We start from the raw sequence: 55,954 nt of genomic DNA, 5'->3' as shown, positions 1-55,954 counted from the left end.
GCGCCTCCGCGCGGATCACGCCCCGGCCCTCCTCGCGTTCGAGCGGGAGAACCGGGCCTACTTCGCCGCGTCGGTCCCGGACCGGGGCGACGACTACTTCGCCCGCTTCGACGAGCGGCACGCCGCCCTCCTTGCCGAACAGGCCACCGGGCTGTGCCACTTCCACGTCCTCGTCGAGGAGGACGGCCGCGTGCTCGGGCGCGTCAACCTCGTCGACGTGGCCGACGGCGGCGCCGAACTCGGCTACCGCATCGCCGAAAGCGCGGCGGGCCGCGGTCTCGCGACCGCCGCCGTGCGCGAGGTGTGCGCACGGGCGGCGGCGGAGTACGGGCTGAGCGAGCTGCGGGCGGCGACGACGGTGGACAACGCCGGGTCACGCGCGGTGCTGGCCCGTACCGGCTTCACACCCACGGGCGAGATCGTGCTGGACGGCCGGCCGGGCATCGCGTTCGTACGGGCCCTGTAGGGGCCGCCACGGACGGCATCAGGCCGAGGGGACCTCGCACGATCCGTCGGCGTCGCAGGCCGCCGCGCCGGAGGCGCCGACCGGGGTGAGCACCCGGCCCTGCCACGCCTGCTCCAGCGCCTGGGTGAAGACCTCGGCGGGCTGCCCGCCGGAGACCCCGTAGCGCCGGTCGATGACGAAGAACGGCACCCCGGTCGCGCCCAGCTCGGCGGCCTCGCGCTCGTCGGCCCGTACGTCGTCCGCGTAGGCGGTCCCGTCGGCGAGGACGGTGCGCACCTCGTCCTCGTCGAGGCCGGCCTCGACGCCCAGTGCGACGAGCACGCCGGTGTCGAAGACGGACCGCTCCTCCGCGAAGTTCGCCCGGTAGGCGAGGCCCAGGAGCTCGTCCTGGCGGCCGCGGGCCTTGGCGAGGTGGAGCAGGCGGTGGATGTCGAAGGTGTTGCCGTGGTCGCGCCCCTCGGTGCGGTAGTCCAGGCCCTCCGCGCGCGCGTTGGAGGCGACGTGCTCCTCCATGGCGCGCGCCTCCTCACGGGTGCGGCCGTACTTGGCGGCGAGCATGTCGATCACGGGGGCGGTGTCGCCCTTGGCGCGCTGCGGGTCGAGCTCGAAGGAGCGATGCACGACCTCGATGTCGTCGCGGTGCGCGAAGGCGGCGAGCCCCTTCTCGAACCGGGCCTTGCCGATGTAGCACCACGGGCAGGCGATGTCGCTCCAGATCTCGACGCGCATGTCTTCTCATCACTCCAGGTCGTACGGCTCAGGGCATGCGGAGGCCACCTCCGCGCACAGCGTGCAACACGGACGCGCGCCGTCTCATTCCGGCGGGAGCGCAGGAACGGAGGCGGGACTCCGCTGGACGCTGTTACACGTCGCCGTCGGGCCGCAGCACCAGCTCCAGCAGGCCGGGGAAGCGCGCGTCGAACTCCTCGCGGCGCAGGCGGTTGACCCGCTTGGGGCCCTGGTCGCGCTGTTCGACCAGGCCCGCCGCGCGCAGCACGGTGAAGTGGTGGCTCAGGGCCGCCTTGCCGACCGGGACGTCGAAGCTGCCGCAGCTGCGGGTCCACACCGGGGAGCCGGCCAGTTCGCGGACGAGCCGGAGGCGGACCGGGTCCGCGAGGGCGGCGAGGGCCGTCAGGACGGACACGTCGTCGGGGTGCGTGTGCACGGGTGCGGGCCGGTGACCGGCGGCGGGCGACTGGTCCGGCATGCCGTTCCCCTTCACATCCTCTTGCCGAGTGTTCGATGGGGATCTTACACTCCGAGTGTTCGCTTTTCGTTGAACACTCCCATGACACTCGTCGAAGGGTGGCGCCCCGCCATGCGTACGATCCGGTTCACAGAGTTCGGCGGCCCCGAGGTCCTGCGGCTCGTCCAGGCGGAGATCCCCGAACCGGGCCCCGGGCAGATCACCGTCGAGGCCGCCTACGCCGGCGTGAACTTCGCCGATCTCAAGGCCCGCTCCGACGGCTACCGCGTGCCCTCCCTCCCGTTCGTCCCCGGCCTGGAGGTCTCGGGCCGCGTCCGCGCCGTCGGCCCCGGCGTGGAGGGATTCGAGCCGGGGCAGGCCGTCGCCGCGCTCACACCGTCCGGCGCCTATGCGGAGGTCGTCGCCGCCGACGCGGCCACGAGCTTCGTGCTGCCCGACGGCATCGATGCGCGCACGGCGGCGACGCTGCCCACCGTGCTGCCGACCGCGCAGGCCCTGCTCCACGAGGTCGGCCGGCTGCGCGCCGGGGAGAGCGTGCTCGTGCACGGCGCCGCCGGCGGGATCGGCACCGTTGCCGGACAGCTGGCCCGCGCGGCCGGCGCGGGGGCGGTGTACGGGGTGGTGTCCTCATCTGCCAAGGCCGAGCACGCCCTCGCCCACGGCTACGACGAGGTCTTCACGGGCGAGGACTTCGCCGCCGACGCACTGCGCGCCACGGGTGGCCGCGGTGTCGACCTGATTCTCGACCCCGTCGGCGGCGACACCCTCCGCCGCGGGCTCGACGCGCTGGCCACCTACGGGCGGCTGGTGTCCTTCGGCAACGCCTCCGGGGAAGAGCCGTGGCGGCTGAGCCAGGCCGACCTGATCGGCAGGGGCCGCTCGGTGGCCGCGTTCTCCGTCCTCTCCCTCGCCCAGTCGGCCCCCGACACCCTGCGCCTGCTCACCGAACGAGCCCTGAGCCGGGTGTCCGACGGCACCGTGAAGCTTCCGGTGACCGCCGAGTTCCCGCTCGGCGAGGCCGCTGCCGCGCACGCGCTCATGGGCGGACGCACCTCGACCGGCAAGCTGCTGCTGCGCGTCGCCGACTAGCCCGCAGCTGCGGGCCCCACCTGCCCCCTTCACTTCAACCACAAGGATGGTCATGAACGTTCTGGTCGTCGGAGCCGGCGCCACCGGAGGGCTCTACGGCGCGATGCTGGCGCAGGCAGGCGTGGACGTGACGTTTCTCGTCCGGCCGCGGCGAGCCGAGGTCCTGCGCGAGCGCGGGCTGCGTCTCACCGGGGTGGGCGGGGACGAGGTGATCGCCCCGCGCCTCGTGACGGCGGGCGGGCTCCCGGGCCCCTACGACCTCGTACTGCTGTCCGTGAAGGCCACCGCGCTCCGCGGCGCGCTGGACGACCTGGCGCCCGCGGTCGGCCCCGGCTCCGCCGTGGTCCCGCTCCTCAACGGCATGGCCCATCTCGACGAGCTGAACGCCCGCTTCGGGGCCGCCCGGGTCCTGGGCGGTGTCGCGAAGGTCGCCACGACGCTCGACGACCGGGGCGACATCGTCCGGCTCGCGCCGCGCGCCCTGTTGAACCTCGGCGAGCAGGACGGCCGTCCGTCCGCCCGCGTGGACGCCGCCCGCGCCCTGCTGCGGGACGCCGGAGTGGACACGGAGGCACCCGCGGACATCGTCGCCGCCATGTGGCACAAGTGGGTGTTCGTCGGCACCGTCGGCGCGCTGACCTGCCTGATGCGCGGCACGGTCGGCGACATCACCGCCGTCCCCGGCGGGCACGAGCTCGGCCCTGCCGTCCTCGCCGAGGCCGCCGCCGTGTCGGCGGCGGCCGGCTACCCCGTACCGGACGACGAACTGACCCTCACCAAGGAGACGGTGACCCGCACCGGTGTGCCGTTCACCTCGTCCCTGTACCGGGACGTCGTGGCCGGCCTGCCCACCGAGGCCGAGCACGTCCTCGGCGACCTGGTCGCCCGGGCCCGTGCGCACGGCGTCGCCACACCGCTCCTCGATCTGGCGACGCTGCACCTGCGCGTGCACGAGCACCGGCTGAACGGCTAGCCGATCTCCAGGCGCAGCACCAGGTGGTTCCCGGTACGCGGCTCGTCCGGGTCCGGGAGCCAGCCCTGGCGGGCGTAGAAGCCCTGGGCGCGGGTGTTGTGCTCGAACACCTCCAGGCGGACCGTCGTCACACCCGTCCGCCGCCACGACGCGAGGCAGGCGGCGTGCAGTTCGGTGCCGATGCCCGCACGCCACCGTGCCGGGTCGACGTGGAACTGGGCGAGGTTCATGACGCCGTCGATCTCGCCCGAGGCCGCGACGCCCACGACCGCCCCGCGCCGCTCGGCGCACAGCACCACGCCCCGCCCGATGCCCGCCTCCCAGCCGGCTCGCATACGGGCGTGCTCGGCGGGGCTGTCGAACAGCTCGTCGGCGAGGTGACCGCGGTAGTAACTGGCGCGCGCCTCGGCGTGCAGGGCGGCGATGGCGTCGAGATCGGCCGGTACGGCGTTCCTGATCATGTGACGGGGGACGCGGGTGGCGAACGCGCGGTTGCCAGACGCGTGCAGGAGAGGCGCTGGCGGTCAGGCCCGTGGGGCGCGGCAGGCGCGGGCCACGTGCGGGTGAGCGCCCGGGCCACGGCCGGGCCCGCGACGCCGCACGAGGCCATGGGGCCGCGCCGCGTGGCAGGGGGATCACGTGCCCGCAGGCGCGGGGTCACGCCCGGCAGGCGGGCATCGTCGCGCGGACAGGCGCAGCCGTCTCAGCGGTGCCAGTCGCCCGGCTCCGTCAGTGCGCGGCGCAGGTAGTCGCGCAGGCCGTTCGCCGCCCAGGAGCGCCCGTCGGTCTCGTGGTCCCACCCGAACACGTCGTCGCGCGGCGGGGTGGACGAAGGCGCACTGGTCGCCGCCGCCGTTGGCGCCGAAGAACATCAGGGGCTCGAACGGCATGTAGAGGTCGGCGAAGGCGGGCTCCCCGCGGAAGGCCAGTTGTCCCGCCGGATGCGTTCGGTCTCCCGGACCACGTCCAGGCCGCCTGGCCCCAGGGCGCCGTCGCACTCGGCGAGCAGGCCGGCCGGCGCCCTCGGCAGCGGTCCGCCCAGGGCGTCCTCGGCCGCGCGCAGGGCGCCGGGCTCGGCGGGGGCGCCGAGCCCGGCGTCCGGGGCCAGTTCGCGGATCAGTTCCCGCCACATCCGGCCGATGGTAGGGGCCGGGGCCCGGGGCCCGTGCTCGGGGTCAGGACTCGCGGCGGCCGTCGACCCGCCGGGGCAGTCCGAGCGGGTTGTCGTCGCGCAGCTCCGGCGGGAGCAGCGCCTCGGGGGTGGTCTGGTACGTGACCGGGCGCATCCAGCGCTCGATCGCCGTGCCGCCGACCGAGGTCGAGGTGGAGGTCGTCGCGGGGTAGGGCCCGCCGTGGTGCTGGGCGGCGGACACGGCGACACCGGTCGGCCAGCCGTTGACGAGGACGCGGCCGGCGAGCGGGGTGAGTTCGGCGAGGACCGCGGCACCGGTGCCGTTGCCCTCGGCCTCGTCGCCCGACAGGTGAACGGTGGCGGTGAGGTTGCCGGGCAGGCGGGACAGGACCGCCGTGACGTCGTCCTGGCTGTCGTAGCGGGCGACGACGGTGACCGGCCCGAAGCACTCCTCCAGGAGGAGGTCGTGCGGCCCGTCCGCGGAGAGCCGCGCGGCGGGAACGGTCAGGAAGCCCGGGCTGACGGTGTGCTCCGAGCCCGCGCCCGGGGTGACGGGGGTGTCCACGTCGGGCAGGGCGGCGCGCTCGGCGACCCCGGCGACGAAGTTGTCCCGCATGCGATGGTCGAGCAGGACGCCCGCGGCGGTGTCGCTCACGGCGTCGGTCAGCGTCTTGACGAGCCGGTCGCCCGCCGGACCGGCGGGCGCGAACACCAGGCCGGGCTTGACGCAGAACTGGCCGACGCCCAGCGTCATGGAGCCCGCGAGGCCGGTGCCGATCTGTTCGGCGCGCTCGGCGGCGGCCGCCTCGGTGATCACGACCGGGTTCAGCGAGCCGAGTTCGCCGTGGAAGGGGATGGGCACGGGCCGGGCCGCCGCGGCGTCGAAGAGCGCGCGTCCACCGCGTACGGAACCGGTGAAGCCGGCCGCCGCGACCAGCGGGTGCTTCACCAGCTCGACGCCCGCCTCGAAGCCGTGCACCAGGCCGACGACCGCCTCGGGGATGCCGTGCTCGGCCGCCGCCCTGCGCAGGAGCGCGGCGACCAGCTCGGAGGTCGCCGGGTGGTCGGGGTGGGCCTTGACGACGACGGGGCAGCCCGCGGCGAGCGCGCTGGCGGTGTCGCCGCCGGGCACGGAGAAGGCGAAGGGGAAGTTGGACGCGGAGTACACGGCCACGACACCGAGCGGCACCTTGTAGCGGCGCAGGTCGGGAATCGGCGGGGTGGCGGTGTCGTCCGGGTGGTCGATGATCACGTCGAGGAAGGCGCCCTCGTCGACGATGTCCGCGAAGGCGCGCAACTGGTAGCAGGTGCGGGCCAGTTCCCCGGTGAGGCGTACGGGACCGAGAGCGGTCTCGGCGTCTGCCGCCTCGACGAGCCGGTCGCCCGCGCCGTCGAGGAGCGACGCGGCGGTCCGCAGGAAGGCGGCGCGGACCGTGCGGTCGGCGAGTGCGGAGCGGGCGGCGTGAGCGGACCGTACCGCGGTGTCGACCTCTCGGGCTGTGGCTTCCACCGCAACCTGTTCCCGCTGCTTCCCGGTTCGGGGGTCGACACTCCAGACTTGTGCTGCTGCCACCGCGCATTCCTTCCCGGTCTCTGCCATCCACCAGGGTTTGTTCGGTATTCTGAACAGCGTTCCTGGTGATGAATCTTCTGGGGACTCTATTTCCGGGCGTTCCGCGGGGTCAAGGCGTACCGCGCGGTCAGGACGGGCGCCCGCGCGGTCGAGAGGGGCGAACAGCGATGTCAGCAGTCGATTCCGGTGGAGCGCAGGTCAAGTCCGCGGTGCGGACGGTCGAGTTGCTCGAGTACTTCGCCGGGCGCCCGGGCATGCACTCGCTCGCCGCCGTCCAGGAGGCCGTCGGCTATCCCAAGTCCAGCCTCTACATGCTCCTGCGCACCCTGGTCGAGCTCGGCTGGGTCGAGACGGACGCCACCGGCACGCGGTACGGCATCGGCGTGCGCGCGCTGCTGGTCGGCACGTCCTACATCGACGGCGACGAGGTCGTCGCGGCGGCCCGGCCCACCCTGGACCGGCTCTCGGACGACACCACGGAGACGATCCACCTCGCCCGCCTGGACGGCACCAACGTCGTCTACCTCGCCACCCGGCAGTCGCAGCACTACCTGCGCCCCTTCACCCGCGTCGGCCGCCGGCTGCCCGCGCACTCCACCTCGCTGGGCAAGGCGCTGCTCGCCACGCACAGCGACGAGCAGGTGCGCAAGATGCTCCCGGAGACGCTCGCGCCGCTGACCGAGCACACGATCACCGACCGCGAGAAGCTCATCGAGGAGCTGCACGTCGTCCGCGAGCAGGGCTACGCCGTGGACCGCGAGGAGAACACCCTCGGTCTGCGCTGCTTCGGCATCGCCATCCCCTACCGCACCCCGGCGCGCGACGCGATCAGCTGCTCGGTGCCGGTGGCCCGGCTGACGCCCGCGCACGAGCAGATGATCAAGGACGCCCTGTTCGACGCGCGCGACCGCCTCACCCTGGCGACCAGGCGCCTCTGACCTGTCTGACCTGCGGGAGCCGCGCCGGCGTGCGGCGGCGGGGGCGACCGCCGGGCCGGTGCGTCTCCGCCGTGCGGCGGAGGAGGATCGTCGCCGCGCAGGAGGTGCGCCGGCGTCGGTGTCGGAAGGCTGGACGGCATGACACCGACATCCCTGCCATCCCTCCCGGCCGACGCCGGCGCCCTCCTTCCGGTGCGGCCCCGCCCGTTGCGGTCCGCTCTGCGCGCCGTCGCGATCGCCGCCTGCCTGCCGTACCTGGCGCTCAAGATCGCCTGGATCTCGGGCAGCCGCATCGGCATCCCCGAGGGCAGCATGCTGCTGGACCACCGCGCGCTGATCGCCGTCGTCAACAGCGTCACCGTGCTGATGGACGCGGCCGTCGTCGTCCTCGCCCTGCTGCTCACGCAGCCGTGGGGGATGCGCGTACGCGGCTGGCTGCTCGGCGTCCCGATGTGGGGCGCGACCGGGCTGCTCGCGCCGATCATGATCGGCTTCCCGGTGCAAGTGGCGACCTCCGCCATGGGCGGCGCCACGACGCAGGACGCGAGGGACGAACCGTTCCTGGACGGCTGGGTGTTCGACGTCGTCTACGGCGGCTTCATCCTCCAGGGCCTCGCCCTCGGCACGCTCTTCCTCCTCTACGCCAGGGACCGCTGGAGCCACCTGTGGCAGGGGCGGGTGTGGGACCTGCCCTCCGCCGTGACGGGCCGACCCGTACGTGCCCTGGCCGTGGCCGGCACCCTCCTCGCGGTGTTCCCCGGCGTCATGCACGCGCTGTGGGCGGCCGGATCGACCGTGGCGCTGCCCGCCGCCCGCGTGGCGCAGCGCACGAACGACTTCTACGTCCTGGAGGGCGTGCGCGTCCTCTTCGTCGTCGTCGCCGTCGCCGGAACGCTGCTGCTCGCCTTCCGTCCCGCCCCCGTGCTGCCGGTCAAGGTGCCGCTGGGCGCGGCGTGGGTCGGCGCGAGCGCACTGGGCGCCTGGGGCGCCTGGCTGACCCTGACCGCGGCGATGCCCGAGGCCGATGACGCCGAGCACGCCACGGGCCTGCTGACGCTCACCTACGCTGGGGAGATGATCTCCGGCCTGCTGCTCAGTGCCGCCATAGCCCTGCTGCTGCGCAGGCGCGCCGCGTGAGCGACCCGCGCCCGGCGAGCCGTGGGAGGACGACCGGCGGGAGGTGGCGCGTCGCGGCGCGTGCGCTGTTCGGGACGCGTGCGAGGCTGCGCTGGGTCCATCTGGTGCTGGGCGGCGCGCTGTTGATGCCGTTCTGGCTCGTGGGGACGGTCGTGGTCGGTCCGCTCGGCGAGACGGGGACCCTGTTCACCGGCTCGCTCCTCGCACAGTTCGGCGCGTACGTCGTCGCCCTGCCGCTCGCCGCGATCGCCGCGCTGCTGCCGCTGGCCAGACCGCTGTCGGTGGGCATGGCCCGGGCGCTGACGGGGGTGCCCGCCGAGCTGTTCGCCGACGGGCCCGCGCACAGCTGGGCCGCGCGGCTGCGCAGCTCGGGCTGGTTCACCCTGCACCTGGGCATCGGCGCGCTGGTCAGCGGCGCGTCGCTCGCGCTGCCCCCGTTCGCCGTCACCCTGATCGTCGCGCCGCTGAGCCGCTCGGTGCGGGACTTCCTCCATGTCCCGTGGTCGATGCGCCCGTTCGACCAGGCCCTGCTGCTGCCGCTCGCGGGGATCGGCATGCTCCTCGCGCTCGCCGTGTGCTCGGCGGCGGCCGGGGCACTGCTCGCGCGCCATGCGCCGGTCCTGCTCGGGCCGACACCCGCGGACCGGCTCGCCGCGGCCGAGCAGCGCGCCGCCGAGCTCGCCGAACGCAACCGCCTCGCCCGCGAGCTGCACGACTCGGTCGGCCACGCGCTCAGCGCGGTGACCCTGCAGGCGGGCGCGGCCCGCCGGGTGCTGGACAGCGACGTGGACTTCGTCCGGGAGGCGCTGGCCGCGATCGAGGAGACGACCCGGCGCACCGTGGGCGAACTCGACGCAGTTCTGGGCCTGTTACGGCAGGACGGCGAGGGAGCCGGCCGGGTCACCGGTCCGACACTGGACACACTGGACGGTCTGGTGTCCCGCAGCGGAGTGAGCGTCGCCGTGCGCACCGAGGGCGATCCGGCCTCGGTGCCCGCCCACGTCTCACGCGAGGCGTACCGCATCGTCCAGGAGGGGCTGAGCAACGCCCTGCGGCACGCCGGGGCCGTCCCGGTGTCCCTGTGGATCGCCGTGCGCGGCGAGGAGTTGGAGATCACGATGGAGAACCCCCTGCCCGACCGGGCTCCCGTGGTGCGCCCGGGCGGCGGCCGCGGACTGCGCGGCATCACCGAGCGCGCCGCGCTGCTCGGCGGCCGGGCGGGTGCCGGACCGCAGGGCGCGGTGTGGCGGCTTACGGCCCTGCTGCCGCTGGGAGGCGGCCGATGAGCACGGTCCGCATCGTCCTCGCCGACGACGAGCGCATGGTCCGCACGGCGCTGCGCGTCATCCTCGACGCCGAGCCCGGCCTGGAGGTGGCGGGCGAGGCGGCGACCGGCGCCGAGGCGGTGTCGGTGGTGCGCGACCTGCGGCCGGACGTGGTCCTGATGGATGTGCGGATGCCGGAGATCGACGGCATCCGCGCCACGGAGCAGATCCTCGGCACGATGGACGCCCCGCCGCGGATCGTGGTGGTGACGACGTTCGAGAACGACGCCTACGTGTACGACGCGCTGCGGGCGGGCGCGTCCGGCTTCCTGCTCAAGCGGGCCGCCGCCGAGGAACTGGTGCAGGCGGTGCGGCTGGTCGCGAGCAGCGATTCGCTGCTGTTCCCGGCGGCGGTGCGCTCACTGGCCGCCGAGTACGGCCGCCGCACGCCGCAGGCCCTGCCCGCGTGGGCGGGCAGGCTGACCGAGCGGGAGGCGGAGGTACTGCGGCTGATGGCCACGGGCCTGACCAACGCCGAGATCGCGGGGCGGATGGGCGTGGGGGCGGCCACGGTGAAGACGCACGTGGCGTCGGTCCTGGCCAAGTCGGGAGCGAGGGACCGCACCCAGGCGGTGATCGCTGCGTACGAGTCGGGGTTCATCTCACCGCGCTGAGCGGCGGGCCCGTTCCTGCGAAGTCCGGTTCATGAGGAAGTCCTGAGAAAACGGCCGGCGCGGAACGGTGTGCGGTCCGCCGTTCGTCCTCCCCCGGGATGAACAAGACGATCAGGCACGCCGCCGTCTTCAGCCTGCTGCTGGTCCTCGCCCTGCTGGTGCGGGCGACCTGGGTGCAGGCGTACGAGGCGAAGGCGCTCGCGAACGACGAACGCAACCGGCGGAAGGTCATCGCGCAGTACGCGCATCCGCTGGGCGACATCATCGTGGCCGGCTCCTCGGTCACCGGCTCGGAGAGGACGGACGGCGGGGACCTCGCCTACCGGCGCACGTACACCGACGGCGCGCTCTACGCGGCCGTCACGGGTTATAGCTCGCAGGCGTACGGGGCGACCCAGCTGGAGGGCATCTACTCCGGTGTCCTGGACGGCACCGACGACCGTCTGAAGAACCCGCTGGGCGCGCTGACCGGCGAGCAGCAGGAGCCGGGTGACGTGCTGACGACCATCGACCCCGCGGTGCAGAAGGCCGGGTACGAGGCGCTCGGCGACGCCAAGGGCGCGGCGGTCGCGATCGACCCGAAGAGCGGCGAGATCCTCGGCATGGTCAGCACGCCCTCGTACGACCCCTCGGACATCAGCGGCACGACGGACGGCGACACGTGGCGGAAGCTGCTGGCCGACGAGGACAAGCCGCTGGTCAACCGCGCGCTGCGGCAGCCGCTGCCGCCGGGCTCGACGTTCAAGCTGGTGGTGGCCGCGGCCGCGCTGGAGGACGGCCTGTACGCCTCGGTCGACGAGCGGACCGAGAGCCCGGACCCGTACCGCCTGCCCGGCACGGTCACGGACCTGGAGAACGAGAACCCGTCCGCTCCCTGCGAGAACGCCACGATCCGCACGGCGCTCCAGTACTCGTGCAACAACGTCTTCGGCAAGATGGCGGTGGACCTCGGGCAGGACAAGGTCCGGGCCATGGCGGAGAAGTTCGGCTTCAACGACGAGAAGCAGGACGTGCCCGTACGGGCGTCGGCGAGCGTGTACCCGCGGGGGATGAACGAGTCCTCGACCGCGCTGACGGGCATCGGCCAGTTCGACGTGACCGCGACGCCGCTGCAGATGGCCCTGGTGTCCGCGGCCATCGCCGACGACGGGGTGCTGGCCCCGCCGCACATGGTCTCCAAGGTGGTCTCCGCGGACGGCGACACGCTCCAGTCCTACGAGGACGGCGAGGCACGGCGGATCGTCTCCTCCCGGACCGCGGCGCAGTTGCGCAGCGCGATGGTGACGGTCGTCGAGGACGGCACCGGCTCGAACGCGCAGATCCCCGGCGTCGAGGTCGGCGGCAAGACGGGCACGGCCCAGCACGGCGAGAACAACAGCAAGACGCCGTACGCCTGGTTCACCTCCTACGCCACGTCCCCGGACACCGGCAGGCAGGTGGCGGTCGCCGTCGTGATCGAGGACTCGGGTGCGGAGCGGTCGGAGGTCAGCGGCAACGGGCTGGCGGCACCGGTCGCGCAGAAGATGATGGAGGCGGCGCTGGGGTAGGCGCCTCGGCGTCATCGCCCTTCTAGGTCCTGTCCGGTTGATCAGGCCGGAACAGTGAGGGGGGTCCCCCCACGCCCGCAGGGCGTAGGGGGAGGGTCTGGTGCGTGCAGATGCAAGGCGGAGGTGGGGGTACCTCCCACGCCGGAGGCGTAGGGAGCCCGGCAAGATCGGCGAGACACCCCCTAGGGCACCTGCCCGATCTCGCCGGGCCCCCTTAGGTGCCACCGTGACCGCGTTGCCGAAAGGTCGGGGCGGCAGGAGGGGGCGGGTGTGCGCTGGGCGGGGGGAGCGGTTCTCCGTGACCGCAACGCGGGGCTGTATCTGTCCGGAGTGGTGGTCTCCGGTTTCGGCTCGTCCGCGATGTGGCTGGCGGCCGGCATCTGGGTCAAGTCGCTGACGGGGTCCGACTCGCTGGCGGCGCTGACGACGTTCACGCTGTGGGCGCCGACGCTGATCGGGCCGCTGCTCGGCACCGTGGCGGACCGGTTCCGGCGGCGCCCGCTCCTGATCTTCTCGAACCTCGCGATGTCCGTCCTGCTGCTGCCGCTGCTCGCCGTGGACTCGGCGCAGCGCGTGTGGATCCTGTTCGCGGTGCTGACCGTGTACGGGGTGAGCTCGGTCCTGCAGGACGCGGCTGAGGCCGGGCTGGTCGCGACCGCCGTCGACGGCCGGCTGCTCGGCGACGTCAACGGCCTGCGGACGACCGCGAACGAGGGCATGAAACTCCTCGCGCCGATCGCGGGCGCGGCGCTGTTCACCCGCTTCGGGGGCGCGTCCGTGGCGGTGCTGGACATGATGTCGTTCGCCGCGGCGGCGGGGATCTTCGCGCTGCTGCGGGTGCGCGAGGAGAAGCCGGTACGGCAGGCGGCCGCGCCGGGTCTGCTCGAAGGAGTGCGCCGGGTGCGCAGCTCGCCGGTGCTGCGGCCGCTGGTCCTCGGCGGCGCGGCGACGATGGGCCTGGCCGGCCTGAACGGCGCTCTGATCTTCGCGGTGGCGGACTCGGTGCTGGGCCGCTCCCCGGCGTTCGTCGGGGTGCTGTACGCAGCCCAGGGCGCGGGCTCGGTGCTGAGCGGGCTGTTGGCGGGCCCGCTGCTGCGCAGGTTCGGGGAGCGGGCGTTCGCGGCGGCGGGCGTCGCGCTGTTCGCGACGGCCGCGGCGCTGCGCGTGCTGCCGTACGAGGCGGTGGCGCTGGTGTGCAGCGCGGCGATCGGTCTCGGGCTGCCGTGCGTGCTGATCGCGGCGATGACGGCGGTCCAGCGGGAGACACCGGACGCGGTCGTGGGCCGCACGGCGGCGACGGCCGGCACCCTGATGTTCGTACCGAACGCACTGACGCTGGCGGCGGGCGCGGCCCTGGTGGCGCTCGTGGACGTCCGCGCCCTGCTCCCCGTGATCGGCGCCCTCGGCCTGCTCACGGCGCTTCTCCTCGCGCGCCGCGCGTAGCCCTCGGTGGCCGCGCGCATTGGGTGCTCCTATGGTCGGGGAGCTGTACGGCTGGGCACGGCGAGCGGGCGCGGGGCCCGCACGATGGCCGACCGCCCGGCGGGCGGAACCCCGGCCGCCCCGACGCCGCCCGGCGGGCGGAGGGGCCTGGGGGGACCAACGGCCTTGGTCAGGCGCCGCCAGTGAGCGTGGGCACCGCCCGGCGGGCGAAAGCCCACGGCCCGGCGCCGCGCCGTGGGCCGTCGCCCAGTGGGCACAGGGATTCCGCATGGCTGGACACCGCCCGGCGGGCCCGGTCACCCCAGCGAGCCCGGGCACCGCCCGGCGGGCGGTTCAGGCCCGCCCGGCCATCGCGGCGCGTACCGCCGTCAGGGAAGCGCGGACCGTGGTCAGGTCCGTGTCCGAGGCCAGGCCCGCGTGGTACAGGCGCAGTTCCGTCGCGCCCGCAGCCGCGGCCCGGGTGGCGTCCGCCGTGAGGGTCGTCGGGGAGCCGCCCATGCCCGCGACGACGGTCAGGTTCGCGGCGAGCACCGCGCCCTCCGGTGCGTGGCGCGCGAACGGCTCCAGCAGGGCGGGGCCCTGGGCGCACGGCACCGTCACGCCGTCGGCCACCGACAGGATGTGCGCGGGGTCGACGCCCGCGTTGGCCCCGCAGTGGTGCGCCTGCGGGTCCGCGTGGAGCAGGACCTGGAATCCGGCCGGCGCCGCCGCGCGGACCGCGGCGATCACGGACTCCTGGAGCGTACGGGCCGTGCGCGTGCGGAACTCCAGGACGGGCGCGGCCAGTTCGGCGTCGAGGAGTTGCGCGTCGGGCGGTGCCGTCCCCCGCCACACCGGTTCGAGCGCCTGCCGTACGGCCCCGGCCAGCCGGTCCGGCGCGATGCCGTCGGCTGCGTAGCCCTTCCGGCACGACGGGCAGAAGCACAGCGACATGAGGTACTGCGCGGCGTCCCCCAGCCCCACCCCGGCGACCTTGTCGTGGGCGTGCAGGTGGGCGAAGCCGTACCAGCCGCAGGACTCCAGCTCGGTGCCGCGTGCGCCGGGCCGCGGTGCCGCCTCGGCCGCGAGGGCGACGAGGTGGTCGCGGACGGCCGGCTGCGCGATGCAGGGCGCCCAGGGGTAGCGGTCACCGTAGGCGTTGACGACGGAGGTGTCCGGATGGTCCGCGCCGAGGCGCGAGTTGTGCGCGAGGACCACCCAGCTGTGGACGTCGAGACCGGCGTCCGCGAGGGCGGCCGCCGCCTCGCCGAAGGCGTCGCCCGGCGCCCACTCCCCCGACCGGTGGGGCCGCAGCTCGTGGCCCGCCCAGTGCCCCGGGTCCGGCGGGTAGAGCACGGCCGCGTGCTCGGCGGTGACGATCCGGTGGCGCGGGTGGCGCGGGGTCAGGGCCCGTGTGGAGTGGTACGCCGCGGCGAGCGTCACCTGCCGGACGCCGAGGTCCGCGATGCGGGCCGCGGCGTCCGGGTCGCCGATCACGTCCCAGGGATAGAGGAACGCGGCGGCCTTCACGCCCGGTCCTCCAGCAGCTCACGACCGCGCGCGATCAGCGTGGCGAGCGCGGCGACGTGGTCGGCGGCCGGTTCGGACAGGGGCGGCCGGACCTCGCCGACGCCGAGCCCCGCGAGCCGTACGCCCGCCTTGACGAGCGAGACGGCGTAGCCGCGGCCCTCGTTGCGCAGCTCGACGAGCGGCGCGAAGAAGCCGTCGGTGAGCCGGGTCACGGTCTTGTCGTCACCGCTCGCCAGGGCCTGGTGGAAGGCGACGGCGATGTCGGGCGCGAAGGCGAAGACGGCGGAGGAGTAGAGCGGGACGCCGATGGCACGGTAGGCGGGCTCCGTCAGCTCGGCGGTGGGCAGTCCGTTGAAGTAGAGGAAGTCCCGCTCGGGCACCTCGCGGCGCACGGCGCTGACGATGCGCTGCATCAGGTCGAGGTCGCCGTAGCCGTCCTTGAGGCCGATGATCCGCTCGACGCGGGCCAGTTCGACGACGGTCCGGGGGGTGAAGACGGCGTTGTCGCGCTGGTAGACGATCACGTCGAGCGCCGTGGCGGCGGCGAGCGCGGTGTAGTGGCGTACGAGGCCGTCGGGGTCGGGCACGACGAGGTAGGGCGGCATGGCGAGCAGCCCGGCCGCCCCCGCCTCCTCCGCGATCCGCGCGTAGTGGACGGCGAGCGCGGTGCCGTACCCCGTGCCGGCGAGGACGGGAACCTCGCCGGCGCTCTCCTCGACGGCCGCCGCGACGCACAGACGGAACTCGTCCGGGGTGAGGGCGTGGAACTCACCCGTGCCGCAGCAGGCGAAGACCGCCGCGGCACCGGCGTCGATGCCGCCGCGCACATGGGCGCGGAACGCCCCGAGGTCGAGACCGCCGTCGGGACCGTACGCGGTGACGGGGAAGAACAGCGGGCCCCGTCCCCGGCTGAGCCGGGCTGCGAGGGCGTCGGCGGCGAGCGGGTCTGAGGTCACGGGCGCTCCCTGGGCCGTGCACCGAGCCCGACAGCTCTGTGCACCATTCTGATCGATGTCCATATTCCTGAACGCCGCCACGCTAAGACAGCACACTGCGCCGGTCAAGACGCCAACCCGCATCTCGGACAAGGGATTACGCTCGTCGCGAGCCCCTTGACGCTGTCGGCGCGCGCTCCCTAGCGTGTCCACGCATGTGAATGCGGTCCACGCATCTGAGCATTCGAGGAGAACCGTCCATGCCCGCTCCCCGTACCGTCCTGCTCACCGGCGCAGCCGGCGGCCTCGGCACGCTGATGCGCGGGCTCCTGCCCGCCTACGGCTACGACCTGCGCCTCTTCGACGTCGCCCCGGTGGGGGGAGAGCCGGACGCCGTCATCGCCGACCTCGCGGACACCGAGGCGCTGCGGGAGGCCGTACGGGGAGTCGACGCGATCGTCCACCTGGCGGGCATCTCCCTGGAGTCGTCCTTCGACAAGATCCTGGCGGCCAACATCCAGGGCACCTACAACCTCTACGAGGCCGCCCGCGCGGAGGGCGTACGCCGGGTGGTCTTCGCCTCCAGCAACCACGCCGTCGGCTGCACCCCCCGCCCCCGCCAGGAGGCGCCGGTCGATCCGGAGGCCCTGATCCCGGTCGAGACCCGCCACCGCCCGGACACCTACTACGGTCTGTCCAAGTGCTTCGGCGAGGACCTCGCCCAGCTCTACTGGGACCTGCACGGCCTGGAGACCGTCTCCGTGCGCATCGGCTCCTGCTTCCCGGAGCCGACCTCCGTCCGGATGCTCTCGGTGTGGATGAGCCCCGCCGACGGCGCCCGCCTCTTCCACGCCGCGCTGACCGCCGAGAACGTCGGCCACACGATCGTCTACGGCTCCTCGGCGAACACGCGCCTGTGGTGGGACCTGTCGACGGCCCGGGCGCTGGGCTACGCACCGCAGGACGACTCGGAGGAGTACGCGGCGAAGCTGGTGGCCGAGCAGGGCGAACTGGACCCGGACCGGCCCGACCACGCCCGCCTCGGCGGCCACTTCGTGACCGATCCGCCGGTGTGGCCGCACTGAGATCCCGCACGGAAATCCACGTGCCGTGCCGGGCCGGCGCCCGCCAGGATGTCGGCCATGGCCAAACCTTTCGGATTCGTCCACACCGAGCGCGGCGACGGCACCGTCGTGATCACGCACCGCGGCCGCACCGCCGCCACGCTGCGCGGTGAGCGCGCCGCGAAGTTCCGCGCCGAGGTGGCGGCCGGGGACGCCCAGCTGGTGATGGCGCGCTGGACGGGCGCTTACAAATTCGGCAACGAGCGGGCCGCGCGCAACCACCCCCGCAACAGGTGACGAGGGTAAGGGAACGGTAAAGCGGCCTCGGTCGTTACCCCTGGCATGACAGCTATGACCCCCGGCTCGAACATCCCTCTGGCCGCCGCCCGCGTGGCGGTGGACGTCGCCGCCCCGGTGCGGCTCGACGTATCGGGCCTGCTGCTCACCGCCGACGGCAAGGTGCGCTCCGACGACGACTTCATCTTCTACAACCAGCCGCAGGGCCCCGGTGTCACCTACCGCTCCGGCGGCGGCACCGCCCCGGACGCGATCGTCGTGGACACCGCGGCCGTCCCGCCCGGCATCGAGAAGATCGTCGTGACGGCGAGCCCGGACGCGTCCGGACAGACCTTCCAGGGCATCGAACCGACCGCCACCATCCGCAACGCGGACGACGGCAGTACGCTCGCCACCTTCACCCCGCCGCGGCTGGGCACCGAGACCGCCTTGGTGATCGTCGAGATCTATCTGCGGGGCGGCGCCTGGAAGGCCCGCGCGGTCGGCCAGGGCTATGCGAACGGCCTCGCCGGCATCGCCACCGACTTCGGCGTCTCGGTCGACGAGGAGCCCGCGGCCGCGCCGGCCGCCGCGCCGGCCCCTGTCGCGCCTCCGGCGCCCGCCCCCGCGCCCGCCCCGGCGGCCCCCGATCCGCGGATCGCCGCCGCCGCACCCCCGCCGCCGGCAGCGCCGCCCGCCCCCGCCGCACCGGCCGCCGCCGGGAAGATCAACCTCGACAAGGGCCGCGTCAGCCTGCAGAAGAACCAGACCGTCTCCCTGGTCAAGGGCGGCCGCCCGCTGCTCTCGCAGGTCAAGATGGGCCTCGGCTGGGAGCCCGCGTTCCGCGGCAAGGACATCGACCTCGACGCCTCGGTCATCGCCTACGGCCCCAGCCGCAACCACCTGGACAGCTGCTACTTCGGCAAGCTCTCCATCCTGGGCGGCGCCGTGAAGCACTCCGGGGACAACCTGACCGGCGAGGGCGCGGGCGACGACGAGGTCATCGTCGTCGACCTCGGCCGGCTCCCCGCGGACGCGACGGGCCTCGTCTTCACAGTGAACTCGTTCTCGGGACAGAAGTTCACCGAGGTCGCCAAGGCGTACTGCCGTCTGATGGACGCCGCCACCGGGGAGGAGCTGGTCCGCTTCGACCTCACCGGCGCCGAGCCGCAGACCGGCGTGATGATGGCGAAGCTGATCAAGCAGTTCTCCGGCGAGTGGGAGATGACCGCGATGGGCGACTTCGTGAAGTCGCGTACGGTGCGCGGCATGGTCAAGCCGGCGGCGCAGGCCCTGTGACAACGGCACCATCGGGGGCGCCCTCGGGGCGCCCCCGGTGGCCGCTCACCTCCAGGGCCAGTCGGCCGACATCCCCTGCTCGATGAGGGGCACCATCCGGAAGGCAGCATCGGTCAGCCCGCCGAAGGTGTGCCGGTTGGCGCCGCCCGAGGGACCGTGGCCGGCCCGGTAGCCCGCCAGGTTCCAGGTGTAGACCGGGACGCGGCCCGGGACCTGCTGGACGGGATCGCCGCGGTAGTCGTAGGCCGCCTGCTCGTCGGTGACGATCAGCACCCGGTCGTGGTTCCGGTAGTGCGCCCGCACGGCCGCGGTGCTGTTGGTGCCGCCGAGCGCTTCGAAGCGCTCCAGCACCTTCAGCACCGACTCCCCCTTCGCATACGGCACCCTGCTGTGGCCCGTGCCGAACTGGACGAGGTCCGCCTCGTCGGCCCGCAACGCCAGGGCCGTGCCGAAGATCGCCGCCGCGTCGGCGCGGTTGAGCTCCGAGCGGTCGGACAGAGGCGACCACATCGACCCCGAACGGTCCACCAGCACCAGGGTCCGGCCCGGCAGGGCCGGCACGTTCGCCAGCGAGTGACCGAGGGCCACCTCCAGCGGGTACGCCCAGCGGAGCGAGGGCGCGTGCTGGTACGCGGCGAGATAGCGGAACGGGAACTGCCGTGACGCGGCGACGGTTTCCGGGTCCGAGATCCGCGCCGCCACCCGGGCGGCGACCTCGTCCGAGACACCGGCCTCGTCGAAGTTCCGGAGATTGCGGACCAGGGCCATCGGCCCCATGGAGGGGATGACGGCCTCCCAGGCCGCCGCGTCCATCGGCCCCTGGAGCCAGCCCGCCAGCGCCTCCCACGTCATGCCCGCCGCGGCCAGCCGCTCGGCGCCGCCGGGCGCGACGACGGCGGCCCGCCGCTCCCCCACGGGCAGGTCCATCAGCTGCCGGTGCGCCGTGAGCACCGGCAGCGAGGCGGGCGGCTCGGCCCGGTCGGCGTGATGCCTGCGGTCGAGCGCGTACCGGAACACGTCGCCCTGCCAGGGCTTGGCCGGATCCGGCGAGGCATGCACCAGATTGAGCACGTCGCCGAAGCGGTACCCCTTGCTCGCGGTGTCGTACTTGAGCAGCGACCGGGACCCGTACAGCCGCCGCACGGCATCGGCGACACCGCGCTTGACGGGCTTGGGCAGGGCGCGGCCGTACCGCGAGGTCCAGTACGCGAGCAGTTCGCCGGGCTCGTCGGCGCGCTGCAGCACGGAGTCGACGACCCGGCGGTTGCAGCCGCCCCGGGTGGCTCCCGCCGCGAGCCGCGCATGCACGAACTCGGCGGCGCCCACGATCGACGCGGTCCGCATGTGGGCGCGGGTCCGCAGCCAGCCGAGCAGCCCGGCGGTCCACTCGGGGTCCTCGACGGCGAGCCTGCGCACCAGCATGGCGAACCGGTTGTCGCGGTCTCCCGCCGCCTCGTAAAACGTCTCCTGGCCCACGAAGTTGGCGAGCGCGAGCAGGAAGAGCTCGGAGTGCGGGTCCCGCTCGAACCCGACGGCGCCTTCGTAGGTGCGCAGCACGGGACGGTGGGCGCGGACGGCCGAATGCGGTGCGGGCTCCTCGTCCAGGTAGAGAACGCGGCCGCCGGTACCGACGTAGGAATACGGTGCGGCCTCCGCGCGGGCCGCGGCGCTGTTGAAGCGAGTGATGGGAAATCCCCCCGAATTTCCGGAGAAGCCGGTGAGAGGTCCGCACAGCGGACACCCCCGAATTGCACCTCCCGAGATCAAAAGGGCAGCGGCGTCTTTTTGTCAGAGGAAGTAGCCGCGGCCGGCGCACCGGGAGGTGCATTCGTGGGGCCGACTCTAGAAAACGGGATACCGGGCGCGCCACGTATTTTCCGGGGCGCCGGTCGCGGGACGGTCAGCGCGCGTGCGCCCGGCGCCTCCAGGGGCCGGTGATGGCGAACATGATGCCGGGGTTCTGGATGCTGGCGTACAGGGTGTGGCCGTCGGGCGAGAAGACGACACCGGCGAACTCGCTGTAGTCCGGGTCGTCCTCGGTGCCCACGTTCATCTCGTTGCGGGCGATCGGGTACGTGCGGCCGCTGTCGGTGGCGCCGAACAGGTGCTGCACGCCCTCGCCGTCCTCGGCGATGATCAGGCCGCCGTACGGGGACACCGTGATGTTGTCCGGGCCGTCGAAGGCTCCGTCCCGCGACGGGTCGCGGTTCACTCCGAGCAGCACCTTCAGGGTCAGGGTCCGGCGGCGCGGGTCGTAGAACCAGACCTGACCGTCGTGCTGGGCGGGGCTCTCCTCCCGGGCGTACGAGGAGACTACGTACACACCGCCGTCGCCCCACCACATGCCCTCGAGCTTGCGGCCCCGCGTGACCTCGGCGTCCGTGAACTGCTTGCGCACGGAAGCCGTCCGGGCGTCCCGGTCGGGAACCGCGGCCCAGTCCACGCCGTAGACCGTGCCGACCTTCGTGGCGCGGGACAGGTCGTCCACGAAACGCCCTCCCGAGTCGAAGCACTTGGCGGCCTGGAGCACGCCCGCGTCGTCGGCGAGGGTGCGCAGCCGGCCGCGTCCGTGCGTGAAGCCCTGCGGCGGAACCCAGCGGTAGAACAGGCCGTTGGGGCCCGAGGCGTCCTCGGTGAGGTACAGGTGGGCGCGCTTCGGGTCGACGACGACGGCCTCGTGGGCGAAGCGGCCCAGCGCCTTGACCGGTTCGGGCGCGCGGTTGGCACGGCGGTCGTACGGGTCGACCTCGAAGACGTAGCCGTGGTCCTTGGTCAGGCCGTTCCGGCCTGCCCGGTCCTCGGTCTCCTCACAGGTGAGCCAGGTGCCCCAGGGCGTCGTACCGCCGGCGCAGTTCTGTACGGTGCCGGAGATGCCGACCCACTGGGCGACCTCGCCGCTGCGGTGGCTCTCGACGACCGTGCACCCGCCGGGCGCGGCCGGGTCGTAGACGAGGCCCTCGGTGAGCGGGACGGGGTGCGCGATGCTGCCGCGCTCACCCTTGAGCTCGTGGTTGACGACGAGCACGGTCGCCCCGCGAGGGCCCTCGAACGCCGTGGTGCCGTCGTGCTTCCCGGGCGTGAACTCCCCGGACTCCAGCCGCGTGACGCCGGTGCGGGTGAGGATGCGGTACGAGAATCCCGCGGGCAGCGAGAGGATGCCGTCGGGGTCGGGCACCAGGGGGCCGTAGCCGGGCTCGCGGTCGCGCTCCTCCACGTCGTCCGCGAGCGCACCGGGCGCGGTGCCGAGCGCTCCGACGGCTCCGGCGAGAGCGACGCCCGCGCCGGCGAGAGCAGACTGTCTGGTGAATTCCCTGCGGTTGAGCGGCATCGAGGTCTCCTCGGGTGGGCGCACCGTGGTCGGACGTGCTCCACGATGGCGCGTGCGCCTGAACTCCCCCTGAACGCCACCCGACGCGCGCACCCACCCCCTGCGGCAGCAACCGGCGGCCGCAGCGGTCCCACCGGCCGGAGGAGGCCGGGTCGGGGCGCAGGCGGCCCTGGACCCCGGGAACCGCGAGCGTCAGCCAGCCGAGCGGGACTTGAACGCCGCCTTGCGCGCCTCCTTCGCCACCCGCTTGTCCCCGTGCAGCCTCCCCATCGCCTCCAGCACATCAGCCGTCCGCGGATGCGCCACCCGCCACGCCGCCTCGAAGAAGCCCCGGTGCTGGCCGACCAGGCCCTCCACCAGGCCCCTGAGTTCCTCGGCCTCGCCGTCCGCGTCCAGTTGCGCCGCGATGGTGTCGATCGCGAGCCAGAAGATCATCGACTCGGGCGGCGGCGGCACGTCCGACGCGCCGCGCTCGGCGAGCCAGACCCGTGCCAGGCCGCCGAGTTCCGTGTCGTCGAGGACCGCACGGACCTCCGGCTCGACGTGCGGGCCGACCAGGGTGAGGGCCTGCTGGCAGTGGAGGCGGCGCAGCGGCGCCCCGCGGTCGGTACCGCGGGCCGCGGCGAGCAGGTCGCGGGCGGCGGCGGCCGGGTCGCGCCGGGCGAGCCACTGCTCGGTCTCGGCGCGCGCTGCGGGCTCGGGGAAGTGCGTGAGCCGGTCGAGCAGCACGTCCGCGCCCTTGTCCGCGAGGTCGCCGACAGCGGGTGCGTCGATGCCCGCCTCCAGCATCCGGGACCGGATGCCGTAGAGACCGAGCGGGGTGACGCGGACCATCCCGTACCGGGAGACGTCCTCGTCGTCGGCCGGGGTCTCGGCCGCCGCGCCCTCGGTCTCCTCCGCCATCAACGCCTCGTCCACCGGCCGGTACTCGACGAGTCCGATCGGCTCCAGCAGGCGGAACTGGTCGTCGAGGCGCATCATCGCCTCGGAGACCTGCTCCAGCACGTCGTCGGTCGGTTCCCCCATGTCGTCGGGCACGATCACCGACGCCGCGAGTACGGGCAGCGGGACCGGCTGCTCGCCGGCGCCGCCGTCGGAGACGGTCAGCAGGTACAGGTTGCCGAGGACGCCTTCGAGGAACGCGGCCTCCGCCTCCGGGTCCCAGTCCAGTGCCTCGAAGTCGATGTCGCCGTCCTCCCCGACGGCGTCGGCGATGTCGTCGAGGAGGGGCGCGCTCGCGTCCGCGAGGACGACGTCGAGGGCGTCCAGCCACAGGCCGAGCACGTCCTGCGGCGAACCGCCCGTCACCAGACCGAGGTTGGCCCCGGCCACGGCGCTGCCCGCGGCGTCGTCGTCGCCGTCCTCGCCGTCGGGGTCCTCGGCCTCCACGAGCCCGGTGTCGACGGCGACGCGCCACGCCTCGCTCGCGTACGCCCGACCCTCCTCGTCCGGGGCGAGGCCCAGTACCTCGGCGGCCTCCGGCAACTGCTCGTCGACGAGTTCGCCGCCGGCACCGACCCGCGTCCCCGGGCCCGCCCAGCGGGCGAGCCTGACGGCACGGGCGAGCAGCGGGGCGCCGAGCGCGGCCCGAGCCAGCTCCGCGTCCGAGTGCAGCCGGACCGGCGGAAGGGTGGGACGGTCTTCGGGCATGTGCTGGTTCTCCTCCGCGGCGTACGGGATCCGGGGCAGGCTCACGGGCCCCCGGACGTAAGGGACCCGGACGCAGGGGGACCCGGGCGGTGCCAGCGTAGACGCATTCGAGGGGGTTTCGGGGCGCACCGGGAAGAGGCGACCTCCAAGGGTGCCGGTGGGGCTCAGGGTGCCGGTGAGGCGGTCCGTTGAGGGCCCGGACGCCGTGTTCATGCACGCGCCCGTCCCCGTACATCCGCCGGCTCTTGACAACGGCCCTGTCCAGACAAGAGATTGACGCGCGTAGAACACGCAGGACCCCGCCGGGACCGACCGGCACCCCTCATCCCTCACCTCCGGAGTACCTCGATGCCTTCCTCCGTCGTACCGAGAACGCCCGCCGTCGCGGCTGTCGTCGCCGCCGCGCTGGCCGCCGGCCTGCTCGCCGGTTCCACCGGCGCCACCGCGGCCGAGACCGCCCAGGTACGGATCCACGACATCCAGGGCACCACCCGCACGTCCCCGCTCGTGGGGCGGCAGGTCGCCGATGTGCCGGGCATCGTCACGGGCGTGCGGACGTACGGCTCCCGGGGCTTCTGGTTCCAGGACCCGCAGGCCGACGACGACGACGCCACCAGCGAGGGCGTCTTCGTCTACAGCGGCTCCGTCCCGACCGTCGCCGTCGGCGACCAGGTGCTGGTCTCCGGCACGGTCGGCGAGTACGTCCCCGGCGGCACGTCCTCGGGCAACCAGTCGCTGACGCAGATATCCAGGCCGGCCGTCACGGTGGTCTCGCGGGGCAACGAACTGCCCGCGCCCGTCACGGTCTCGGCCTCGTCAGTCCCCGGCGAGTACGCCCCCGCGGGCGACCCGGCGGCCGGCAACAGCATCAACGGCCTTCCCCTGCGGCCGCGGACGTACGCCCTGGACTACTACGAGTCGCTGGAGGGCAGCAACGTCCGCATCGGCACCTCCCGCGTGGTCGGCGCCACCGACCCGTACGCGGAGCTGTGGGTGACGGTCAAGCCGGACGAGAACGACAACCGCCGCGGCGGCACGGTCTACGGCTCGTACACCTCCCAGAACACCGGGCGCCTGCAGATCCAGTCGCTGACGCCGCTCGCCCAGAAGCCGTTCCCCGAGGCGAACGTCGGTGACCTGCTCGCCGGCACGACCGAGGGCCCGCTGGACTTCAACCAGTTCGGCGGCTACACCCTGACCGCCCGCACCCTGGGCACCGTGGTGGACCGCGGCCTCGACCGCGAGCGCACGCGCCCGCAGCGGAACGGCGAGCTGGCCGTGGCCACGTACAACGTGGAGAACCTGGACCCGTCGGACCCGCAGAGCAAGTTCGACGCGCTGGCGAAGGCGGTCGTCGAGAACCTCGCGTCGCCCGACATCCTCACTCTGGAGGAGATCCAGGACGACAACGGCGCGAAGAACGACGGCACGGTCGCGGCCGGCCAGACGCTGAAGAAGTTCACGGACGCGATCGTCGCGGCCGGCGGCCCGGCGTACGCATGGCGGTCCGTGGACCCACTGAACAACAAGGACGGCGGCGAGCCCGGCGGCAACATCCGCCAGGTGTTCCTGTTCAACCCCGAGCGGGTCTCCTTCACCGACCGCGCGGGCGGCGACGCCACGACCGCGACCGGTGTCGTGCGCGAGCGCGGCCGGGCGGCCCTGACGCTCTCCCCCGGCCGCGTCGACCCGGCGAGCTCCGCCTGGGAGAACAGCCGCAAGCCGCTGGCGGGCGAGTTCACCTTCCGCGGCCGCACCGTCTTCGTGATCGCCAACCACTTCGGCTCCAAGGGCGGCGACGAGGGTCTGGCCTCGCACCACCAGCCGCCGAATCGTTCGTCCGAGACCAAGCGCCTGCTCCAGGCGCAGTCGGTCAACGCCTTCGTCAAGGACATCCTCAAGGCGGACCGCAGGGCCGACGTCGTGGTCCTCGGCGACATCAACGACTTCGAGTTCTCGGCGACGACGAAGGCGCTCACGGACGACGGCGTCCTGTACCCGGCCATCACGTCCCTGCCGCGCTCGGAGCGCTACTCGTACGTCTTCCAGGGCAACAGCCAGGTCCTGGACCAGATCCTGACGAGCCCGTCGATCGACGACTTCTCGTACGACAGCGTGCACATCAACGCGGAGTTCGCGGAGCAGAACAGCGACCACGACCCGCAGGTGCTGCGCTTCCGCCCGTAAGGGCCGGGCGACACCGGTGCGCCGGCCCCCTACAGCCGGCGCACCGGTCGGTGGGACGGTCGGTGAAACGCCGCAGCCCGCCGGCCGCGAGGCGGCCGGGGGGCTGCCGGGGCGTACCGGTGACCGGAGCGCGCGGCCGGTCAGTCGCTCGTGTAGGTGCTGCCGAGAACGGCGGCGTGTTCGAGCACGTCCTCGAGCGGATCGTCGATCTGACCCGTCGAGACCAGCGTGACGCTGTGCCCGTTGTGCGAGTCGACGTGTGTCTCGTCGGCGTGTGCGACGCCGTGCGACGGCACCGCCGCGAACAGGGCGCACACGCCGAGAGCGGTCAGCCTGGTCTTCATGTCGGATCCTCGCCTCGCCTGTGGGGAGCGGGGTTGTACGACCCCGCATTGACCTGCTTATCGGCCCGCACACAGCGGAGGTTACGCAGAGTCACACGATGGAAGCGAGAATGCGCGACGATCAGTTGTGGCTGTGGAGCACGTCGTTGAGGCCGCCCCAGACCGCGTTGTTCGGGCGGGCCTCGACGGCGCCGGTGACCGAGTTGCGGCGGAAGAGGATGTTCGACGCGCCGGACAGCTCACGGGCCTTGACGATCTGGCCGTCGGGCATCGTGATGCGCGTACCGGCGGTGACGTAGAGACCGGCCTCGACGACGCACTCGTCGCCGAGCGCGATGCCGACGCCCGCCTCGGCGCCGATCAGGCAGCGCTCGCCGATGGAGATGATGACGTTGCCGCCGCCGGACAGGGTGCCCATGGTGGAGGCGCCGCCGCCGATGTCGCTGCCGTCGCCGATGACGACGCCCGCGGAGATCCGGCCCTCGACCATCGAGGTGCCGAGCGTGCCCGCGTTGAAGTTGACGAAGCCCTCGTGCATGACGGTGGTGCCCTCGGCGAGGTGCGCGCCGAGCCGGACGCGGTCGGCGTCCGCGATCCGCACGCCCTTGGGGGCCACGTAGTCGGTCATCCGCGGGAACTTGTCGATCGAGGTCACCTGCAGGTGCAGGCCCTCGGCGCGCGCGTTGAGGCGGACGGTCTCGACCTGGTCGACGGCGACGGGGCCGAGGCTGGTCCACGCGACGTTCGCGAGGAGCCCGAAGAGGCCCTCCAGGTTCTGCCCGTGCGGCTTGACCAGGCGGTGGGAGAGCAGGTGGAGGCGGAGGTACGCGTCGTGGGCGTCCAGCGGCTTGTCGTCGAGCGAGGCGATGACGGTGCGGACGGCGACGACCTCGACCCCACGGCGGGCGTCCGGGCCGATGGCCCGCGCGGCGCCGTCGCCGAGGAGCTCCACGGCGCGCTCGGCGGTCAGCCGCTCGGTGCCGGCGGGGCCGGGCTCGGCGGTGAGCTCGGGGGCGGGGTACCAGGTGTCGAGGACGACGCCCTCGGCGGTGACGGTGGCGAGGCCGGCGGCCACGGCACCGGTGGTGCGCTGAGCAGTGGTGCTGTCGGACGAGTCAGTCATGACAGGAAACCTAACCGGCCGGGGCCCGCGGGGGCGAACCGGTCTCAGGTGCCGGGCGCCCGCGTCGCGCGGCACGGGACGGGGAACAGGGCAGGCAGGGCCCGGGGGCGGAGTCGGTCGCGCCGACGGCCCCGGCTACCTTGTTCGTCCGGACGGGGCCGCCGCAGTGCGCCGTCCGGCCATCATCCGACGTGGGGGGACTGGCCATGGCTTACGGAAACACGCCCTATCCAGGGGGCGGCACGCCTTATCCGGGTCCGCCGGGGTGGGGCGCCTGGGCACCGCCGCCGCCGAGGCCCGGGGTGATACCGCTCGGGCCGCTGGGTCTGGGGGAGATCCTCGGCGGGGCGTTCGCCACGATCGGCCGGCACTGGAAGCAGCTGCTCGGCTTCGCCCTCGCCGTCTACGGCGTGGCCCTCGTGCTGTTCGGCGGGGCGCTCGCGGTGGCGTACCTGTCGGTGGAGGAGGAGCTGCACCGGCTGCTGGACTGGTCCGCGGACAGCCCGCCGGGCAGCGGGGAGATCATGCCCCTGGTGGTGACGTTCGCGGCCGTGTACCTCTTCGGCATCGTCGCGCTGCTGGTGGCCAACGCCGTCGTCTACGCCTCCTGCCCCGCGGTGCTCCAGGACGCGGTGCTGGGTCGCCCGTCGAGCATCGGGATCATCTGGAGCCGGGTGCGGCCGCGGGTGCGGGCGGTGCTCGGCACCATCCTGATCAGCGCGCTGATCGCGGCGGTCCCGCTGCTGCTGATGACGCTGGCCTTCATCGGCATGGTCGTGGCGCTGCTCTCCCTCGCCGTCGACGGCTCGGGTCAATGGGGCTGGCTGGTCCTGATCGGCTTCCTCGGTGTGCTGGCCACCGGCCCGGTGGCGATCTGGCTGTGGGTGCGATTCAGCTTCGCGCCGGCCGTCGCGGTCTTCGAGGGGCAGGGCACCATCGACGCGATGGCGCGCTCGGCGCAGCTGGTGCGGGGGGCGTGGTGGCGGGTGTTCGGCATCTCGCTGCTGGCCTTCGTGATGGCGGCCGTCGTGAGCTACGTCGTCCAGCTGCTGTTCCAGCTGCTGAGCCTGATCCCCACCGGGCCCGCCTCCCTGTCGGACGATGCGGCCAGCGGCGGTGTGGCCGTCACGATCGTGCTCACGACGATGGCGTTCGGGATGCTGACCACGCTGGTGGGCCAGATCCTCACGTCGGCGTTCCCGCAGCTGGTCGTCGCGCTGCTCTATGTCGACCAGCGCATCCGCAAGGAGAACCTGGCGCCCGTGCTCGCCGAGGCCGCCGGTGTGCCGCCGCAGCAGCCGGCCGCGTACGGCCCCTGACAGGCCGGGGACTCCGCGGCCCGGGTTGCCGGGCGGCGGGGTCCCGTGGGCGTCGCGGTCACCGCGCCTCGCCCGCGCGTCGGCATTGACATCCCGTGCGTCCTGCGGCGACGTTGGTTACCGGTAAGTAAGGTCAGCAGCGTCGATGGGTCGCCACCGTGGACAGTGAGGGGTACGTGCCGATCGCCTTCGGAGGCGTTCCGGTGCACCAGCGGCTCGCGGGCGCGGTGGACGAGCTGGCCGCCCGTGTCCTCGCACGGCTCGTCGACCATGTGCCGGTGTACGGCACGCTGCCCGCCGAGCAGCTGCGCAGCGAGACCCAGCGGGTCATCGGCCAGGGCATACGCGCCTTCATCGGCGTCCTGCGCACCGGCGAACTGCCGGACGAGGCGCAGCTGCAGGTCCTCCGGCAGTCGGCCGCCAAGCGGGCCGAGGAGGGCGTCCCGGTGGAGGCGGTGATCAGTGCCTATCACGTGGGCGCCCAGGAATGCCTGGAGCGGATGTCGGCGCACGCGACGCCGGAGGACCTGCCGCAGGTGAGGACGGCGAACCAACTGGTGCTGCGGTTCCTGGAGCGGATGACGGCCACCGTGGTGGCCGGTTACTTCGCGGAGCGCCAGGCGGCCGCGGGCGAGGAGCAGTCGGCCCGGCAGGCGATGCTGACCGCGCTCGTCGAGGGGGAGGACGTCCGGGCCACGGCGACCCGCTGCGGCATCGCTCTCCCCGCCTGCTACCTGGTCCTCGCCCTGGCCATCGGCTCCCATCCCGACGAGCAGGCCCCGGGGGTCAGTCCCGTGATCGCGAGGACGCGCAAGCTGCGCAGACTCCGGGTGGAGCTGGAACGCCACGCCGAGGGCCAGGTGCTGTCGGCCCTCACCGGCGACGGCGGCCTCGCCCTGATCCCGTACGCCACCGAGGCCGCGCTGCTGGCGGACCGGGACTGGAAGCGGCTGGCGACCGTGGTGGAGCACATGAGCCGGGTGGCCGGGGTCGACATCCTCGCCGGGGCGGCGGCCGCCGCCCCGGAGGAGGCGGCCGCGGCGGTCCGGCTGGCGGAGGACGTGCGGCGGGTGGCCGTCTCGGCGGGCCGGGGACCGGGCGTCCACCGGCTCGGCGACGTGCTGCTGGAGTACCAGCTGATGCAGCCCGGGCCCGCCCGTGACGCCCTGGCCGAACTGATGCGCCCGCTCGCCGACCGCCCCGAACTGCTCGGCACCCTGCGCACCTTCCTGGAGAGCGGGCTCAGCCGCCAGCTCACCGCCGAGAGGCTGCGCGTGCACCCGAACACGGTGGACTACCGGCTGCGCCGTGCGGCGGAGGCCACCGGGCTCGACGCCACGTCGGGAGCCGACGTCCTGCGGGTACGGGCGGCGCTGAGCGCCCACGACGCGCTCGGTGCCCTCCGTGGAGCTGCGGACGGCGGCGCCGCGGCGCGGTGACGTGCCGCCTGCCCGTCAGTCGAGCAGGGTCTTCTTCGGCCGCAGCACGCAGAACTCGTTGCCCTCCGGGTCGGCGAGGACCACCCAGGTGACGTCGTCCCCCTGCCCGACGTCCGCGCGCCGCGCCCCGAGCGCGATGATCCTCTCGACCTCGGCCGCCTGGTCGTCGGGGGTGAGGTCGAGGTGCAGGCGGTTCTTGACGGTCTTCGTCTCGGGCACGGTCAGGAACACGATGCCCGGCAGCGCGCTCGCATCGGCCCCGATGACGATCTCGTCGGGGTCCTCGTAGAGGATCTGCCAGTCGAGGACCTGCGTCCAGAAACGGGCTAGCGCGGCGGCGTCATGACAGTCGATCGCGATCTGATACAGAGAAACGGCCATGCCCGCCAGTCTGCCTGGCAGGCATGGCCGTTCCCGGCAGATCTCGGGAGATCGCCCGGATCAGACGTTGAAGCCCAGCGCGCGCAGCTGCTCGCGACCGTCGTCCGTGATCTTGTCCGGCCCCCACGGCGGCATCCAGACCCAGTTGATCTTGAGCTCGTTGACGATGCCGTCCGTCGCGGCCTTCGCCTGGTCCTCGATGACGTCGGTCAGCGGACAGGCCGCGGACGTCAGCGTCATGTCGAGGGTCGCGACATTGGAGTCGTCGACGTGGATCCCGTAGATCAGGCCCAGGTTGACCACGTCGATGCCCAGCTCGGGGTCGACGACGTCGTACAGCGCCTCGCGGATCTCTTCCTCGGAGGCGGGCTTCAGCGCCGCCCCAGCGTTCTCGGTCATGCCGTCTTCCTCTCGGCGTCGGTGCCCTCGCCCAGCGCCTGGGCGGTCGCGTCCTTCCACGCCATCCAGCTCAGCAGCGCGCACTTCACACGGGCCGGGTACTTGGAGACGCCGGCGAACGCGACCGCGTCCTCCAGCACCTCCTCCATCGCGTCGTCCGGCTCGATCTGGCCCTTGGACTGCATCAGCTCCAGGAAGGTCGCCTGGATCTTCTGCGCCTCGGCGAGCTCCTTGCCGACGAGGAGCTCGTTCAGCACGGAGGCGGAGGCCTGGCTGATGGAACAGCCCTGGCCCTCGTACGACACGTCCGCGATGCGGGACCCGTCGTACTTCACTCGCAGCGTGATCTCGTCGCCGCACGTCGGGTTGACGTGGTGCACCTCGGCGTCACCGTCCCGCAAGCCCCGGCCGTGCGGGTGCTTGTAGTGGTCCAGGATGACGTCCTGGTACATCGAATCCAGCTTCACAAGTCGCCGCCTCTACCCGAAGAAGTTACGGACGTGCTCCAGGCCGTCGACCAGGGCGTCCACCTCGGCCGGCGTGGAGTACAGATAGAACGACGCCCGCGTGGTCGCAGGAATTCCGTACCGCAGGCAGACCGGCCGCGCGCAGTGGTGGCCGACCCGGACCGCGATGCCCTGCTCGTCGAGGACCTGGCCCACGTCGTGCGGGTGGATGTCACCCAGCGTGAACGAGATCGCGGCGCCGCGGTCCTCGGCCGTGGTCGGGCCGATGATCCGCAGGTCCGGGACCTCCAGGAGCCGCTTCACCGCGTACTCGGTGAGCACGTGCTCGTGCTGGGCGATCTTGTCCATGCCGATCGAGGTGAGGTAGTCCACGGCCGCGCCGAGGCCGACGGCCTGCGCGATCGGGGGCGTACCCGCCTCGAACTTGTGCGGCGCGGGAGCGTAGGTGGACGAGTGCATCGAGACGGTCTCGATCATCTCGCCACCGCCGAGGAACGGCGGCAGGTCCTCCAGCAGCTCCTGCCGGCCCCACAGCACGCCGATGCCGGTCGGGCCGCACATCTTGTGGCCGGTGAAGGCCACGAAGTCGGCCTGGAGCGCCTGCACGTCCAGCACCATGTGCGGGGCGGCCTGCGAGGCGTCGATCAGGACCAGCGCACCGACCTCCTGGGCGCGGCGGACGATCGCCTCGACCGGGTTGAGCGTGCCCAGGATGTTGGAGACCAGCACGAAGGAGACGATCTTCGTCTTCTCGGTGATGATCTCGTCGATGTTGGACAGGTCGAGACGGCCGTCGTCGGTGAGGCCGAACCACTTCAGCTTCGCGCCGGTGCGCTGCGCCAGCAGCTGCCAAGGAACGATGTTGGAGTGGTGCTCCATCTCCGTGATGACGACCTCGGTCTCGTGGTCGACCCGGTAGGGCTCGTCGGCCCAGCCCAGCATGTTGGCGACGAGGTTGAGCGACTCGGAGGCGTTCTTGGTGAAGATCACCTCGTCGCGGCTCGGCGCGTTGATGAACGCGGCGACCTTGTCGCGCGCGCCCTCGTACAGCGCCGTGGCCTCCTCGGCCAGCACGTGCACACCGCGGTGGACGTTGGCGTTGTGCTGCTCGTAGTACTCGCTGAGCACGTCGAGCACCTGGCGCGGCGTCTGGGAGGTCGCCGCGTTGTCCAGGTAGACGAGCTTCTTGCCGTCGTGGATCACCCGATCGAGGATCGGGAAGTCCTTGCGGATCGCCTCGGTGTCGAGGAGGCCGGGCAGATATGTCACGCGGTGACTCCTCCCTTGGTGTAGGACTCGTAGCCCTCGTTCTCCAGCTTGTCGGCGAGCTCGGGGCCACCCGACTCGACGATCCGGCCGGCGGAGAAGACGTGGACGTAGTCGGGCTTGATGTAGCGGAGGATGCGCGTGTAGTGCGTGATCAGCATGGTGCCGACCTCGCCGGTCTCGCGGACGCGGTTGACGCCCTCGGAGACGATGCGCAGGGCGTCGACGTCGAGGCCGGAGTCGGTCTCGTCGAGGATCGCGATCTTCGGCTTGAGGAGCTCCAGCTGGAGGATCTCGTGGCGCTTCTTCTCACCGCCGGAGAAGCCCTCGTTGACGTTGCGCTCGGCGAAGGCCGGGTCCATGTTCAGACGCTCCATGGACTCCTTGACCTCCTTCACCCACGTGCGCAGCTTGGGGGCCTCGCCGCGGATGGCGGTGGCGGAGGTGCGCAGGAAGTTGGAGACCGAGACGCCGGGGACCTCGACCGGGTACTGCATGGCGAGGAACACGCCGGCGCGGGCGCGCTCGTCGACGGACATGTCCAGGACGTTCTCGCCGTCCAGGGTCACGGTGCCGCTGGTGATCGTGTACTTGGGGTGGCCCGCGAGGGAGTACGCGAGGGTCGACTTGCCGGAGCCGTTGGGGCCCATGATGGCGTGGGTCTCGCCCTGCTTCACGGTCAGGTCGACGCCCTTGAGGATCTCCTTGGTGGCGTTGTCGGCCTCGACGGAGACGCGCAGGTCGCGGATTTCAAGCGTTGCCATGGGGACTTCAGTTCTCCTGTGTGACGGAGACGAGAACATCGTCCCCTTCGATCTTTACGGGGTATACGGGCACAGGGCGCGTCGCCGGGAGGCCGGACGGCTTGCCGGTGCGGAGGTCGAAGGCCGATCCGTGCAGCCAGCACTCGATCTGGCAGTCCTCCACCTCGCCCTCCGACAGCGAGACGTTCGCGTGCGAGCAGATGTCGTAGATCGCGAACACCTCGCCCTCGGTGTGGACGATGGAGATGGGCGTGCCGTCGAGTTCCACCCGCTTCGGGGTGTCCTCCTCCAGCTCGCTCAGCCCACAGGCTCGGACGAAGGCCATCAGACGGAAGCCTCCAGCTCGGCCTCGATCTTGGCGATGAGGCGCTCCTCGACGTCCGGCAGACCGATCTGCTGGACGAGCTCCGCGAAGAAGCCGCGGACGACCAGGCGGCGGGCCTCGGACTCCGGGATGCCGCGGGCCATCAGGTAGAACAGCTGCTCGTCGTCGAAGCGGCCGGTGGCGGAGGCGTGCCCGGCACCGGCGATCTCGCCGGTCTCGATCTCGAGGTTCGGCACCGAGTCGACGCGCGCGCCGTCCGTGAGGACGAGGTTGCGGTTCATCTCGTACGTGTCGGTGCCCTCGGCCGCGGCCCGGATGAGGACGTCACCGATCCACACCGCGTGGGCGTCGTCGCCCTGGAGCGCGCCCTTGTAGACCGCGTTGGACTTGCAGTGCGGCGTGTTGTGGTCGACGAGGAGGCGGTGCTCCTGGTGCTGGCCCTTGTCGGTGAAGTACAGACCGAAGAGCTCGGCCTCGCCGCCCGTGCCGGCGTAGGCGACCCGCGGGTGGAGGCGCACGACGTCGCCGCCGAAGGTGACGACGACGGACTTGAAGGAGGCGTCGCGGCCGACCAGCGCGTTGTGCTGGGCGACGTGGACGGCCTTGTCGTCCCAGTCCTGGACGGAGACGACGGTGAGCTTGGCGCCGTCGCCGAGGATGTAGTCGACGCCTGCGGCGAGCACCGCGTCGCCGGTGTGGTCGATGACCACGACGGCCTCGGCGAACGCGCCGAGCTCGACGACCTGGTGCCCGAAGGCGACGCCGCCCTCGCCGTGCACCGCGATGCGGATCGGCTCGGTGAGCACGGTCTCCTTGGGCACGGTGACGACCGAGGCCTGCTCGAAGGACGAGTACGCCTGGGCGGCGACGCGGTCCACCGGGGTGCCCGCCTTGCCGAGCCGCAGGTCGTCGCGGCCGACGGTCTCGACGAGGACGCCGTCGGGCGCCTCGATCGCGACCTTGACGCCGGTGCCGGTGGCGACGGCGGTGCCGTCGTGCAGTCCGGCGAGGCGCTCCAGGGGAGTGAAGCGCCACTCCTCCTCGCGGCCGTGCGGAACCGGGAAGTCCGCCACGTCGAACGACGGGGGCGCACTCATACGGGTGGCGACGGTCGACTCGGCGGCCACCGCGATCGAGCCGGCGGTGGTGGAGCCCACCGGGATGTTCTGAGCCTCAGCCATGGCTGTCGGTCTGCTCGCTTTCTGCGTTCAGTGCGTGCGCTCGCCCACGGGGCCGCCGCGGGCCGGAGCTTTCTGCTCCGGCTGCGGTCTGCCCGGGGTCCGCTCACAGGACTCACCGCGTGAGCCCCAGGGACGTGATCGGGTCGGCGGCGCTAGCCCACCGCGCCTTCCATCTGCAGCTCGATCAGCCGGTTGAGCTCCAGCGCGTACTCCATGGGGAGTTCCTTGGCGATCGGCTCGACGAAGCCGCGCACGATCATCGCCATCGCCTCGTCCTCGGACAGACCGCGGCTCATCAGGTAGAAGAGCTGGTCCTCGGAGACCTTGGAGACGGTGGCCTCGTGGCCCATGGAGACGTCGTCCTCGCGGACGTCGACGTACGGGTAGGTGTCGGAGCGCGAGATCGTGTCGACCAGCAGCGCGTCGCACAGCACGTTGGACTTGGCGCCCGGGGCGCCCTCGCCGATCTCGATCAGACCGCGGTACGAGGTGCGGCCGCCGCCTCGCGCCACCGACTTGGAGATGATGTTCGACGAGGTGTTCGGGGCCATGTGGACCATCTTGGCGCCGGCGTCCTGGTGCTGGCCCTCGCCCGCGAAGGCGATGGACAGGGTCTCGCCCTTGGCGTGCTCGCCCATCAGGTAGACGGCCGGGTACTTCATCGTCACCTTGGAGCCGATGTTGCCGTCGACCCACTCCATGGTCGCGCCCTCGTACGCCACGGCGCGCTTGGTGACCAGGTTGTAGACGTTGTTCGACCAGTTCTGGATCGTCGTGTAGCGGCAGCGGCCGCCCTTCTTGACGATGATCTCGACCACGGCGCTGTGCAGCGAGTCCGACGAGTAGATCGGGGCGGTGCAGCCCTCGACGTAGTGGACGTAGGCGTCCTCGTCGACGATGATCAGCGTCCGCTCGAACTGGCCCATGTTCTCCGTGTTGATACGGAAGTAGGCCTGCAGCGGGATGTCCACGTGGACGCCCTTGGGGACGTAGATGAACGATCCGCCGGACCACACGGCCGTGTTCAGCGACGCGAACTTGTTGTCACCGACCGGGATGACGGTGCCGAAGTACTCCTGGAAGAGCTCCGGGTGCTCCTTCAGCGCCGTGTCCGTGTCGAGGAAGATGACGCCCTGCTCCTCCAGGTCCTCACGGATCTGGTGGTAGACGACCTCCGACTCGTACTGCGCGGCGACACCGGCGACCAGGCGCTGCTTCTCCGCCTCCGGGATGCCGAGCTTGTCGTAGGTGTTCTTGATGTCCTCGGGCAGCTCCTCCCAGGAAGCCGCCTGCTGCTCGGTGGAGCGCACGAAGTACTTGATGTTGTCGAAGTCGATGCCCGACAGGTCGGAGCCCCAGCTCGGCATCGGCTTCTTGTCGAACAGCCGCAGACCCTTCAGCCGCAGCTTCAGCATCCACTCCGGCTCGTTCTTCTTCGCGGAGATGTCGCGGACGACGTCCTCGTTGAGACCGCGCTTGGCAGCGGCGCCGGCCTCGTCGGAGTCGGCCCAGCCGAATTCGTACGTACCCAGACCCTCGAGTTCGGGGTGGGCAGTCTCCGTGGGGAGAGTCATGCGGGGTTCCTCCCGGCCGTGCTTGCAGATGCTGGTGGTGTGGTGGTCTGTGCGGCGCCGCTCTGGGGAGAGCCGCGCGGGATGAACGTCGTGCAGACGCCGTCGCCATGGGCGATGGTGGCGAGCCGCTGCACATGTGTCCCGAGGAGTTTCGAGAAGAACTCGGTCTCCGCCTCGCACAGCTGCGGATACTTCTCGGCCGCGTGGGCGACCGGGCAGTGGTGCTGGCAGAGCTGCTCGCCGACCGGCGCGGTACGGGCCGTAGCAGCGTACCCGTCGGCGCTGAGGGCCTTGGCAAGCGCTTCGGTGCGCTCCTCGGGGGCCGCGGCCTCGACGGCGGCGCGGTAGGCGTCGCCCTGTGTCTCGATCCGGTCCCGGGCGAAGGCGGCGACGGCCGCTTCCCCGGCCGCCCCTCCTCCGGCGGACCGCTCGATCCAGCGGAGGGCGTCGACGGCCAGCGTGTCGTACGACTGGTCGAACGCGTCCCGGCCGCAGTCGGTCAGGGCGAACACCTTGGCGGGACGCCCGCGCGTGCGCGCCCCGTAGACGCGCTGCTCGCGCGCCTCCACGACATTGTCGGAGACGAGCGAGTCGAGGTGACGGCGGACGGCGGCCTGGGTGAGTCCGAGACGGCCCGCGAGATCGGCCACGGTGGACGGGCCGTGGTCCAGGATGGAGCGCGCGACGCGGTTGCGTGTGGAGCGCTCACCGGTCGCGAGTTCCTCGTGGGGAGCCTCGCCGACGTTTTTCACAACGCCATTGTTGCGTAATTCTTCAGACAGTGACAAGCGGCGTCGCGATCACGGCGCGGTGCCGTACATCACTTAGGCATACCTAAGCTGACCTGCGGAAATGATCACTTGGCGGCCTGCGTCGCAGGTCCGCGCGGGTGCCCGTCCCCGGCCTCCTCCCCCGCCGGAGCGACCGCCGTGCGGCCCCGGGAGACGACCGCACGGGTGAAGGCGTCCGCATCCCGGACGGCCGCGCCGCCGGGATCGTTGTTGAAGAACGCGTACACGTCCGCCCGGTCGGGCCAGGCGTCCGCGGCGCGGGCGGCCCAGGACGCGAGCGCCTGCCGCCCGTAGCCCGGCCAGGGCTTCGCCCGGCCCTCGTGGAAGCGCAGATAGCCCCAGTCGGCGGTCCGCCACAGCGGGGTGACCGGCCGCGAACCGCGGTCGGCCCAGCACAGGGCGGCGCCCCGGGCCGCCAGTACGCCCGCGATCTCGTCCGTCCACCACGAGTCGTGGCGCGGCTCGACCGCCACCCGCACGCCGCGCGGGAAGCAGGCGAGCACCGCGTCCAGCGCCCGGGCGTCGGCGCGCAGCGTCGGCGGCAGCTGGAGCAGCACGGGGCCCAGCCGCTCCCCCAGCGCCTGGGCGCGGCCCATGAGCCGCTCGACGGGCTCCTCGGGGTCCTTCAGCCGCTTGATGTGGGTGAGGAAACGGCTGACCTTCACCGCCATGACGAAGCCGTCCGGGGTGCGGTCGTGCCATTCGGCGAAGGTCCTGCGCTCGGGCAGCCGGTAGAAGGCGTTGTTGTTCTCGACCGTCACGAAACGGCGCGCGTACTCCTCCAGCCAGAGCCGCTGGGGCACGCCCTCGGGGTAGAGGACGCCACGCCAGTCCCTGTACTGCCACCCGGAGGTGCCGATGAGCACGGGCATACGGTGATCCTTCCCCGTCCCGCACGCCTCACCCGGTTTCACCCGGCCCACCGGGCCGCGGGCGAGGCGGCGTCCGGGGGCGCGGGCCGAGGGTCCGGACGGGTCCTTAGACTTCCCGCATGAGCAACGAGTGGGCCGTCCAGATCCGGGGCCTGGTCAAACGGTACGGATCGAAGACCGCGGTGGACGGCCTGGACCTCGACGTCGCCACCGGATCGGTGACCGCGGTGCTCGGCCCCAACGGGGCCGGCAAGACCACCACGATCGAGACCTGCGAGGGCTACCGCCGTGCCGACGCCGGCACGGTGCGCGTCCTCGGTCTCGACCCCGTCGCCGACGCGGCGCGGCTGCGTCCCCGCGTCGGCGTGATGCTCCAGGCGGGCGGCGTCTACTCGGGCGCCCGCGCCGACGAGATGCTCCGGCACATGGCGAAGCTGCACGCCCATCCGCTGGACGTGGACGCCCTGATCGAACGGCTCGGACTCGGCAGCTGCGGCCGGACGACCTACCGCAGGCTCTCCGGCGGCCAGCAGCAGCGGCTCGCGCTCGCCATGGCCGTCGTCGGCCGGCCCGAGCTCGTCTTCCTCGACGAACCGACCGCCGGACTGGACCCCCAGGCACGCCGCGCCACCTGGGAGCTCGTGCGCGAACTGCGCGCCGACGGCGTCACCACCGTGCTGACCACGCACTTCATGGACGAGGCGGAAGAGCTCGCGGACGACGTCGCCATCGTGGACGCGGGCCGGGTGATCGCCCGCGGCACCACGGAGGAGCTCTGCCGCGGCGGCGCAGAGAACACCCTGCGCTTCACCGGCCGCCCCGGCCTCGACCTCGGCTCTCTCCTCAAGGCGCTCCCGGACGGCACGGCCGCCGCCGAGCTGACCCCGGGCGCGTACCGGATCAGCGGCCAGGTCGGCCCCCAGCTGCTGGCGACGGTCACGACCTGGTGTGCCCAGCACGGCGTGATGCCGGAACGCATCTCGGTCGAGCGCCACACCCTCGAAGACGTCTTCCTCACGCTGACGGGCAAGGAGCTGCGCGGATGAGCGCCGGTACGTATACGCCGAGGCCGGGCGCGGCGCCGCTCGGGCGCATGATCACGGCGCAGGCCGCCTTCGAGACGAAGATGCTGCTGCGCAACGGCGAGCAGCTGCTGCTCACCGTGATCATCCCGTCGCTGCTGCTCGTCCTGTTCTCCACGGTCGACGTCGTCGACACGGGCGACGGCAAGGCCGTCGACTTCCTCGCCCCCGGCATCCTCGCGCTCGCCGTGATGTCCACCGCCTTCACCGGGCAGGCCATCGCGACCGGCTTCGAGCGGCGTTACGGGGTGCTGAAGCGGCTCGGCGCCTCGCCCATCCCGCGCTGGGCGCTGATGTGCGCCAAGACGCTCTCGGTCCTGGTCACCGAGGTCCTCCAGATCGTGCTGCTGACCGTGATCGCCTTCGCGCTCGGCTGGTCCCCGCAGGGCAACCCGTTCTCCGTGTTCCTGCTGCTCGTCCTCGGTACCGCGGCCTTCTCCGGGCTCGGGCTGCTGATGGCCGGGACGCTCAGGGCGGAGGCGACCCTGGCCGCCGCGAACCTCGTCTTCCTGCTGCTCCTGGTGGGCGGCGGGGTCGTCGTCCCGCTGGACAAGTTCCCGGGCGCTGTCGCGTCCGTCCTCGGACTGCTGCCGATCTCGGCGCTGTCGGACGGGCTGCGTGACGTTCTCCAGCACGGCGCGGGCATGCCGTGGGGCGATCTAGGAATCCTTTCCGTATGGGCACTGCTCGGACTGGGGGCGGCCGCCCGGCTCTTCCGCTGGGAGTGAGGCGCGCGCCAGGATGCTCCCGTCGGACCCGCACGACTGGAGGTCTGGATGGAGCGGACTGCCGCACTGCGACTGGACGCCGCGTGGGCGAAGGTCAGGGCCGGCCGGCCCGGTGCCTCACCCCACAGGCGCGAGCGCATGCTGACCGATCTCATCGCCGCGCTCGCCCCGCACGCGGCGGAGGATCTCTCCCTCACCGCCAGACTGAGCCTGCGGTACGGCGATCTGGCGCGCCACCACTTCGACACCGGCAGCCGCGCGGACGCGCTGGCCGCCGTCGACCAGGCCGTACGGCACTGCGCCGAGCCCGCGCGCCACGACGAGGAGCACGCCCGCTGGTACGCCAGGGCCCTGATCAGCCAGGCCGTCTATCTCGCGGAACCGCTCAGCGACGAGATGGGCCTGCCGCGCTACGCCTTCCGTCCGCACGGGGAGCAGCCGTCGGCCGAGGACCGGCTCGCGGGTCTCGCCGCCGTGGAGGCCACGCACCGGGCCATCGCCGTGTGGGAGGGCCTCGACGGCGGCGACCCGCGCAACCGGGAGGGGCTCGCCCAGGCCTACGCCTTCCTCGGTGACCGGCTGGAGGAGCTCGGCCGCCCGGTCGACGCGGCGGAGTGGGCCGTCCGGGCCGAGCGGGCCTTCCACGCGGTATGGACGCCGGATCCGGTCGAGCGCGCGCATGCGGCCGTGCTGGGCCACCTCGGGGACCAGCTGGAGCGCAGGCTGCGGCGCTGCCCCTTCGAGGGCGGCCTCACGCAGTTGCACAAGCGGGAGCTGCTGCCCGAGCGGCTCGTGCCGCTCGCCGTCGTGGGCGCGCGGATCGAGGGCGTCGCCAAGGAGACGATCGCGGAGGGGCTGGCGCTGGACCGGTCCGAGGTGCGGCGGATCCTGCGGGCGCGCTCGTGGCGGGCGGTGTGGCGGTTCGACGTGCGCGGGGACGACGGGGCGTGGGTGTCGATGGCGTACCCGTGGCGTGGCACGGACGCGATGACGGACCGTACGGCGGCCGAGGTCGCCGCCGATCTGACGGACGCGTTCCTGCACTCGCCGGACCGGCCGCCGGACGGGGTGCCGTGGCGGTTCGCCCTGTGGTGGGAGGAGGAGGACCACCTGGACGGGGCCCGCTTCCGGATGACGTTCCCGCCCTCGGCCGACCCCTCGTGAAACCGTGCACAAGCCCCGGCCTACGATAGGGCCCGTGCAGACCCCCCTCGCCTATATCGCCCAGCGCTGGACACCGTCGCCCAAAATCCTGCGACGTGCGGCGCTCTCCGCCGTCCTGATGACCGTGGTCATCGTCGTCACGGGCGGTGCCGTCCGGCTGACCGGCTCCGGTCTCGGCTGCGACACCTGGCCCAAGTGCACGGACGACAGCCTGTTCGCCACGCCCGAGCAGGGCATCCACGGCGCCATCGAGTTCGGCAACCGGATGCTGACGTACGTGCTGTCGGCAGCGGTGGGTTGGGCGATCATCGCGGTGCGGTCCGTCAAGCCGCGGCGCCGGGGGCTGACCCGGCTCGCGTGGCTGCAGTTCTGGATCGTCCTCGGCAATGCCGTCATCGGCGGCCTCACCGTCTGGGCCGGGCTGAACCCGTGGTCGGTCGCCGGGCACTTCCTGCTCGCCAACGCGCTCCTGACGGTCGCGACCGTCACCTGGGTGCGCACCGGCGAGGGCGACGCCGCCCCGCGGCCCCGCGTGCCGCGTCCGGTCCGCAAGCTGTCGTGGGCGATCGTCGTGGTCTCGGCGGTGCTGATCGCGCTGGGCACGTCGGTGACGGGCTCCGGCAAGCACGCCGGCGACAGCAGCGACGTGCCGCGTATGCCGTGGGACTGGGCGGCCGCCGCCCACGTCCACGCGATCGCGGCGTGGGTCGTGTGCGCGCTGGCCGTGGCGATGTGGCTGGTGCTGCGGGTGGTGGACGCCCCGGACGACATCCGGACCCGTGCTCGCGACCTGCTGCTGGTGGTGCTCGCGCAGGGTCTGATCGGTTACGTCCAGTACTTCACCCAGGTCCCCGAGGTCCTGGTGGGCGTGCACATGCTGGGCTCGTCGCTGATGTGGATCGCGGTGGTGCGGCTCGCGCTGAGCCTGCGGGAGCGGGAGACCTCGGACGCGCCGGTGCAGGCCCGGCCGGACGGCGCCCTGTCCACCGTGTGACGCGCGCGCCCCCCGAGGGGCGTCACGCCGCGGTGAGCCCGTAGACCCGCCGCGCGTTGCCGGCCGCCAGCATCCCGGCCACGCGTTCCGCGTCGGACCGGGCCCATGCGCCCTCGCCCACCCAGCCTCCGAGCACCCGGCTCATCGCGTCGCGGAAGGTCCGGGCACCGACCACGTGCAGTTCCGGCAGGCCCCGCGCCCCGCTGGAGAACAGCAGTTTCCCGAACGGGGCCAGTTCGAGGATCTCGGCCAGCACGGCCGCCGCCCGCGCTCCGGTACGGGTCAGGGCGGGGCCCAGATCGGCGTACACGTGCGGGTACTCGCTCGCCAGGCGGGCGGCGCTGCGGTGGTGCGGGTAGCCGTGCAGCAGCACCAGATCGGTGCCGAGACCGGCCGTCGCGGCCGCGAACCCGGCGAGCCGCACCGGATCCCCGACGCCCAGGTGCATCTGCAGCGGCAGGCCCGACGCGACGGCGACCCACAGCAGATGGCGCAGCAGCACCGGGTCGGTCAGCCGGTCGCCCGCCTGACGGGCGGCGATCCAGCGGCCCGCGGCCCCGCGCACCTCCCCCGGCCCCGGCGGCTCCGGCTCGCGCGCCGCGCCGCCCGCCGCGGCGGCGACGGTGGTGAAGGCGACGGCCGAGCCGGCCGCCCCGTGCACCGCCTCGGCGAGGTTCGCGAGGAAGGACTCGACCGTGCCCGAAGTGTCCGCGACCTGCTCGGCGAGCAGTTCGAGGCGGACGATCTCGCGGGCGTCGGCCGCGCCCGCCGCGGCGACCTCCCCGGGCCCGGCGAGATCCCCGGGAGGCCCGGTGTCGACCAGGTAGGTGTCGATGCCGGTGCCCCTCAGCAGCCGTCTGCCCGCCTCGATCACTCCCAGCTCGCGTCGACGGGCCAGGTAGTGGGCGGGCGGACAGTGGGGTTCCAGGCCGAGCAGCGGCGGGCACCAGCGCCGTACGGCGAAACCTGTCTGGGTGTCGAAGAACGTGGTGCCGGCGGCCGGCGTCCCGGCGCCTGGGCCGAGGTGTGCCTCGAAGGTGCCGAGGCCCAGTTCCGTACGGAGCACCCCGTGGCAGTACTGGTCGACCAGACGCACCGAGGACGCGGCGTCGATCATCGGGAGCTCCCTGTCTAGGACCGTGCTTCCACAGTCCTAACGGGTGAGCCCCGTGCGAGGTGTTGCTCAGCCGTTGGACGGGCCGCCGACCTGGATGCCTGCCATGCGGGTCCACTCGTACGGGCCGGTGCGGACCTTCGCGGCGAAGTCGCCGTCGAAGGACTCGTGGAGCGTGATGCCGGCCTTCTCGGCGGCGTTCACCGCGACGGCGTGGCTCGGTGCGACGAGGTCGCCCCAGCCGCCGTCCTCGCCCACGAGCACGATGCGGGTGCCCATCTGCCCGATGTAGGCGAGCTGGCCCTCGGCGCCGCCGTGCGCCTGGGAGAACGACCGGATCTGCTTGGCGAGCTTCGCCGCCTTGCGCTCGGCCTTCGCGGCCTGCTTGGCGTCCTGCGGGCTCGTCTCAACCTGGGTGTCTGCCATGGTCAGGATGCTACCGGCGAGTAGAACGCTTGGCGACGGCTGGGCGGCGTGGTCTGGCCCACGCCGCGTTAGCGGTTGTCCGGCGGATCTCGGCCGGGGCCACGACGCTCCCCCAGCGCTTCCCTGGGGGTACCCCCGGGCAACGACACCTCGCGGCGTTACCGAAATGCCCGAATAGCCCCGCTATCAGGGCACTCCGGCGCCTTGCGATGCGTCCCCTCGGCCCTGGGGGCCTGGGGAGACCCCACCCCCTCGGCCGCTGCGGGCCTGGGGAGACCCCACCCCCTCGGCCGCTGCGGGCCTGGGGAGACCCCACCCCCTCGGCCGCTGCGGGCCTGGGGAGACCCCATGCACCAGACGCCGCGACCTGTCCGGCCCTGATCCACCGGACACCCCCTAGCGCAGGAAGGGGTCCACCGCCACGGCCACGAACAGCAGCGACACGTAGGTGATCGACCAGTGGAACAGCCGCATCTCCTTGAGCTTGCCGCCCGTCGCCCCGCTCTTCGCGCGGCTCTGCAGCGCGTGCGCCTCCCACAGCCACCAGCCGCCGGTCGCCAGCGCCACGGCCGTGTAGAACCAGCCGGTGTAGCCGAGCGGAGTCAGCAGCAGCGAGACGGCGACCATCACCCAGCTGTAGACGACGATCTGCCGGGCCACGACTTTGTTGCCGGCGACGACCGGAAGCATCGGCACGCCGACGCGGGCGTAGTCCTCCTTCACCTTCATCGACAGCGGCCAGTAGTGCGGCGGCGTCCAGAAGAAGATGACGAGGAAGAGGATGACGGCGGCCCACGACAGCGAGTCGGTCACGGACGACCAGCCGATCAGCACGGGCATGCAGCCGGCGATGCCGCCCCAGACGATGTTCTGCGCGGTGCGGCGCTTGAGGAGCATCGTGTAGACGACGACGTAGAACAGCAGCGCGCCGAGCGACAGGGCGGCGGACAGCCAGTTGACGAGCAGCCCGAACCAGAGCGTGGAGATCACGGCGAGGGCGAGGCCGAAGACCAGCCCCTCGCGCGGCGACACCATGCCGGTGACGAGCGGACGCTGGGACGTGCGGTCCATCAGGGCGTCGATGTCGCGGTCAATGTACATGTTGAGCGCGTTGGCGCCACCGGCGGAGAGGTAGCCGCCGAGACAGGTCGCGAGCACCAGCCACAGGTCGGGCACACCCTGCTCGGCCAGGAACATCACCGGCACGGTGGTGATCAGCAGCAGCTCGATGATCCGCGGCTTGGTCAGCGCCACGAATGCCTTGACGCGGGCCCCGAACGGCCGATGGCCCCCCGGGCCGGTAGCCAAGACGACCCCTGCGGGTCGGGACTCGACGGCCGTCACGCACACCCCTGACAGAGAAAAATCCCAGCAAGCTCCTGGGTGTTCTCCCGTGCCCGAAGGGCGGTGGGTGAGTGAGGACCCGTGAAGACTTGCGCGTACCACGCCACTCTAGACGTTGCCCATATGCCGATCTTCGCCGGGGTGCGCTCGTGTTGAGCCCCGCCCCGACGCCGCGCGTATACACGCCCGACAGGCGGACGGCACCCCGGGCCCGCACTCTGACAATGTCCGACCCATCTCGTGAGACGCGCACTCGAAAAGGTGGGCATTGCTGCGAGGGTAGGCTCGACAGCGCCCGGTGCACCCCTCGTCACCGGGATTCGAACATGTGGAGAGGAGCCCTGACCCAGGGTGAGCACCAAGCCGACCACCACAGACCTCGAGTGGACCGCAGTGGACCAGCGGGCAGTCGACACCGTCCGCGTCCTGGCCATGGATTCCGTACAGAAGGTCGGCAACGGCCATCCGGGTACGGCCATGAGCCTGGCGCCGGCCGCGTACACCCTCTTCCAGAAGGTGATGCGGCACGACCCGGCGGATGCCGACTGGACCGGGCGCGACCGCTTCGTGCTGTCCGCGGGCCACTCGTCCCTGACCCTCTACATCCAGCTGTACCTGGCCGGCTTCGGCCTGGAGCTGGACGATCTCAAGGCGTTCAGGACCTGGGGCAGCAAGACCCCGGGCCACCCGGAGTACGGGCACACCACCGGCGTCGAGACGACGACCGGTCCGCTCGGCCAGGGCGTCGCCAACGCCGTGGGCATGGCGATGGCCGCCCGCTACGAGCGCGGTCTGTTCGACCCCGAGGCCGCCCCGGGCACCTCGCCGTTCGACCACTTCGTGTACGCGATCGCCGGAGACGGCTGCCTCCAGGAGGGCATCTCCGCGGAGGCGTCCTCGCTCGCCGGGCACCAGAGGCTCGGCAACCTGATCCTGCTGTGGGACGACAACCACATCTCGATCGAGGGCGACACCGAGACCGCGATCTCCGAAGACACCATGAAGCGGTACGAGGCCTACGGCTGGCACGTGCAGCGCGTGGAGCCGAAGGAGAACGGCGACCTGGACCCGGCCGCACTGTTCGCCGCGATCGAGGCCGCCAAGGCCGTCACGGACCGCCCGTCCTTCATCGCGATGCGCTCGATCATCGCCTGGCCCGCCCCGAACGCGCAGAACACCGAGGCCGCGCACGGCTCGGCGCTGGGCGAGGACGAGATCGCGGCCACCAAGCGCGTCATGGGCTTCGACCCGGAGCAGCACTTCGAGGTCTCCGACGAGGTCATCGCGCACACCCGCAAGGCGCTGGACCGCGGCCGTGAGGCGCGCGGCGAGTGGGAGAAGGCGTTCGCCGCATGGCGCACGGCCAACCCGCAGCGCGCCGCGGAGTTCGACCGCATCCGGGCCGGCGAGCTGCCCGCGGGCTGGGAGGACAAGCTCCCCGAGTTCGAGACGGGCAAGGGTGTGGCCACCCGCGCCGCCTCCGGCAAGATCCTCCAGGCGCTGGGCGCGGTCGTGCCCGAGCTGTGGGGCGGCTCGGCCGACCTGGCCGGGTCGAACAACACGACGATCGACAAGACGTCGTCGTTCCTGCCCGCGGACAACCCGCTGCCGGAGGCCGACCCGTACGGCCGCACCGTGCACTTCGGCATCCGCGAGCACGCCATGGCCGCCGTCATGAACGGCATCGCCCTGCACGGCAACACCCGCATCTACGGCGGCACCTTCCTGGTGTTCTCCGACTACATGCGCAACGCCGTGCGCCTGTCCGCGCTGATGCACCTGCCGGTCACCTACGTGTGGACGCACGACTCCATCGGCCTCGGCGAGGACGGCCCGACCCACCAGCCGGTCGAGCACCTGGCCTCGCTGCGCGCCATCCCGGGCCTGAACATCGTGCGCCCGGCGGACGCCAACGAGACCGCCGTCGCCTGGCAGGAGATCCTCAAGCGGTACACCAAGGAGTTCGGCAAGGGCGCCCCGCACGGCCTCGCGCTGACCCGTCAGGGCGTGCCGACGTACGAGCGCAACGAGGACGCGGCCAAGGGCGGCTACGTCCTCTTCGACGCCGAAGGGCCCTCCGGGCAGAACACAGAGCCGCAGGTCGTGCTGATCGGTACCGGCTCCGAGGTGCAGCTGGCCGTCGAGGCCCGTGAGCAGCTCCAGGCCGCCGGTGTGCCGACGCGGGTCGTGTCGATGCCGTCCGTCGAGTGGTTCGAGGAGCAGGACCAGGGGTACCGGGACGCGGTGCTTCCCCCGTCGGTGAAGGCGCGTGTCGCGGTCGAGGCCGGTATCGGCCTGACCTGGCACCGCTACGTCGGCGACGCAGGACGCATCGTCTCGCTGGAGCACTTCGGTGCGTCGGCCGACGGCAAGGTCCTCTTCCGCGAGTTCGGTTTCACCGCCGACGCGGTCGCCGCCGCCGCGCGGGAATCGATCGAAGCCGCCGCGCGCTGACGCCGGTATACGACAAGTAGGAGATGCAACTCTCATGACGGACGCACTCAAGCGCCTCTCCGACGAAGGCGTGGCGATCTGGCTGGACGACCTGTCCCGCACCCGGATCACCTCGGGCAACCTCGCCGAGCTGATCGACCAGCAGCACGTCGTCGGTGTGACCACCAACCCGTCGATCTTCCAGAAGGCGATCTCGGAGGGTCACGGCTACGACCAGCAGCTGGAGGACCTCGCCGCCCGCAAGGTGACGGTCGAGGAAGCCATCCGCATGATCACGACGGCGGACGTGCGTGACGCCGCGGACATTCTGCGCCCGGTCTTCGACGCGACCGGCGGCCAGGACGGCCGGGTCTCCATCGAGGTCGACCCCCGCCTGGCGCACAACACCAAGGCGACGGTGGCCGAGGCCAAGCAGCTGGCCTGGCTGGTGGACCGCCCGAACACGCTCATCAAGATCCCGGCCACCAAGGCGGGTCTGCCGGCGATCACCGAGGTCATCGGCCTCGGCATCAGCGTGAACGTGACGCTGATCTTCTCGCTGGAGCGTTACCGCGAGGTCATGGACGCCTACGTGGCCGGTCTGGAGAAGGCCAAGGAGCGCGGCCTGGACCTGTCCAAGATCCACTCGGTGGCGTCGTTCTTCGTGTCCCGCGTGGACACCGAGATCGACAAGCGCCTGGACGCCCTGGGCACCCCCGAGGCCAAGGAGGCCCGCGGCAAGGCCGCGCTGGCCAATGCCCGCCTCGCCTACCAGGCGTTCGAGGAGGTGTTCAGCAGCGACCGCTGGGCCGCGCTCGACAAGGCGCAGGCCAACAGGCAGCGTCCGCTGTGGGCCTCGACGGGTGTCAAGGACAAGGCGTACAAGGACACGCTGTACGTCGACGAGCTGGTTGCCCCGGGCACGGTCAACACCATGCCGGAGGCCACCCTCGACGCCACGGCCGACCACGGCGAGATCACCGGCGACAAGGTCCGTGGCACCTACGAGCAGGCCCGCGCCGAGCTCGACGCGGTCGAGAAGCTGGGCATCAGCTACGACGACGTCGTCCAGCTCCTCGAGGACGAGGGCGTCGACAAGTTCGAGGCGTCCTGGAACGACCTGCTGAAGTCGACCGAGGCCGAGCTCAAGCGCCTCGCACCCTCGGAGGGCTGACCTACCTTGTCCGGTATTGGCGGAGCCAACCCGCTCCGTGATGCTGCAGACCGACGGCTCCCGCGTATCGCGGGGCCGTCGGGCCTGGTCATCTTCGGCGTCACCGGGGACCTGTCCCGCAAGAAGCTGATGCCCGCCGTCTACGACCTCGCCAACCGGGGGCTGTTGCCGCCGGGCTTCTCGCTCATCGGCTTCGCCCGCCGCGAGTGGCACGACGAGGACTTCGCGCAGGAGGTCCACGACGCGGTCAAGGAGCACGCGCGCACTCCCTTCCGCGAGGAGGTCTGGCAGCAGCTGAGCCAGGGCATGCGCTTCGTGCAGGGCACCTTCGACGACGACGACTCCTTCGAGCAGCTGAAGTCGACCATCGAGGACCTGGACAAGGCGCAGGGCACGGGAGGCAACTTCGCCTTCTACCTGTCCGTGCCGCCGAAGTTCTTCCCCAAGGTCGTGCGGCAGCTGAAGAAGCACGGCCTCGCGGACCAGAAGGAGGGCACCTGGCGCCGCGCGGTCATCGAGAAGCCGTTCGGCCACGACCTGGCCTCCGCCGAGGAGCTCAACCAGGTCGTCCACGAGGTCTTCCCGCCCAACGAGGTCTTCCGGATCGACCACTACCTGGGCAAGGAGACCGTCCAGAACATCCTGGCCCTGCGGTTCGCGAACACGCTGTTCGAGCCGATATGGAACCGGTCCTACGTGGACCACGTGCAGATCACGATGGCCGAGGACATCGGCATCGGCGGCCGCGCGGGCTACTACGACGGCATCGGCGCCGCCCGTGACGTCATCCAGAACCACCTCCTCCAACTGCTCGCGCTGACCGCGATGGAGGAGCCCGCCTCCTTCGACGCGGACGCGCTCGCGGCCGAGAAGACGAAGGTGCTGGGCGCCGTGAAGCTGCCCAGGGACCTGGCGAAGAGCACCGTCCGCGCGCAGTACACGGCGGGCTGGCAGGGCGGCGCGAAGGCCGTCGGCTACCTCCAGGAGGAGGGCATCGACCCGGCGTCGAAGACCGACACGTACGCCGCGATCAAGCTGGAGATCGACAACCGCCGCTGGGCGGGCGTCCCCTTCTACCTGCGCACCGGCAAGCGGCTCGGCCGCCGTGTCACCGAGATCGCGGTCGTCTTCCAGCGCGCCCCGCACTCCCCGTTCGACTCCACGGCGACGGAGGAACTGGGCCAGAACGCCCTGGTCATCCGCGTCCAGCCGGACGAGGGCGTGACCATGCGCTTCGGCTCGAAGGTGCCCGGCACCTCCATGGAGGTCCGGGACGTCTCGATGGACTTCGCGTACGGCGAGTCGTTCACCGAGTCCAGCCCCGAGGCGTACGAGCGGCTGATCCTCGACGTCCTGCTCGGCGACGCCAACCTCTTCCCGCGCGTGGAAGAGGTCGAACTGTCCTGGAAGATCCTCGACCCGATCGAGCGGTTCTGGGACACGAACGGCAAGCCCGCGCAGTACCCGGCGGGCACCTGGGGCCCCGAGGAAGCGGACGAGATGCTCGCACGAGACGGACGGAGCTGGCGCCGGCCATGAAGATCGACCTCACGGACACCACGGCCAGCAAGATCAACAAGGCGCTGGTGCAGGGTCGTCGCGCGATCGGCACCCCGGCCGTCGGCATGGTGCTCACCCTCGTCATCGTCACCGACGAGGAGAACGCCTACGACGCGCTCAAGGCCGCCAACGAGGCCTCGCGCGAGCACCCCTCGCGCACCCTCGTCGTCATCAAGCGTGTCTCGCGCTCCCCACGCGACCGCGCCAAGGCACGCCTCGACGCCGAGGTCCGCGTCGGCGCCGACGCGGGCACCGGCGAGACGGTGATCCTCCGGCTCTACGGAGAGGTCACCGATCACGCCCAGTCGGTGGTCCTCCCCCTCCTGCTGCCCGACGCCCCCGTCGTCGTGTGGTGGCCGGTGAACGCACCGACCGACCCGGCGTCCGACCCGCTGGGCGCGCTCGGGCAGCGCCGCGTGACCGACACGTACGCGGCCGAGCACCCGGTGCACGAACTCACCGCCCGCGCCGAGGCGTACAGCCCCGGCGACACCGACCTGTCCTGGACCCGGATCACGCCGTGGCGCTCGATGCTCGCGGCCGCTCTGGACCAGGTCACCTGCAAGGTCACCTCCGTCGAGGTGGAGGGCGAGGAGTTCAACCCGAGCTGCGAACTGCTGGCCATGTGGCTCGCGGACCGGCTGGACGTCCCCGTCAGGCGGTCGCCGTCGGCGGGTCCCGGGCTCACCTCGGTCCGGATGGAGTCCACGTGCGGGCCGATCGTGCTGGACCGGCCGGACGGGTCGCTCGCGACCCTGTCCATCCAGGGCCAGCCGGACCGAGCGGTGGCGCTCAAGCGGCGTGAGACGGCCGAGCTGATCGCGGAGGAACTGCGCCGCCTCGACCCGGACGACACGTACGCGGCGGCGCTGCGGTACGGGGTGCACCGGTTGAGCGACCCGGACTCGGCGGTCTCGTCGGACTCGGCGGCCGAGACCGGGCCCGCCGCCCCGGCGGAGAAGAAGGCCCCTGCGAAGAAGGCCGCTCCGGCGAAGAAGGCGGCGTCGAAGTGAGCGCGGCGCAGCTGGTCGTGCACCGCGACAAGGAGCTGATGGCACAGGCCGCGGCGGCCCGGCTGATCACGAAGATCGTGGACGCCCAGGCCGCCCGCGGTTCGGCGTCGGTGGTCCTGACGGGCGGGCGCAACGGCAACGGCCTGCTGGCGGCGCTGAGTTCGTCCCCCGCGCGGGACGCGATCGACTGGTCGCGGCTCGACCTGTGGTGGGGCGACGAGCGCTTCCTGCCGGACGGCGACCCCGAGCGCAATGTCACGCAGGCCCGTGCGGCCCTGCTGGACCAGGTGCCGGTCGACCCGGCGCGGGTGCACGTCATGCCCGCGTCGGACGGGCCGTACGGCTCGGACGTGGACGCCGCGGCCGCGGCCTACGCGGCCGAACTGGCGGCGGCGGCCGGGCCGGAGCACTACCAGTCAGCCGCAGCCGCCGCGGGCGGCCCGGTGCCGACGTTCGATGTGCTGCTGCTCGGGGTGGGCCCCGACACGCATGTGGCGTCGCTGTTCCCGGAACTGCCGGCGGTCCGCGAGACGGAGCGCACGGTCGTCGGCGTCCACGGAGCCCCGAAGCCGCCGCCGACGCGTGTCTCGCTCACGCTCCCCGCGATCCGCGCGGCACGCGAGGTGTGGCTGCTCGCGGCGGGCGAGGACAAGGCGAAGGCGGTCCAGATCGCGCTCTCGGGCGCTGGCGAGATCCAGGCCCCGGCGGCGGGAGCGTACGGCAGGGCCCGCACGCTGTGGCTCCTGGACGCGGGCGCGGCATCCCAACTGCCGCGCGCGCTGTACCCGCCGGCCTCGGCGTAGCGGAGCAGGCCACGGACCCTTTACCGCCCTCCGGGCGGTGTCCTCAAGCGCCGGACGGGCTGTCTTCAGCCCGTCGCCGCTTGAGGCGCGGGGGCCCTTCCAGCCGCGCCGGCGATTGAGGCGCCGGGTCCGGGGCAGAGCCCTTCAAGCGCGCCGCGCTCCCGACCCCGCGAACACCGAGCCCGCCAGGGACCGCGCGGGCCACCACGCCCCGCAAGCGCGCCGCGCTCCCGAGACGTCAGCCGCCCCCGTGCCGCAGGAACGGCGACAACACCCCCGGCACCGCCTCCGACGCGAAGGTCAGCCCCTCCCCCTCCCCCACGTCCCGGACGTCGTACGCCCCCGCGCCCGCCGCCGTCGTCGCGGACAGCGTGATCAGGCCCGCGCGGCGCTGGAAGACGGACTGCCGGACCGTCCAGCCGATCACCCCCACCCTCTGCAGCGCCACCGTGCTGCGCCGTACCGTGCCCGAGCGGGTCAGCAGGTACGCCCCCGTGATGCCGTGGCCCAGGCTCCGGTACGCGTCGAGGCCGAGCAGCAGCGCCACCGGCACCGCCACCGCCGTCCAGCCCGCCGCGGTCCACAGCAGCACCGGCGTGAGCCACCACCCCAGCAGGGCCAGGACGAGGGCCGGGAGCAGCGACGCGCTCAGGGCCCAGCGCAGCCGCCGCCCGCGGGCGGCCCGCGGATGCGGGGTCAGTTGGGACGCGGCGGTCGGGGCGACGGCCTCGCGCAGCACGCGCGCCGCCACCTCGTCGGCCAGCACCCGCGGCACCGCAGGCAACAGGGTCCTGCGGTCGGCGCGTTCGTCCTCGCCGTCCTTGACGAGCCCGGTGGCCACCGCGTCGAGGCGGGCCGCGCCGACCAGCCGCACGCCCAGCGGCTCGACGAGGTCGATCCCGCGCAGGCGCCGTTCCTCGATCGATGTCGAGCGGGCGGTGAACAGGCCCCGCCGCACCCGCAGGGTCCCGCCCGGTTCGCGCTCCAGGCGGTAGTTCCACCACATCTCGATCCAGAGGCCGAGCGCGCCGACGACGCCCGTGGCCACCGCCGCAACGGCGAGCACGACGATCATCCAGACGATCGGGGTGTCGCGGAAGCGTCCCCATATCCAGTCGATGACCTCGGCCCTGACGCCGAACCACTCGCTGACCTGCATCACGGTGCCTGCCGCCGCTCCACCCAGCAGCGGGGCGACGAAGGAGACCGGCGCGTACCGGATCCAGCCGGGGTCCAGCGCGGCGAGGACGCCGTCGGTCGCAGGGTCCGCCGTCCCGGGCGCGGTACGGGCCAGCAGCTGCGTACGCAGCCGCTCGGCCTCCGCCTTGGAGACGGCGTCGAGTTCCAGCGTGGACTCGCCGCCTCCGGTCTGCTCGCCCGTGCCGATCCGTACCTGGACGAGGCCGAGGACCCGCAGGAGGACGTTGGCGGTCAGGTCGACGCTGCGGATGCGCTCGCGGGCCAGGGAGCGCCGTTTGACGAGCAGCAGCCCGGTGCGGAGCTCGGCGCGTTCGGGTCCGATCCGGTAGCGGGTGCGGCGCCAGCGGACGTAGTCGGCGCCGGTGGCAGCGGTGACGAGGAGGACGGCGCCGGCCAGCACCCAGCCGGCGGCCTGCCACAGCGGCATGCCGCCGAGCAGGCCGAACAGGGCGGGCAGTCCGGCACCTCCGGCGACGCCCGTCATCACCACGGCGTTGACGAGGACCGTACGCCCGTCCAGCCGGCGCCACTCGCCGTCCGGTCCGCCGGGCTCGCTCATGTCGCGTCCCCGGTCGTCGCCTGGGTGATGCGGGTCAGCCGCTCGGCGAGCTCCGCGGCAAGCTCGTGGTCGAGCCCCTCGATCCTGATCGCCCCCTTGGAGGAGGCGGTCGTGACGGTCACCGTGGCGAGCCGGAACGCCTGCTCCAGCGGCCCGCGGACCGTGTCCACGGTCTGGATGCGGGACATGGGGGCGATCCGCCACTCCTGCCACAGGGCGCCCGTGCGCACGTACACCGCCTCGTCGGTGACCTCCCAGCGGTGCACGCGGTACCACCAGGCGGGGAGGAACGCGGTGGCGGTGAGGCCGAGGACGGCCACCGCGGCGGCCGGGCCCCACAGCCAGGCCCGTGCGGGCTCGACGAGCACGCCCAGCACGGCCAGGACGGCCACGGGGACGGCCGTCGTCAGCAGGCACTGCGTACGCCACCAGCCGACGACGCGTTCGTCCAGCCGGTTCTGCGGCGGCCGCAGCCGCACCGCGTTCTCCCCCCGCATCGGCTCAGCGGCCGCGCAGCGCGCGGTACTTCGCGGCGAGGGTGGCGGTGGAGCTGTCGAGCTGCTCGCCGCCCCTGCCCTCGGTCAGGACCGGCTCGATCTTCTTGGCGAGGACCTTGCCGAGCTCGACGCCCCACTGGTCGAAGGAGTCGATGTTCCAGACGGCGCCCTGGACGAAGACCTTGTGCTCGTACAGCGCGATGAGCTGGCCCAGCACGGACGGAGTCAGCTCGTCCGCGAGGATCGTGGTGGTGGGGTGGTTGCCGCGGAAGGTCTTGTGCGGCACCAGCTCCTCCGCGACGCCCTCCGCCCGCACCTCCTCGGGCGTCTTGCCGAAGGCCAGGGCCTGGGTCTGCGCGAAGAAGTTGGCCATGAGCAGGTCGTGCTGGGCGACCAGACGGGGCGCCAGGTCGTCGACGGGCTTGGCGAAGCCGATGAAGTCCGCCGGGATGACCTTGGTGCCCTGGTGGATCAACTGGTAGTAGGCGTGCTGCCCGTTGGTGCCGGGCGTGCCCCAGACCACGGGGCCGGTCTGCCACTCGACGGGGTTGCCGTCGCGGTCCACGGACTTGCCGTTGGACTCCATGTCCAGCTGCTGCAGGTACGCGGTGAACTTGGACAGGTAGTGCGAGTACGGCAGGACAGCGTGCGACTGGGCGTCGAAGAACGCCCCGTACCAGACGCCCAACAGGCCGAGCAGCAGCGGCGCGTTGGCCTCCGCGGGCGCGGTGCGGAAGTGCTCGTCGACGAGGCGGAAGCCGTCCAGCATCTCCCGGAAGCGGTCCGGGCCGATGGCGATCATCAGCGAGAGGCCGATGGCGGAGTCGTACGAGTACCGGCCGCCGACCCAGTCCCAGAACTCGAACATGTTCGCCGTGTCGACGCCGAAGTCGGCGACCTTCTCGGCATTGGTCGACAAAGCGACGAAGTGCCTGGCGACGGCCTCCTGGCCGACGCCCAGCTCGGTGAGCAGCCAGTCGCGCGCGGAGGTGGCGTTGGTGATGGTCTCGATCGTGGTGAAGGTCTTGGACGCGATGACGAACAGCGTCTCGGCCGGGTCGAGGTCGCGCACGGCCTCGTGCAGGTCGGCCCCGTCGACGTTCGAGACGAAACGGAACGTCAGATCGCGTGCGGTGTAGGAGCGGAGTACCTCGTACGCCATCGCGGGCCCGAGGTCGGAGCCGCCGATGCCGATGTTGACCACGTTCCTGATGCGCTTGCCGGTGTGACCGGTCCACTCGCCGGAACGGACCTTGTCGGAGAAGGCGGCCATCTTGTCGAGCACGGCGTGCACGGCGGGGACGACGTTCTCGCCGTCGACCTCGACAACGGCGTCGCGCGGGGCGCGCAGCGCGGTGTGCAGGACCGCGCGGTCCTCGGTGGTGTTGATCTTCTCGCCGCGGAACATGGCGTCGCGCAGCCCGAACACGCCGGTGGCCTCGGCCAGCTCACGCAGCAGCGCCAGCGTCTCGTCGGTGACGAGGTGCTTGGAATAGTCGAGGTACAGGTCTCCGACCTGGAGGGTGTACCCGCTGCCGCGCCCGGCGTCGGCGGCGAACAGCTCCCGCAGGTGGGTGTCGCCCAGCTGCTCGCGGTGCTTTCCGAGAGCGACCCATGGCGACATCTGGTGGAGCCTCGTAGGACGTTCTGCGTTCATCTCGGACATCAGCCCACTTCTTCTCGTACCTGCCTGCGTGCCCCGCTGCGTCTCCAACCTAATTGATCAGGCGGGTGGATGACGCGTCAGCGGGCCAGGCGACGGCGAGAAGCGGCCGGGCCGGTCCGTGAACGACGAAGTCCGGCCGGCACCTCTCGGTGCCGGCCGGACAGGCCCTAGTGACCTGAGTCGGAGATCCGTCGTTGGTTGGGTATGAGTCGTCCGGGTCCGAAGATTCCGCCGTTGTCGTTGACTCACGCCCAGCGGGC

The 55,954-nt window shown here is 72.3% G+C and carries 52 protein-coding genes (1 of these 52 cut by a window edge); 24 read left to right on the top strand and 28 right to left on the bottom strand.

All coding sequences use genetic code 11. The features are described from left to right. A protein-coding gene (locus ACF08N_RS34240; RefSeq protein WP_392328631.1) for a GNAT family N-acetyltransferase crosses the window boundary here: on the top strand, positions 1 to 466 show its 3' portion. It extends 26 nt beyond the left edge of the window; only the last 466 of its 492 coding nucleotides appear in the window; its start codon lies off the left edge, out of view; its stop codon occupies positions 464 to 466. Positions 467 to 484: 18 nt separating this feature from the next. On the opposite strand, the gene ACF08N_RS34235 is transcribed toward ACF08N_RS34240, so the two are convergent. Together ACF08N_RS34235 and ACF08N_RS34230 are read right to left on the bottom strand one after the other, a co-directional pair. Further along, entirely contained in the window at positions 485 to 1,195 is a 711-nt protein-coding gene (locus ACF08N_RS34235) for a DsbA family oxidoreductase (protein WP_392328630.1), read from the bottom strand. Positions 1,196 to 1,328: 133 nt separating this feature from the next. Continuing rightward, positions 1,329 to 1,673, bottom strand: coding sequence for an ArsR/SmtB family transcription factor (locus tag ACF08N_RS34230; protein WP_392328629.1), 345 nt, complete (start codon positions 1,671 to 1,673; stop codon positions 1,329 to 1,331). Positions 1,674 to 1,784: 111 nt separating this feature from the next. Here ACF08N_RS34230 and ACF08N_RS34225 point away from each other — a divergent pair, with 111 nt between their 5' ends. Further along, complete coding sequence (locus ACF08N_RS34225; protein ID WP_392328628.1) at positions 1,785 to 2,762, top strand: zinc-binding alcohol dehydrogenase family protein; 978 nt, start codon at positions 1,785 to 1,787, stop codon at positions 2,760 to 2,762. A 52-nt stretch (positions 2,763 to 2,814) separates the two neighbouring features. Then, positions 2,815 to 3,735 carry a ketopantoate reductase family protein gene (locus tag ACF08N_RS34220; protein WP_392328627.1) on the top strand — a complete coding sequence of 307 codons (921 nt, stop codon included), beginning with the start codon at positions 2,815 to 2,817 and terminating at the stop codon, positions 3,733 to 3,735. On the opposite strand, the gene ACF08N_RS34215 is transcribed toward ACF08N_RS34220, so the two are convergent. The 3 genes from ACF08N_RS34215 to ACF08N_RS34205 all read right to left on the bottom strand — a co-directional run bounded on the left by ACF08N_RS34215 (position 3,732) and on the right by ACF08N_RS34205 (position 6,440). Next, a complete protein-coding gene (locus tag ACF08N_RS34215; protein WP_392328626.1) occupies positions 3,732 to 4,196 on the bottom strand; it encodes a GNAT family N-acetyltransferase in 465 nt (154 codons plus the stop codon). The two genes, ACF08N_RS34220 and ACF08N_RS34215, sit on opposite strands and share 4 nt — an antisense overlap. Positions 4,197 to 4,606: 410 nt before the next feature. Continuing rightward, entirely contained in the window at positions 4,607 to 4,867 is a 261-nt protein-coding gene (locus tag ACF08N_RS34210; RefSeq protein ID WP_392328625.1) for a hypothetical protein, read from the bottom strand. Between the two features lie 43 nt (positions 4,868 to 4,910). Further along, complete coding sequence (locus tag ACF08N_RS34205) at positions 4,911 to 6,440, bottom strand: aldehyde dehydrogenase (NADP(+)) (protein ID WP_392328624.1); 1,530 nt, start codon at positions 6,438 to 6,440, stop codon at positions 4,911 to 4,913. Between the two features lie 167 nt (positions 6,441 to 6,607). On the opposite strand from ACF08N_RS34205, the gene ACF08N_RS34200 reads away from it, so the two are divergent. From ACF08N_RS34200 to ACF08N_RS34175, 6 genes are all read left to right on the top strand, one after another. After that, positions 6,608 to 7,378 carry an IclR family transcriptional regulator gene (locus ACF08N_RS34200; RefSeq protein WP_392328623.1) on the top strand — a complete coding sequence of 257 codons (771 nt, stop codon included), beginning with the start codon at positions 6,608 to 6,610 and terminating at the stop codon, positions 7,376 to 7,378. 138 nt (positions 7,379 to 7,516) lie between these two features. Beyond that, positions 7,517 to 8,515: a hypothetical protein gene (locus ACF08N_RS34195; protein ID WP_392328622.1), complete on the top strand. Its 999-nt coding sequence runs from the start codon at positions 7,517 to 7,519 to the stop codon at positions 8,513 to 8,515. A gap of 65 nt (positions 8,516 to 8,580) precedes the next feature. Further along, positions 8,581 to 9,801 carry a sensor histidine kinase gene (locus ACF08N_RS34190; RefSeq protein ID WP_392328638.1) on the top strand — a complete coding sequence of 407 codons (1,221 nt, stop codon included), beginning with the start codon at positions 8,581 to 8,583 and terminating at the stop codon, positions 9,799 to 9,801. Then, positions 9,798 to 10,454 carry a response regulator gene (locus ACF08N_RS34185; protein WP_392328621.1) on the top strand — a complete coding sequence of 219 codons (657 nt, stop codon included), beginning with the start codon at positions 9,798 to 9,800 and terminating at the stop codon, positions 10,452 to 10,454. Before ACF08N_RS34190 ends, ACF08N_RS34185 begins: the two co-directional genes overlap by 4 nt. A 98-nt stretch (positions 10,455 to 10,552) precedes the next feature. Continuing rightward, positions 10,553 to 12,001, top strand: a complete 1,449-nt coding sequence (locus ACF08N_RS34180; RefSeq protein ID WP_392328620.1) for a peptidoglycan D,D-transpeptidase FtsI family protein — start codon at positions 10,553 to 10,555, stop codon at positions 11,999 to 12,001. Positions 12,002 to 12,271: 270 nt separating this feature from the next. Further along, positions 12,272 to 13,444, top strand: coding sequence for an MFS transporter (locus ACF08N_RS34175; RefSeq protein ID WP_392328619.1), 1,173 nt, complete (start codon positions 12,272 to 12,274; stop codon positions 13,442 to 13,444). Between the two features lie 333 nt (positions 13,445 to 13,777). Here the strand turns inward: ACF08N_RS34175 and ACF08N_RS34170 are convergent, their stop codons facing one another. Next, the gene (locus tag ACF08N_RS34170; RefSeq protein ID WP_392328618.1) at positions 13,778 to 14,953 is read right to left on the bottom strand and encodes a hypothetical protein; all 1,176 of its coding nucleotides are present in this window, start codon (positions 14,951 to 14,953) and stop codon (positions 13,778 to 13,780) included. Then, positions 14,950 to 15,909, bottom strand: a complete 960-nt coding sequence (locus ACF08N_RS34165; RefSeq protein WP_392328617.1) for a 5-dehydro-4-deoxyglucarate dehydratase — start codon at positions 15,907 to 15,909, stop codon at positions 14,950 to 14,952. The genes ACF08N_RS34170 and ACF08N_RS34165 overlap by 4 nt, the downstream gene beginning before the upstream one ends. Positions 15,910 to 16,148: 239 nt before the next feature. Between ACF08N_RS34165 and ACF08N_RS34160 the strand changes: the two genes are divergently transcribed. The 3 genes from ACF08N_RS34160 to ACF08N_RS34150 are packed head-to-tail and all read left to right on the top strand — an operon-like array spanning position 16,149 to position 18,527. After that, on the top strand, positions 16,149 to 16,973 hold the full coding sequence (locus ACF08N_RS34160) for an NAD-dependent epimerase/dehydratase family protein (RefSeq protein ID WP_392328616.1): 825 nt from the start codon (positions 16,149 to 16,151) through the stop codon (positions 16,971 to 16,973). Between the two features lie 57 nt (positions 16,974 to 17,030). Beyond that, entirely contained in the window at positions 17,031 to 17,249 is a 219-nt protein-coding gene (locus tag ACF08N_RS34155) for a hypothetical protein (protein ID WP_392328615.1), read from the top strand. A 45-nt stretch (positions 17,250 to 17,294) separates the two neighbouring features. After that, positions 17,295 to 18,527 carry a TerD family protein gene (locus ACF08N_RS34150; protein WP_392328614.1) on the top strand — a complete coding sequence of 411 codons (1,233 nt, stop codon included), beginning with the start codon at positions 17,295 to 17,297 and terminating at the stop codon, positions 18,525 to 18,527. Between the two features lie 45 nt (positions 18,528 to 18,572). Here the strand turns inward: ACF08N_RS34150 and ACF08N_RS34145 are convergent, their stop codons facing one another. The 3 genes from ACF08N_RS34145 to ACF08N_RS34135 all read right to left on the bottom strand — a co-directional run bounded on the left by ACF08N_RS34145 (position 18,573) and on the right by ACF08N_RS34135 (position 23,505). Continuing rightward, the gene (locus tag ACF08N_RS34145) at positions 18,573 to 20,213 is read right to left on the bottom strand and encodes a TROVE domain-containing protein (protein WP_392328637.1); all 1,641 of its coding nucleotides are present in this window, start codon (positions 20,211 to 20,213) and stop codon (positions 18,573 to 18,575) included. Positions 20,214 to 20,427: 214 nt separating this feature from the next. After that, complete coding sequence (locus tag ACF08N_RS34140; RefSeq protein ID WP_392328613.1) at positions 20,428 to 21,855, bottom strand: alkaline phosphatase PhoX; 1,428 nt, start codon at positions 21,853 to 21,855, stop codon at positions 20,428 to 20,430. Positions 21,856 to 22,047: 192 nt separating this feature from the next. Continuing rightward, positions 22,048 to 23,505: a hypothetical protein gene (locus ACF08N_RS34135; protein ID WP_392328612.1), complete on the bottom strand. Its 1,458-nt coding sequence runs from the start codon at positions 23,503 to 23,505 to the stop codon at positions 22,048 to 22,050. A 348-nt stretch (positions 23,506 to 23,853) separates the two neighbouring features. Here ACF08N_RS34135 and ACF08N_RS34130 point away from each other — a divergent pair, with 348 nt between their 5' ends. Beyond that, entirely contained in the window at positions 23,854 to 25,692 is a 1,839-nt protein-coding gene (locus ACF08N_RS34130; RefSeq protein WP_392328611.1) for an endonuclease/exonuclease/phosphatase family protein, read from the top strand. A gap of 140 nt (positions 25,693 to 25,832) precedes the next feature. Here ACF08N_RS34130 and ACF08N_RS34125 read toward each other — a convergent pair whose 3' ends face one another. Next, entirely contained in the window at positions 25,833 to 26,036 is a 204-nt protein-coding gene (locus ACF08N_RS34125; RefSeq protein WP_392328610.1) for a hypothetical protein, read from the bottom strand. 121 nt (positions 26,037 to 26,157) lie between these two features. Beyond that, on the bottom strand, positions 26,158 to 27,159 hold the full coding sequence (gene dapD / locus ACF08N_RS34120) for a 2,3,4,5-tetrahydropyridine-2,6-dicarboxylate N-succinyltransferase (protein ID WP_392328609.1): 1,002 nt from the start codon (positions 27,157 to 27,159) through the stop codon (positions 26,158 to 26,160). Between the two features lie 302 nt (positions 27,160 to 27,461). On the opposite strand from dapD, the gene ACF08N_RS34115 reads away from it, so the two are divergent. Both ACF08N_RS34115 and ACF08N_RS34110 read left to right on the top strand, forming a co-directional pair. Next, entirely contained in the window at positions 27,462 to 28,478 is a 1,017-nt protein-coding gene (locus tag ACF08N_RS34115) for a hypothetical protein (protein WP_392328608.1), read from the top strand. Between the two features lie 158 nt (positions 28,479 to 28,636). Continuing rightward, on the top strand, positions 28,637 to 29,917 hold the full coding sequence (locus ACF08N_RS34110; protein WP_392328607.1) for a PucR family transcriptional regulator: 1,281 nt from the start codon (positions 28,637 to 28,639) through the stop codon (positions 29,915 to 29,917). Between the two features lie 15 nt (positions 29,918 to 29,932). Here ACF08N_RS34110 and ACF08N_RS34105 read toward each other — a convergent pair whose 3' ends face one another. The 10 genes from ACF08N_RS34105 to ACF08N_RS34060 form a co-directional block, all read right to left on the bottom strand. Further along, positions 29,933 to 30,298 (bottom strand): VOC family protein, encoded by a 366-nt coding sequence (locus ACF08N_RS34105; protein WP_392328606.1) that lies wholly within the window; start codon positions 30,296 to 30,298, stop codon positions 29,933 to 29,935. A gap of 60 nt (positions 30,299 to 30,358) precedes the next feature. Beyond that, positions 30,359 to 30,697, bottom strand: a complete 339-nt coding sequence (locus tag ACF08N_RS34100) for a metal-sulfur cluster assembly factor (protein WP_392328605.1) — start codon at positions 30,695 to 30,697, stop codon at positions 30,359 to 30,361. After that, positions 30,694 to 31,164: a Fe-S cluster assembly sulfur transfer protein SufU gene (gene sufU, locus ACF08N_RS34095; RefSeq protein ID WP_392328604.1), complete on the bottom strand. Its 471-nt coding sequence runs from the start codon at positions 31,162 to 31,164 to the stop codon at positions 30,694 to 30,696. Before sufU ends, ACF08N_RS34100 begins: the two co-directional genes overlap by 4 nt. 12 nt (positions 31,165 to 31,176) lie before the next feature. Then, positions 31,177 to 32,433 (bottom strand): cysteine desulfurase, encoded by a 1,257-nt coding sequence (locus ACF08N_RS34090; protein WP_392328603.1) that lies wholly within the window; start codon positions 32,431 to 32,433, stop codon positions 31,177 to 31,179. Next, positions 32,430 to 33,194, bottom strand: a complete 765-nt coding sequence (gene sufC, locus ACF08N_RS34085) for a Fe-S cluster assembly ATPase SufC (protein WP_392328602.1) — start codon at positions 33,192 to 33,194, stop codon at positions 32,430 to 32,432. Before sufC ends, ACF08N_RS34090 begins: the two co-directional genes overlap by 4 nt. Before the next feature lie 7 nt (positions 33,195 to 33,201). Beyond that, positions 33,202 to 33,519 (bottom strand): non-heme iron oxygenase ferredoxin subunit, encoded by a 318-nt coding sequence (locus ACF08N_RS34080; RefSeq protein WP_392328601.1) that lies wholly within the window; start codon positions 33,517 to 33,519, stop codon positions 33,202 to 33,204. After that, positions 33,519 to 34,700 (bottom strand): Fe-S cluster assembly protein SufD, encoded by a 1,182-nt coding sequence (gene sufD, locus ACF08N_RS34075; RefSeq protein WP_392328600.1) that lies wholly within the window; start codon positions 34,698 to 34,700, stop codon positions 33,519 to 33,521. Before sufD ends, ACF08N_RS34080 begins: the two co-directional genes overlap by 1 nt. 152 nt (positions 34,701 to 34,852) lie before the next feature. Then, the gene (gene sufB / locus ACF08N_RS34070; protein ID WP_392328599.1) at positions 34,853 to 36,274 is read right to left on the bottom strand and encodes a Fe-S cluster assembly protein SufB; all 1,422 of its coding nucleotides are present in this window, start codon (positions 36,272 to 36,274) and stop codon (positions 34,853 to 34,855) included. After that, the gene (locus ACF08N_RS34065; protein ID WP_392328598.1) at positions 36,271 to 37,026 is read right to left on the bottom strand and encodes a helix-turn-helix transcriptional regulator; all 756 of its coding nucleotides are present in this window, start codon (positions 37,024 to 37,026) and stop codon (positions 36,271 to 36,273) included. Before ACF08N_RS34065 ends, sufB begins: the two co-directional genes overlap by 4 nt. A 104-nt stretch (positions 37,027 to 37,130) precedes the next feature. Continuing rightward, complete coding sequence (locus ACF08N_RS34060; protein WP_392328597.1) at positions 37,131 to 37,937, bottom strand: DUF72 domain-containing protein; 807 nt, start codon at positions 37,935 to 37,937, stop codon at positions 37,131 to 37,133. 119 nt (positions 37,938 to 38,056) lie between these two features. Here ACF08N_RS34060 and ACF08N_RS34055 point away from each other — a divergent pair, with 119 nt between their 5' ends. Genes ACF08N_RS34055 through ACF08N_RS34040 form a run of 4 tightly spaced genes read left to right on the top strand, consistent with a single transcriptional unit; the run spans position 38,057 to position 41,905 of the window. Beyond that, the gene (locus ACF08N_RS34055) at positions 38,057 to 38,983 is read left to right on the top strand and encodes an ABC transporter ATP-binding protein (protein ID WP_392328596.1); all 927 of its coding nucleotides are present in this window, start codon (positions 38,057 to 38,059) and stop codon (positions 38,981 to 38,983) included. Beyond that, positions 38,980 to 39,747 carry an ABC transporter permease gene (locus tag ACF08N_RS34050; protein ID WP_392328595.1) on the top strand — a complete coding sequence of 256 codons (768 nt, stop codon included), beginning with the start codon at positions 38,980 to 38,982 and terminating at the stop codon, positions 39,745 to 39,747. The genes ACF08N_RS34055 and ACF08N_RS34050 overlap by 4 nt, the downstream gene beginning before the upstream one ends. Positions 39,748 to 39,795: 48 nt before the next feature. Further along, the gene (locus ACF08N_RS34045) at positions 39,796 to 40,911 is read left to right on the top strand and encodes a hypothetical protein (RefSeq protein WP_392328594.1); all 1,116 of its coding nucleotides are present in this window, start codon (positions 39,796 to 39,798) and stop codon (positions 40,909 to 40,911) included. A gap of 4 nt (positions 40,912 to 40,915) precedes the next feature. Continuing rightward, a complete protein-coding gene (locus tag ACF08N_RS34040; protein ID WP_392328593.1) occupies positions 40,916 to 41,905 on the top strand; it encodes a heme A synthase in 990 nt (329 codons plus the stop codon). A gap of 22 nt (positions 41,906 to 41,927) precedes the next feature. Here ACF08N_RS34040 and ACF08N_RS34035 read toward each other — a convergent pair whose 3' ends face one another. The 3 genes from ACF08N_RS34035 to ACF08N_RS34025 all read right to left on the bottom strand — a co-directional run bounded on the left by ACF08N_RS34035 (position 41,928) and on the right by ACF08N_RS34025 (position 44,795). Then, positions 41,928 to 43,022, bottom strand: a complete 1,095-nt coding sequence (locus tag ACF08N_RS34035; RefSeq protein WP_392328592.1) for an amidohydrolase family protein — start codon at positions 43,020 to 43,022, stop codon at positions 41,928 to 41,930. Positions 43,023 to 43,088: 66 nt separating this feature from the next. Next, positions 43,089 to 43,445, bottom strand: coding sequence for a hypothetical protein (locus ACF08N_RS34030; protein WP_392328591.1), 357 nt, complete (start codon positions 43,443 to 43,445; stop codon positions 43,089 to 43,091). Between the two features lie 396 nt (positions 43,446 to 43,841). Then, on the bottom strand, positions 43,842 to 44,795 hold the full coding sequence (locus ACF08N_RS34025) for a heme o synthase (protein ID WP_392328590.1): 954 nt from the start codon (positions 44,793 to 44,795) through the stop codon (positions 43,842 to 43,844). Between the two features lie 345 nt (positions 44,796 to 45,140). Here ACF08N_RS34025 and tkt point away from each other — a divergent pair, with 345 nt between their 5' ends. From tkt to pgl, 5 genes are read left to right on the top strand one after another with little or no spacing between them, the layout of a single operon-like run. Continuing rightward, the gene (gene tkt / locus ACF08N_RS34020; protein ID WP_392328589.1) at positions 45,141 to 47,243 is read left to right on the top strand and encodes a transketolase; all 2,103 of its coding nucleotides are present in this window, start codon (positions 45,141 to 45,143) and stop codon (positions 47,241 to 47,243) included. A 34-nt stretch (positions 47,244 to 47,277) separates the two neighbouring features. Beyond that, positions 47,278 to 48,396 (top strand): transaldolase, encoded by a 1,119-nt coding sequence (gene tal, locus ACF08N_RS34015; RefSeq protein ID WP_392328588.1) that lies wholly within the window; start codon positions 47,278 to 47,280, stop codon positions 48,394 to 48,396. Between the two features lie 15 nt (positions 48,397 to 48,411). Next, complete coding sequence (gene zwf / locus ACF08N_RS34010; protein ID WP_392328636.1) at positions 48,412 to 49,935, top strand: glucose-6-phosphate dehydrogenase; 1,524 nt, start codon at positions 48,412 to 48,414, stop codon at positions 49,933 to 49,935. Further along, positions 49,932 to 50,969, top strand: a complete 1,038-nt coding sequence (opcA, locus tag ACF08N_RS34005; RefSeq protein ID WP_392328587.1) for a glucose-6-phosphate dehydrogenase assembly protein OpcA — start codon at positions 49,932 to 49,934, stop codon at positions 50,967 to 50,969. The genes zwf and opcA overlap by 4 nt, the downstream gene beginning before the upstream one ends. After that, positions 50,966 to 51,772 (top strand): 6-phosphogluconolactonase, encoded by an 807-nt coding sequence (pgl, locus tag ACF08N_RS34000; RefSeq protein ID WP_392328586.1) that lies wholly within the window; start codon positions 50,966 to 50,968, stop codon positions 51,770 to 51,772. Before opcA ends, pgl begins: the two co-directional genes overlap by 4 nt. A gap of 238 nt (positions 51,773 to 52,010) precedes the next feature. Here pgl and ACF08N_RS33995 read toward each other — a convergent pair whose 3' ends face one another. The 3 genes from ACF08N_RS33995 to pgi are packed head-to-tail and all read right to left on the bottom strand — an operon-like array spanning position 52,011 to position 55,694. Beyond that, on the bottom strand, positions 52,011 to 53,531 hold the full coding sequence (locus ACF08N_RS33995) for a PH domain-containing protein (protein ID WP_392328585.1): 1,521 nt from the start codon (positions 53,529 to 53,531) through the stop codon (positions 52,011 to 52,013). Next, complete coding sequence (locus tag ACF08N_RS33990) at positions 53,528 to 54,028, bottom strand: PH domain-containing protein (RefSeq protein ID WP_392328584.1); 501 nt, start codon at positions 54,026 to 54,028, stop codon at positions 53,528 to 53,530. The genes ACF08N_RS33995 and ACF08N_RS33990 overlap by 4 nt, the downstream gene beginning before the upstream one ends. A 4-nt stretch (positions 54,029 to 54,032) precedes the next feature. Next, a complete protein-coding gene (gene pgi, locus ACF08N_RS33985) occupies positions 54,033 to 55,694 on the bottom strand; it encodes a glucose-6-phosphate isomerase (protein WP_392328583.1) in 1,662 nt (553 codons plus the stop codon). Positions 55,695 to 55,954 lie beyond the last annotated feature (260 nt).

Source organism: Streptomyces sp. NPDC015127, from assembly GCF_043080095.1.
In the GTDB taxonomy this organism is placed as follows: Bacteria; Actinomycetota; Actinomycetes; order Streptomycetales; family Streptomycetaceae; genus Streptomyces.
The sequence above is the reverse complement of the archived record's forward strand: the minus strand, read 5'-3'. Positions and strand labels throughout refer to the sequence as shown.

Bases quoted from the DNA above. Each gene is read 5' to 3' on its own strand.
- ACF08N_RS34030 (WP_392328591.1), bottom strand. From the start codon at position 43,445: ATGGCAGACACCCAGGTTGAGACGAGCCCGCAGGACGCCAAGCAGGCC.
- sufC (WP_392328602.1), bottom strand. From the start codon at position 33,194: ATGGCAACGCTTGAAATCCGCGACCTGCGCGTCTCCGTCGAGGCCGAC.
- ACF08N_RS34155 (WP_392328615.1), top strand. From the start codon at position 17,031: ATGGCCAAACCTTTCGGATTCGTCCACACCGAGCGCGGCGACGGCACC.
- ACF08N_RS34125 (WP_392328610.1), bottom strand. From the start codon at position 26,036: ATGAAGACCAGGCTGACCGCTCTCGGCGTGTGCGCCCTGTTCGCGGCG.
- ACF08N_RS34200 (WP_392328623.1), top strand. From the start codon at position 6,608: ATGTCAGCAGTCGATTCCGGTGGAGCGCAGGTCAAGTCCGCGGTGCGG.
- ACF08N_RS34215 (WP_392328626.1), bottom strand. From the start codon at position 4,196: ATGATCAGGAACGCCGTACCGGCCGATCTCGACGCCATCGCCGCCCTG.
- ACF08N_RS34100 (WP_392328605.1), bottom strand. From the start codon at position 30,697: ATGACCGAGAACGCTGGGGCGGCGCTGAAGCCCGCCTCCGAGGAAGAG.
- ACF08N_RS34045 (WP_392328594.1), top strand. From the start codon at position 39,796: ATGGAGCGGACTGCCGCACTGCGACTGGACGCCGCGTGGGCGAAGGTC.
- ACF08N_RS34210 (WP_392328625.1), bottom strand. From the start codon at position 4,867: ATGTGGCGGGAACTGATCCGCGAACTGGCCCCGGACGCCGGGCTCGGC.
- tal (WP_392328588.1), top strand. From the start codon at position 47,278: ATGACGGACGCACTCAAGCGCCTCTCCGACGAAGGCGTGGCGATCTGG.
- ACF08N_RS34150 (WP_392328614.1), top strand. From the start codon at position 17,295: ATGACAGCTATGACCCCCGGCTCGAACATCCCTCTGGCCGCCGCCCGC.
- ACF08N_RS34235 (WP_392328630.1), bottom strand. From the start codon at position 1,195: ATGCGCGTCGAGATCTGGAGCGACATCGCCTGCCCGTGGTGCTACATC.
- ACF08N_RS33995 (WP_392328585.1), bottom strand. From the start codon at position 53,531: ATGAGCGAGCCCGGCGGACCGGACGGCGAGTGGCGCCGGCTGGACGGG.
- dapD (WP_392328609.1), bottom strand. From the start codon at position 27,159: ATGACTGACTCGTCCGACAGCACCACTGCTCAGCGCACCACCGGTGCC.
- ACF08N_RS34220 (WP_392328627.1), top strand. From the start codon at position 2,815: ATGAACGTTCTGGTCGTCGGAGCCGGCGCCACCGGAGGGCTCTACGGC.
- ACF08N_RS34180 (WP_392328620.1), top strand. From the start codon at position 10,553: ATGAACAAGACGATCAGGCACGCCGCCGTCTTCAGCCTGCTGCTGGTC.
- ACF08N_RS34055 (WP_392328596.1), top strand. From the start codon at position 38,057: ATGAGCAACGAGTGGGCCGTCCAGATCCGGGGCCTGGTCAAACGGTAC.
- ACF08N_RS34050 (WP_392328595.1), top strand. From the start codon at position 38,980: ATGAGCGCCGGTACGTATACGCCGAGGCCGGGCGCGGCGCCGCTCGGG.
- ACF08N_RS34060 (WP_392328597.1), bottom strand. From the start codon at position 37,937: ATGCCCGTGCTCATCGGCACCTCCGGGTGGCAGTACAGGGACTGGCGT.
- sufB (WP_392328599.1), bottom strand. From the start codon at position 36,274: ATGACTCTCCCCACGGAGACTGCCCACCCCGAACTCGAGGGTCTGGGT.
- ACF08N_RS34225 (WP_392328628.1), top strand. From the start codon at position 1,785: ATGCGTACGATCCGGTTCACAGAGTTCGGCGGCCCCGAGGTCCTGCGG.
- ACF08N_RS34195 (WP_392328622.1), top strand. From the start codon at position 7,517: ATGACACCGACATCCCTGCCATCCCTCCCGGCCGACGCCGGCGCCCTC.
- ACF08N_RS34130 (WP_392328611.1), top strand. From the start codon at position 23,854: ATGCCTTCCTCCGTCGTACCGAGAACGCCCGCCGTCGCGGCTGTCGTC.
- ACF08N_RS34160 (WP_392328616.1), top strand. From the start codon at position 16,149: ATGCCCGCTCCCCGTACCGTCCTGCTCACCGGCGCAGCCGGCGGCCTC.
- sufD (WP_392328600.1), bottom strand. From the start codon at position 34,700: ATGGCTGAGGCTCAGAACATCCCGGTGGGCTCCACCACCGCCGGCTCG.
- pgi (WP_392328583.1), bottom strand. From the start codon at position 55,694: ATGTCCGAGATGAACGCAGAACGTCCTACGAGGCTCCACCAGATGTCG.
- opcA (WP_392328587.1), top strand. From the start codon at position 49,932: ATGAAGATCGACCTCACGGACACCACGGCCAGCAAGATCAACAAGGCG.
- ACF08N_RS34080 (WP_392328601.1), bottom strand. From the start codon at position 33,519: ATGGCCTTCGTCCGAGCCTGTGGGCTGAGCGAGCTGGAGGAGGACACC.
- ACF08N_RS34140 (WP_392328613.1), bottom strand. From the start codon at position 21,855: ATGCCGCTCAACCGCAGGGAATTCACCAGACAGTCTGCTCTCGCCGGC.
- ACF08N_RS33990 (WP_392328584.1), bottom strand. From the start codon at position 54,028: ATGCGGGGGGAGAACGCGGTGCGGCTGCGGCCGCCGCAGAACCGGCTG.
- ACF08N_RS34105 (WP_392328606.1), bottom strand. From the start codon at position 30,298: ATGGCCGTTTCTCTGTATCAGATCGCGATCGACTGTCATGACGCCGCC.
- ACF08N_RS34230 (WP_392328629.1), bottom strand. From the start codon at position 1,673: ATGCCGGACCAGTCGCCCGCCGCCGGTCACCGGCCCGCACCCGTGCAC.
- ACF08N_RS34035 (WP_392328592.1), bottom strand. From the start codon at position 43,022: ATGATCGACGCCGCGTCCTCGGTGCGTCTGGTCGACCAGTACTGCCAC.
- ACF08N_RS34135 (WP_392328612.1), bottom strand. From the start codon at position 23,505: ATGCCCGAAGACCGTCCCACCCTTCCGCCGGTCCGGCTGCACTCGGAC.
- ACF08N_RS34185 (WP_392328621.1), top strand. From the start codon at position 9,798: ATGAGCACGGTCCGCATCGTCCTCGCCGACGACGAGCGCATGGTCCGC.